The organism is Mucilaginibacter sp. CAU 1740, assembly GCF_039839285.1.
Lineage (GTDB): Bacteria > Bacteroidota > Bacteroidia > Sphingobacteriales > Sphingobacteriaceae > Mucilaginibacter.
Map to the genome: position 1 here is coordinate 1 of NZ_JBDOQS010000005.1, position 57671 is coordinate 57671.

At 42.9% G+C, this 57671-nt stretch carries 47 protein-coding genes and 1 tRNA gene; 18 read left to right on the forward strand and 30 right to left on the reverse strand.

Annotated elements, in window-relative coordinates; translation table 11 throughout:
- From AAFN85_RS12460 to AAFN85_RS12470, 3 genes are all read left to right on the forward strand, one after another.
- Positions 1-265: hypothetical protein (locus AAFN85_RS12460; protein ID WP_347527644.1), on the forward strand; the 265-nt coding region annotated here is incomplete at its 5' end.
- Positions 266-309: 44 nt separating this feature from the next.
- Positions 310-912 carry a hypothetical protein gene (locus tag AAFN85_RS12465; RefSeq protein ID WP_347527645.1) on the forward strand — a complete coding sequence of 201 codons (603 nt, stop codon included), beginning with the start codon at positions 310-312 and terminating at the stop codon, positions 910-912.
- Positions 913-1185: 273 nt separating this feature from the next.
- A complete protein-coding gene (locus AAFN85_RS12470) occupies positions 1186-2244 on the forward strand; it encodes an IS110 family transposase (RefSeq protein ID WP_347527646.1) in 1059 nt (352 codons plus the stop codon).
- Positions 2245-2812: 568 nt separating this feature from the next.
- On the opposite strand, the gene AAFN85_RS12475 is transcribed toward AAFN85_RS12470, so the two are convergent.
- Complete coding sequence (locus AAFN85_RS12475) at positions 2813-3829, reverse strand: helix-turn-helix transcriptional regulator (RefSeq protein WP_347527647.1); 1017 nt, start codon at positions 3827-3829, stop codon at positions 2813-2815.
- Positions 3830-3917: 88 nt separating this feature from the next.
- Positions 3918-4343 carry a helix-turn-helix transcriptional regulator gene (locus tag AAFN85_RS12480; RefSeq protein WP_347527648.1) on the reverse strand — a complete coding sequence of 142 codons (426 nt, stop codon included), beginning with the start codon at positions 4341-4343 and terminating at the stop codon, positions 3918-3920.
- Between the two features lie 182 nt (positions 4344-4525).
- Here AAFN85_RS12480 and AAFN85_RS12485 point away from each other — a divergent pair, with 182 nt between their 5' ends.
- The 3 genes from AAFN85_RS12485 (at position 4526) to AAFN85_RS12495 (ending at position 8180) form a co-directional block, all read left to right on the forward strand.
- Positions 4526-6052 carry a hypothetical protein gene (locus AAFN85_RS12485; RefSeq protein WP_347527649.1) on the forward strand — a complete coding sequence of 509 codons (1527 nt, stop codon included), beginning with the start codon at positions 4526-4528 and terminating at the stop codon, positions 6050-6052.
- A gap of 845 nt (positions 6053-6897) precedes the next feature.
- Positions 6898-7401, forward strand: coding sequence for a MaoC family dehydratase (locus AAFN85_RS12490; RefSeq protein ID WP_347527650.1), 504 nt, complete (start codon positions 6898-6900; stop codon positions 7399-7401).
- Between the two features lie 11 nt (positions 7402-7412).
- A complete protein-coding gene (locus AAFN85_RS12495) occupies positions 7413-8180 on the forward strand; it encodes an alpha/beta fold hydrolase (RefSeq protein WP_347527652.1) in 768 nt (255 codons plus the stop codon).
- Positions 8181-8242: 62 nt separating this feature from the next.
- On the opposite strand, the gene AAFN85_RS12500 is transcribed toward AAFN85_RS12495, so the two are convergent.
- The 3 genes from AAFN85_RS12500 to AAFN85_RS12510 form a co-directional block, all read right to left on the reverse strand.
- A complete protein-coding gene (locus AAFN85_RS12500; protein WP_347527653.1) occupies positions 8243-10522 on the reverse strand; it encodes a histidine kinase dimerization/phosphoacceptor domain -containing protein in 2280 nt (759 codons plus the stop codon).
- A 138-nt stretch (positions 10523-10660) separates the two neighbouring features.
- Positions 10661-11434: an alpha/beta hydrolase gene (locus AAFN85_RS12505; RefSeq protein WP_347527654.1), complete on the reverse strand. Its 774-nt coding sequence runs from the start codon at positions 11432-11434 to the stop codon at positions 10661-10663.
- Between the two features lie 138 nt (positions 11435-11572).
- Positions 11573-13342, reverse strand: a complete 1770-nt coding sequence (locus AAFN85_RS12510; protein ID WP_347527655.1) for a sigma-54 dependent transcriptional regulator — start codon at positions 13340-13342, stop codon at positions 11573-11575.
- A gap of 1034 nt (positions 13343-14376) precedes the next feature.
- On the opposite strand from AAFN85_RS12510, the gene AAFN85_RS12515 reads away from it, so the two are divergent.
- From AAFN85_RS12515 to AAFN85_RS12555, 9 genes are all read left to right on the forward strand, one after another.
- Positions 14377-15009, forward strand: a complete 633-nt coding sequence (locus AAFN85_RS12515; protein WP_347527657.1) for a hydrolase — start codon at positions 14377-14379, stop codon at positions 15007-15009.
- 44 nt (positions 15010-15053) lie between these two features.
- Positions 15054-16424, forward strand: a complete 1371-nt coding sequence (locus AAFN85_RS12520; protein ID WP_347527659.1) for an alginate export family protein — start codon at positions 15054-15056, stop codon at positions 16422-16424.
- A gap of 21 nt (positions 16425-16445) precedes the next feature.
- Positions 16446-17198: a M17 family peptidase N-terminal domain-containing protein gene (locus tag AAFN85_RS12525; RefSeq protein ID WP_347527660.1), complete on the forward strand. Its 753-nt coding sequence runs from the start codon at positions 16446-16448 to the stop codon at positions 17196-17198.
- An 8-nt stretch (positions 17199-17206) separates the two neighbouring features.
- Complete coding sequence (locus AAFN85_RS12530; RefSeq protein WP_347527661.1) at positions 17207-19126, forward strand: amidohydrolase; 1920 nt, start codon at positions 17207-17209, stop codon at positions 19124-19126.
- A 12-nt stretch (positions 19127-19138) separates the two neighbouring features.
- Positions 19139-19576: a DoxX family protein gene (locus tag AAFN85_RS12535; protein ID WP_347527662.1), complete on the forward strand. Its 438-nt coding sequence runs from the start codon at positions 19139-19141 to the stop codon at positions 19574-19576.
- A gap of 12 nt (positions 19577-19588) precedes the next feature.
- Positions 19589-20062 carry a DNA starvation/stationary phase protection protein gene (locus AAFN85_RS12540; RefSeq protein ID WP_347527663.1) on the forward strand — a complete coding sequence of 158 codons (474 nt, stop codon included), beginning with the start codon at positions 19589-19591 and terminating at the stop codon, positions 20060-20062.
- A gap of 5 nt (positions 20063-20067) precedes the next feature.
- Complete coding sequence (locus AAFN85_RS12545) at positions 20068-20748, forward strand: YoaK family protein (RefSeq protein WP_347527664.1); 681 nt, start codon at positions 20068-20070, stop codon at positions 20746-20748.
- 301 nt (positions 20749-21049) lie between these two features.
- Positions 21050-23266, forward strand: coding sequence for a histidine kinase dimerization/phosphoacceptor domain -containing protein (locus AAFN85_RS12550; RefSeq protein WP_347527665.1), 2217 nt, complete (start codon positions 21050-21052; stop codon positions 23264-23266).
- 25 nt (positions 23267-23291) lie between these two features.
- Positions 23292-25232 carry a sigma 54-interacting response regulator gene (locus AAFN85_RS12555; RefSeq protein WP_347527666.1) on the forward strand — a complete coding sequence of 647 codons (1941 nt, stop codon included), beginning with the start codon at positions 23292-23294 and terminating at the stop codon, positions 25230-25232.
- Positions 25233-25443: 211 nt separating this feature from the next.
- Here the strand turns inward: AAFN85_RS12555 and AAFN85_RS12560 are convergent, their stop codons facing one another.
- The 11 genes from AAFN85_RS12560 to AAFN85_RS12610 all read right to left on the reverse strand — a co-directional run bounded on the left by AAFN85_RS12560 (position 25444) and on the right by AAFN85_RS12610 (position 32231).
- Entirely contained in the window at positions 25444-26262 is an 819-nt protein-coding gene (locus tag AAFN85_RS12560; protein ID WP_347527667.1) for an alpha/beta hydrolase, read from the reverse strand.
- Positions 26263-26473: 211 nt separating this feature from the next.
- Positions 26474-26812 carry an ORF6N domain-containing protein gene (locus tag AAFN85_RS12565; protein WP_347527669.1) on the reverse strand — a complete coding sequence of 113 codons (339 nt, stop codon included), beginning with the start codon at positions 26810-26812 and terminating at the stop codon, positions 26474-26476.
- A complete protein-coding gene (locus AAFN85_RS12570) occupies positions 26793-26882 on the reverse strand; it encodes an ORF6N domain-containing protein (RefSeq protein WP_347527670.1) in 90 nt (29 codons plus the stop codon). The genes AAFN85_RS12565 and AAFN85_RS12570 overlap by 20 nt, the downstream gene beginning before the upstream one ends.
- Positions 26872-26997 (reverse strand): hypothetical protein, encoded by a 126-nt coding sequence (locus AAFN85_RS12575; protein WP_347528085.1) that lies wholly within the window; start codon positions 26995-26997, stop codon positions 26872-26874. Before AAFN85_RS12575 ends, AAFN85_RS12570 begins: the two co-directional genes overlap by 11 nt.
- A gap of 33 nt (positions 26998-27030) precedes the next feature.
- Positions 27031-28242 carry a site-specific integrase gene (locus AAFN85_RS12580; RefSeq protein ID WP_347527671.1) on the reverse strand — a complete coding sequence of 404 codons (1212 nt, stop codon included), beginning with the start codon at positions 28240-28242 and terminating at the stop codon, positions 27031-27033.
- 245 nt (positions 28243-28487) lie between these two features.
- Positions 28488-28577, reverse strand: a tRNA-Ser gene (locus AAFN85_RS12585).
- Between the two features lie 98 nt (positions 28578-28675).
- A complete protein-coding gene (locus AAFN85_RS12590; RefSeq protein ID WP_347527672.1) occupies positions 28676-29656 on the reverse strand; it encodes a YihY/virulence factor BrkB family protein in 981 nt (326 codons plus the stop codon).
- Positions 29657-29666: 10 nt separating this feature from the next.
- Positions 29667-30074 (reverse strand): thioesterase family protein, encoded by a 408-nt coding sequence (locus AAFN85_RS12595; RefSeq protein WP_347527673.1) that lies wholly within the window; start codon positions 30072-30074, stop codon positions 29667-29669.
- Positions 30074-31126, reverse strand: a complete 1053-nt coding sequence (mltG, locus tag AAFN85_RS12600; protein ID WP_347527674.1) for an endolytic transglycosylase MltG — start codon at positions 31124-31126, stop codon at positions 30074-30076. Before mltG ends, AAFN85_RS12595 begins: the two co-directional genes overlap by 1 nt.
- A gap of 24 nt (positions 31127-31150) precedes the next feature.
- On the reverse strand, positions 31151-31459 hold the full coding sequence (locus AAFN85_RS12605; RefSeq protein WP_347527675.1) for a rhodanese-like domain-containing protein: 309 nt from the start codon (positions 31457-31459) through the stop codon (positions 31151-31153).
- Positions 31437-32231 (reverse strand): PASTA domain-containing protein, encoded by a 795-nt coding sequence (locus tag AAFN85_RS12610; protein ID WP_347527677.1) that lies wholly within the window; start codon positions 32229-32231, stop codon positions 31437-31439. Before AAFN85_RS12610 ends, AAFN85_RS12605 begins: the two co-directional genes overlap by 23 nt.
- Before the next feature lie 239 nt (positions 32232-32470).
- On the opposite strand from AAFN85_RS12610, the gene AAFN85_RS12615 reads away from it, so the two are divergent.
- From AAFN85_RS12615 to AAFN85_RS12625, 3 genes are all read left to right on the forward strand, one after another.
- The gene (locus AAFN85_RS12615) at positions 32471-33454 is read left to right on the forward strand and encodes a D-alanine--D-alanine ligase (protein WP_347527678.1); all 984 of its coding nucleotides are present in this window, start codon (positions 32471-32473) and stop codon (positions 33452-33454) included.
- A gap of 165 nt (positions 33455-33619) precedes the next feature.
- Complete coding sequence (locus AAFN85_RS12620; protein ID WP_347527679.1) at positions 33620-34255, forward strand: ABC transporter ATP-binding protein; 636 nt, start codon at positions 33620-33622, stop codon at positions 34253-34255.
- The gene (locus AAFN85_RS12625) at positions 34255-35364 is read left to right on the forward strand and encodes a hypothetical protein (protein ID WP_347527680.1); all 1110 of its coding nucleotides are present in this window, start codon (positions 34255-34257) and stop codon (positions 35362-35364) included. The genes AAFN85_RS12620 and AAFN85_RS12625 overlap by 1 nt, the downstream gene beginning before the upstream one ends.
- Before the next feature lie 56 nt (positions 35365-35420).
- On the opposite strand, the gene AAFN85_RS12630 is transcribed toward AAFN85_RS12625, so the two are convergent.
- The 14 genes from AAFN85_RS12630 to AAFN85_RS12695 form a co-directional block, all read right to left on the reverse strand.
- Positions 35421-35843, reverse strand: coding sequence for an acyl-CoA thioesterase (locus AAFN85_RS12630; RefSeq protein ID WP_347527681.1), 423 nt, complete (start codon positions 35841-35843; stop codon positions 35421-35423).
- A 23-nt stretch (positions 35844-35866) separates the two neighbouring features.
- Positions 35867-36478, reverse strand: coding sequence for a DUF2238 domain-containing protein (locus tag AAFN85_RS12635; RefSeq protein ID WP_347527683.1), 612 nt, complete (start codon positions 36476-36478; stop codon positions 35867-35869).
- Positions 36479-36567: 89 nt separating this feature from the next.
- Positions 36568-38244, reverse strand: a complete 1677-nt coding sequence (locus tag AAFN85_RS12640; protein WP_347527685.1) for a hypothetical protein — start codon at positions 38242-38244, stop codon at positions 36568-36570.
- A gap of 328 nt (positions 38245-38572) precedes the next feature.
- The gene (locus AAFN85_RS12645) at positions 38573-39349 is read right to left on the reverse strand and encodes an HAD-IIA family hydrolase (RefSeq protein WP_347527687.1); all 777 of its coding nucleotides are present in this window, start codon (positions 39347-39349) and stop codon (positions 38573-38575) included.
- A gap of 118 nt (positions 39350-39467) precedes the next feature.
- Complete coding sequence (locus tag AAFN85_RS12650) at positions 39468-40919, reverse strand: DNA/RNA non-specific endonuclease (RefSeq protein ID WP_347527688.1); 1452 nt, start codon at positions 40917-40919, stop codon at positions 39468-39470.
- 144 nt (positions 40920-41063) lie between these two features.
- Positions 41064-42215 carry a hypothetical protein gene (locus tag AAFN85_RS12655; protein WP_347527689.1) on the reverse strand — a complete coding sequence of 384 codons (1152 nt, stop codon included), beginning with the start codon at positions 42213-42215 and terminating at the stop codon, positions 41064-41066.
- Positions 42216-42228: 13 nt separating this feature from the next.
- On the reverse strand, positions 42229-45180 hold the full coding sequence (locus AAFN85_RS12660) for a TonB-dependent receptor (RefSeq protein ID WP_347527690.1): 2952 nt from the start codon (positions 45178-45180) through the stop codon (positions 42229-42231).
- A 152-nt stretch (positions 45181-45332) separates the two neighbouring features.
- Positions 45333-46526, reverse strand: a complete 1194-nt coding sequence (locus tag AAFN85_RS12665; RefSeq protein WP_347527691.1) for a FecR domain-containing protein — start codon at positions 46524-46526, stop codon at positions 45333-45335.
- 335 nt (positions 46527-46861) lie between these two features.
- Positions 46862-47452, reverse strand: coding sequence for an RNA polymerase sigma-70 factor (locus AAFN85_RS12670; RefSeq protein WP_347527693.1), 591 nt, complete (start codon positions 47450-47452; stop codon positions 46862-46864).
- Positions 47453-47722: 270 nt separating this feature from the next.
- Entirely contained in the window at positions 47723-50581 is a 2859-nt protein-coding gene (locus tag AAFN85_RS12675; RefSeq protein ID WP_347527694.1) for a pitrilysin family protein, read from the reverse strand.
- 658 nt (positions 50582-51239) lie between these two features.
- Positions 51240-52685 (reverse strand): TolC family protein, encoded by a 1446-nt coding sequence (locus AAFN85_RS12680; protein WP_347527695.1) that lies wholly within the window; start codon positions 52683-52685, stop codon positions 51240-51242.
- A gap of 12 nt (positions 52686-52697) precedes the next feature.
- A complete protein-coding gene (locus tag AAFN85_RS12685) occupies positions 52698-55862 on the reverse strand; it encodes an efflux RND transporter permease subunit (RefSeq protein ID WP_347527696.1) in 3165 nt (1054 codons plus the stop codon).
- 72 nt (positions 55863-55934) lie between these two features.
- A complete protein-coding gene (locus AAFN85_RS12690; protein ID WP_347527697.1) occupies positions 55935-57080 on the reverse strand; it encodes an efflux RND transporter periplasmic adaptor subunit in 1146 nt (381 codons plus the stop codon).
- Positions 57081-57200: 120 nt separating this feature from the next.
- Positions 57201-57599, reverse strand: coding sequence for a hypothetical protein (locus AAFN85_RS12695; protein WP_347527698.1), 399 nt, complete (start codon positions 57597-57599; stop codon positions 57201-57203).
- Positions 57600-57671 lie beyond the last annotated feature (72 nt).

Below are 57671 nucleotides of genomic sequence, written 5' to 3' on the forward strand. Positions count from 1 at the left end.
CCGGAATTTAAAATCGCAGCAGGAACAAGCAGTAAGAAAAGTGGGTTCACCTTCATTAGCCGATCAATTACGGGATGCGATCCGGCAGCGGGGCCAGGCTGATCAGGTACACCTTCCAAGTGGCGGTAAAGGCATTTTGGAAACATTGCTGGAACCGCAATTTGTTGCCGGTCCGCCCGATCCGATGGGGGATGCTGATATAGCTAAAAGGAAACGAAAGAAACATGAAGCGGAACATTCCCAGTCGCAAGGGATAAGCAGGTAGCGTGATTACCAAAATGATTATTCAAACTATTAAAACTTAGGGTTATGCAACAGGAAGAACTGGAAGAGAAAGTAACGATGCTGGAGGAACTGATACAAGGGTTCATTCAAAGGATAACCATAGTAGAAACCGATATGCCGGAGTTTCTGAAGAGTTTTTTAAGTCAATACAAGGAAACATTAGACCAGATAGCTAGCAGGATCGAAACGGCTAATAAACGTTATGATGATCGAAAGATCCAGCAGCAGATGGATGAATTAAGAGATGTGGTTTCGCGGGTGCCTAAAGTGATCGGTGTCAAAAATCATCATCATTTCGGGGTATGGTCAAAAAGCCTGGTTATCGGGGTAGTGGTAGCTTTTGTTATTACAGCCGGATCATTTGGTACAGCTTTGTATCTCAATCATCAAAACGACCGACTAAACGAGGAAGCTTATAATTTCTGGCTGGTCAGGGCGATGTATCCTAAAACAGCGGATGCAATCATTACAGAATTACATAATGATCCAAATGCTTTTATTGCTAAGGCTGAAAAGGCGATGGAGAAACAGCAAGCCATTGATGCCGCTAAAGCTCTTGCCGATCAGGCAGACAAGGAGCAGAAAGCAGCGAGGGATAACCTGAAGAAAGTAAGGTCAGCCAAGTGATTTTACTTTGAACTGTTTTCTTTTTTGATAGAAGAGGATGGCCATGCGGCTGCGGCAGGCGGCTCCATTACACCACGCGCTTCGCTCCGGGTTTCATTGCGCCGCCAGCCTCGCCGCCGCACGTGCAGGAGTGTATTCGTTCCTCATACACACCTGCCTTTACCGCCCACGAATTATCGGTTAGTCACAGCACCGCAATCACAAAATTAGCTACGCAGAAAAACAGTCAAGCATCTATGTAAAAGCTTTGTTTAGAAGTAAAACATTAAGCTTATGCAAACACCACAGTTATATATCGGCATAGACGTTCACAAAAAGAGCTGGTCTGTAAGTATCAGGACTGATCTGTTCGAGCATAAAACGTTTAACATGCCATCTGAACCTGAAAAACTAATTAGGTATGTAAACCAACACTTCAAGGATTACCCCGTGGAGTGTTGTTATGAAGCATCATGTTGTGGATTTGTTCCATATCGGCAACTGGAGCAGGCCGGCTGGAAAATAAAAGTGCTCAACCCGTCTGATATACCAAGAAGTGCTAAGAATAAGGATCAAAAAAATGATAGGATAGATTGTCGTAATCTGGCAAAGCAACTTCAGTCAGGACATCTTATTGGGATACATGTACCTGATGAACAACGGGAGCAACTGCGAAGCCTCTTCAGACAGAAGAATAACTTGACAAAAGTTATGCGGAAGCTAAAAAGTCAGATTAAAGGCGAACTTTTGTATTATGGTATTAAAATACCTGCACAATTGGATAACGTGGCGTGGACAAGGAAGATGACAACCTGGTTAGAGGATCTTGAATGGAAATACGTTACCGGCCAGTTAAGTTTACAAAGCAAATTGAAGCATCTTTCGTTCGTTCGCCAGGAATGGCTTATTATCAATAAAGAATTGCGGCAATATGTCAGTGCTTGCTTTAATAATGATTATAAGCTACTAATGACTATCCCAGGGGTTGGCCCGGTAATCGCAATCGGAATATTGGCGGAACTGGGAGATATCAGAAGGTTTAATAAATTTGATCAGCTGGCAAGTTATGTCGGGATAATTCCCAGTGTCTACAGTTCCGGTGAAACTATTCAAACGAGAGGCTTAACATATCGATCAAAAGGCATATTAAGAAGTTATTTGATAGAAAGCGCTTGGGTATCTGTTAGAAGAGATCCAACTATGCAGTCCTATTACCGAAGCCATGCAGGCAAACAGCCCAACAAAATAATAATAAAAGTAGCTCACAAACTCTTGCGGAGAATATGGCATATAATTAAAACCGGAGAGGGTTATAAATTAGGTTTGGTAGCTGGTAATGTCGAGCCTGGTTGAGTGGTCATCATGTTAGTATATGGAAAACTCTTCGAGTTTACACACATACTAACATGACAAGCAATAACAATAAGGAATTTTCCCATTTATGCTCATAAAGAAATGGTGACTGCAACATATACCATGCAATTGTTTAAAAGTGCAAAGTCAAGTAGGCAGCGCCTTTTATAAAAACCCGTGATTAATGCTGGCGGCTTCTCGTTGGGGGATGATCGCAAATAGGAGGCTGATGCATAGGGGGATATTCAAAAAAGTGGCAATTATAATTGCATAGGATTCTTGTTGCCTTTAGCGAACAAAAAATTAAATAATTAATTGAAATCGAATAAAAATATAGCCAATTTTATAAAAAACTTTTCATAGGAGGGTATATAAACCACGGCTATCGCCGTGGCCCTTGACAATTTTCCTGCTAACAGCTCCGGTTGTTTAAGCGGTGATATGACTGGGTGTGCGCAGATCGTATTTGATTGTTCAATAAACTTTTGCTCAACAATACATTATCAAAGTTACGTACCATTCGCCGCTTGCTTTCCTACCTTGATCATCACAAAGAAGTATTGTTGCGTCAGTTTAAAGTAGAGGTGGGATTGATTGGGGATTCTTTATACTTCATATATTTCATAATGGTATAGTCTTTTAAATATTCAAATGGATTGACATGTTCATACCATTTTGAACTCCGGACAAATACTTTCCCGTTCTCTTTATATTCCACGAGCCCACCGATCCGCATCATGGCAATAGGCGGAAGAAATCCCGGATGATCATTAACCAGGAAAACCTGATAATGCTTGCCCTTGCCGTCAGACCTTGGTATAACCCTTGGTTTTAACAAGCCTTTTTTGATCCAGTCCTTCAGATCTTTCTCTTTCAAGCCAAAATAGTCATCCAGGTTAAATTCAGTGTAAAATAAGCTATGATTGGAAACGACCTCGCCAGGAACGATACCTTTGTTGACCGCGCTCTGGCAGGCCATACATTTTAGCCCGAATCGGTCATACCAGCGTTCATTCTCATTGCTGCCGTTGCCGCAAAGCCGGCATGCATGTTTATTTCCTCTGATGGCAAATCCATTCGGATGATCTTCAAGCTTTTGCTGCCATTTCATTTCCCGCGTGGCTTGAGCAATCGCGATCGGTGCCATTTTATAGATGAAATCCAAGACCTTATCCGCTTCCTCTTCGTTTATTTCCGTCCCATGTTTCTTCAAAATTGCTATAGCCTGTTTTACGCTGATCTTCCGCTTGGATCGGTCAAGGTCATATTTAGAGGGATAGTCATGCTCGTCACCTTCTTCATCGTCGTTTACGGTAGTAGCTTCCGATACAAGATCCGGCTTGTTATCACCTAAGGCTACTGCTGGTTCTTGTATTACAGTTTTGGATTCTTCTTCAGGCTTAGATTTTAAATCATCTGGTTTGATTCCGTAAAACCGGCATAGTTTTATCATTATTTTCAATGGCAATTTGGAAATGCCATTTTCCATATCGGCATAATTAGATACCGGTATGTCCAGCATAAAAGCTACATCCTCGGAATCGAGATCATTTTGCTGCCGATAATAACGTAATTTATCCTTCATAAACTTTAGTTGAGTTGCATGAAGTAACAATTTGATTACAGAAAGCTTTAAATCAAGTAAATGATATTGCTGAAGAGTGTTTTACTGGTTAGTCCCTGTTTTTAAGAATTTCAACTTTTTCACGCTCACTCTGTAAAAGGCGTTCATAGAGTTTCTTGTTTTCCTCAATAACCTCAAGCCACTTTTCTATTGGATTAAAATTATATGTTCCATAGTTGCCCATAAATGGACCGTGATTGACACTGGTATCATTAAACGTGTTAAAGTATGTTACTGCTGCCTGTTCATCAAAATTCTTTATTGCTTCAATTGGCACTTTAAGTATGGCGGCTACTTGCGCAAGAATATCATCTTCTATGGTGTCTTTGGCTTCTAATAACGAAATTCGTCTTTGGCTCCAGTCATCTCCTAACTCCAAAGCCAACGCCTCTTGTTTGAAGCCCAGCATTTCCCGGAAACGTTTAATATTACGGCCGTGGTGGATCTGTGTTGGTTTTTCGCTGGTAGTGCTCATAGAATGTTGTTTTGGTCAAAAATAACAAAAATAATAAATAGGTGCCGCTATACTAAAATAGAAATAATAACCGGTAAAATATCGCTTCGCGTGTTTGAGATAAACCTCTCAAAAATGGTTTAGTATAGTATGGTTTGTCAACTTCGTATATGAAGTCATTATTCACTCAAATTTTTTAAGCTATGCGAGGTGACGAACATTATGTACCATGGGAGAACTATCCTAAATTCCTGCTTTTTAATGAAATCCGCGATCCCTATCGCGCGTTACGAGATGCTTTTTGGGGCGAAGAACCAGAAGGGAATAAACGTTTGCTGGAACAATTAAAAACATTTGCGCTTAGCGATATACATTATCAAGGTGGCAAAGAAGGACCTGCAAAAATGGTGCAGGCGGTAAACGAGTGGGTGCGGATGATCGAGATCTGTTTTATTTTGTGGCTTGACAGAAAAACCCCGGACGATTGGGATAAGGCCGAAATTGTTGAGGGGAGTCAATTACGGTTTGCCAGACATACATGGAAGTATTTTCCGGATGATTTGTCGTTCTACGAAGAGCGCAATCCATATATAGTTTTCAGACGGATCTTTGGCTATATCGGCTTGCAGGACCTCCGTGACTATTTCGATTACTGGCTTTATGCAGCCCTGAGTAATGAGGCACTGACAGTAGCAGAATTTGAAGGCAATATGCCCCAATTATTTGATGACCTATTAAAACTACACTCGGCAGCTTATATGGTCGAACAACTTGCTATTGGCGCGGTGTGGGAAACCCTCACTACAAATAATGGCCATCACCTGTCTTATACCAAAGAGGGCCGAAAGGTGATCACGATCATAGAGGATACGGAAAACTACAATCTTTTTGATTGGAAGTTGCCGCGGGCACTTAAACGCAAAAACAGATTAGAGAAGGAATTTAAATTCGGGGAAATGGCCGAGACTCTCGTAAAAGAACTTCCATTTATTAAACATGTATGCCACCTGGGTGCTTTACCATATGCGGACAGGATTTACCTGTTAATTTTAGTTGATGATCGGGTTGGAATAACAGAAGATGAGATATCGGATAAAATTCAATCTGACAGGCTTGGAAAAACCTTTATCGTTCCACTCGTTTATAAACTCAAAAGTGCGTTAGATGAAATTAAAACGAATCCACGTTTTTGGGAATGGGTAGTATATGCAGGGACAGTATTATATACCGACCCGGATCTTGTAATTCCGAACCCTGAATATGTGACTGTCGAAATGCATAAGACGGTGTTGGAAAGGTGCTGGAAGAACTCTCATAAAGAGTGCCGCAGCCTGTTAAAACGAGTAGAAATCCATTTGAAGAAAGAAGAATACAAGTCTGCACTATCATTTATGATCAAAGCGATTGAAACTGTACAACGGTGTGCAATAGAGCTAAAGTTGGGATACAACCGACAGGACGGAAAATTTGCCAAACTGCAACAGATAATTAGCCTGTTTACTGATGATTACCAATATATCCTTTATAAGGATACGGATGATGACACGGAGTTTGTTTTCTACAATCTTTTCGATAAGGGATATCCAAAGGCTAAAACGAAAAATTTCAAAGCCGAAAAATCCATTTTGGAAACTGCCGTAAAAAAGATTGAACTGTACCTGTCGAGAACTGAAAAGCTATATACTCAACAAATTGCATTTCTTGAGTATTCTCTGGGCAAATTTTCGTGAGTAAATACCGTAAACTAAAATATGTCATGTTTTAGAGTATTTTAGAAACGCAAAAAATAGAGTATCCGGGTTTTCATTGTGAAATTTGGAGTGTACCGCCAAGAAACGAGTGGGGCCAACGACCAAGTAGCCACGGCGAAAGCAGATGCAGGGACGTGAAAAATTCACGGCCCTGCTAGCTTAGCCGGAGACGTACGATTAATAGACTCGCAGCAAACGATTTTTTCTAATGTCGGTAAAACAAAGACTTGTTAATTTATTGATATCGATATTCCTCAGGCTAATATAAACCTTCATCTACTAGGGAGTGTACGTTACGACTCTTGTAGGCGAAGCAGTTTCTCGGCGACTCGCAAAGATCCGTTGCTCATCGTCGTGACCCCTTTACAATTTCAGAGCGCCATAGTTTTTGTACGTCGATGTAAGCCAACCCAGTATAACATCTGAATAAAAATATATCCCTGACTTGCTCAAGACGAGCGTTAACTTTAAAGCTGAAGTTGTTGCCTTTACGAACCGAACGGAGGTAGAACTCAAACTCACTGATGAATCGGTGATCAATTTGCTTGCCGGATATTGATCCTGTGTTTCCGTTAAATAAAGTCTTGCGTGTGCTTCAGTATTGTTTCATATCGGCTAACAGTAGCGGGAGTAAATTCCTCATTCATCAAGGCGGATATCTTGCTATAAATATTGATATTATGAGGTGTTAATTGATTTGCTTACGCCTCAATTCATAAAATAATGTTATTTCGTAAAACCGGACTTGGGTGATTTGCTCTAATTTGTTGTGTTTCAGAAAATTAGCAATTGGTTGCTTTTTTGAATAACAGAATAAAAAACATATGGAAAACACACTAATAAACCAAGCGACGGAATTTAATCCAGATAACTTCCTGATCGTAACGGCCAGAACTTTTGATGAACTTCAAGTCGGCGAAATTTTCCGGGCACCAAGCCGTACACTCACCGATGCCCATTCGGCTGCATTTCAAACAGTTTCGTGCGACAACCATCCTGTACATTATGATGCCGTATGGGCCAAAAAGCATGGACATAAGGCACCGGTTGTACACGGTTTACAGGTACTTGCTTTTACTGAACCGGGGGCTACATTGTTTCCGCATGTGATAGGCGAAGCCTTCATCGCCTTTACAGAGTTATCCTGCAAATTTTTGAGAGAAGTAAATGCGGGCGATACTTTATATCCGGCGTTGCAGATCGTAGCCCTTAATCCGCAAGGGAATACAGGTATCGTTGAAACTGCTGCTACTATTCATAACCAAAACGGTGAACTGGTATTATCCGGCACGCATAAATATCTTTTAAAAGCAAAATCAAACGCATAATTGAACCTATCATGGAAAATACTACATTAATAAGCATTGAGAATAACCTCACTGAGCAGAAAACTTTTGTACTGGTTCATGGCGCGTGGGCCGCGCCATTTGCCTGGAATTTGATTAAAGAAGCGCTTGAGGCCACGGGTAACTTGGTAATAGCCGTACAACTTCCCGGTCATGGTTGTGATGATACCGATTTCGGGATTTTACATATGGATACGTACATCAAATATGTAAGTGATACTATCGAAAAGCTTGGTACCAGCGTGATCCTGGTAGGGCATAGCCTGGCCGGAATGATCATATCCGGCGTGGTTGAGCAAATTCAGGAACGGATTGAAAAGCTTGTGTACGTTGCTGGATATGTTCCGCGAAACGGGCAGTCGGCATATGCCATTTCTCTTGATGATAAACAATCGTTACTTGGCGCTTCGCTATTGGTATCAGATGATCAATCCACTTTTGATATTAAAAGAGAAGATATCATCAATATTGTCTGCCAGGACGGGAGCAAAGAGGTTCAGCAGTTAATTTTGGATAGTTACAAGGCAGAACCAGCCGCGCCATTTTCAGATCTGGTAGCGCTTAGCGACGAAAAGTTTGGAAGCGTTGATAAATACTATATTGAAACCTTACAAGATCATGGGATAGGTAACGAGCTTCAAAAACAAATGATTGCACAGGCTAATATCAAAAATACTTACCAGCTTAACAGCGGGCACACACCTCTGCTTTCCATGCCAAAAGAGCTTAGCGACATACTTCAGGAAATAGGGCAGAAGTAACCATTGCCGAAGAGAAAGACACCGGGATATCTGTTTAACAGGTATCCCTTGCTTGTTTATCTCTAAGCCGGCTCAAACTCACCAGGGGTATGAATGGCCATTTCTGTATTAACAGGAAACGCGATCTGAATATGAAGCCCTTTATCGCTTTGTAGTGTAAATGTGCCGCCAAGCTGTTCACTTAGTCCTTTCATTAAACTCATACCTAATGAATTTAAGCTGTCTTCATCAAAATCTTCGGGCAACCCTATTCCGTTGTCGGCTATCATCAGCGTACAGTTACGTTCGTCGTCACGCTGAAGCATAATGCTTACCATACCTAACCTGTTGTTTGGGAACGCGTATTTAATGGAATTGGTAACCGCTTCGTTAAGTATCAGCCCAAGCGGAACAGCCTGCGCCACGTCAAGATTTACCTCATCCGCCTCGATCAGAAAGCGGACATTTTTATCGATATCAAAACATTCGCGCATGTAAGACACCAGCTCGTGGATATACCACTTCATATCGATGGTGGCCAAACTATCCGATTGATAAAGCTTTTGATGAATGAGCGACATGGCATACATCCGGTGCTGGCTGTTTTGTATCGCCTCCATAGCATCCTGGTTATTGATATAGGCCGATTGGGTATTGAGCAAACTGATCACAATTTGGAGGTTGTTTTTAACCCGGTGATGGATTTCGCGCAGCAGCCACTCTTTTTCGCTTAGTACCTTTTTCAAAATATCATATTGCCGGTTGATCTCATCTTGTTTGGCCTGGAGCAGCGCATTGCTTTTTTGCTTTAAGCGGTAGCGGTTATAACTTAATGCAAGCAGCAATAACAACAAAACAACCGCCCCGGCTATAACCTGTTTTATGGTATTGTCTTTCCGGATGGTTTCTGCCTGCAGGTTGTTTGTTTTTGTAAGCAGCTTGATGTTTTTGTCTTTCTGATCAGTTTCAAACTGGATCTGCAAGCTGTTGATCTGATTAGCCTTATCAGCATTAAAAACAGAATCTGAAAGTGATTTATATAATTTATAATGCCCGATGGCCGATTTCAGATCTCCCGCTGCAGAATCGGCCAGGAACCATTGCAGCTGATTTTCCGATCTGAAAAGGTTATTGCCGGTGGATTTTTGAAGATCATCCTGTTTGCGTAAAAAAGGATATACCTCCTTCATGTTTTTAACCACCACCATATAACGGATAATGGCGCTGTACAGGTAAACAAGGTTAGCATCATCGTCAGGCAACGTCCGCTGAAAAACACGCAACTTTTCATAATAGGGCTCAGCCTTTTTATACTCCCGCATACTCATATAAGTATTGAAATAGATATAAGGTATGCGTAGTTTCATCTGCATTTCTGTTGGGGGATATTTCTTTTCGATTACTGGTAACAGATCTAATGCTTTCTGGTATTGTTTTAACCGCACCCATGATGTAGCCATGTTTGATAATATGGTTTGCATATAACCCGCGTCGTTATATTTCTGCGCGATGGCCTTTGCCTTTTCCCAATAAAAAAGCGCTTCCTTATCCTGCTTTAAAAAATAATAGGTTAACGCGATATGATTATATATCGAGCTTAACTGCAGGCTGTTATCGCCAAGTGCTTCAGCTGTTTGTGCGGATAGAAGTTCATACTTTATCGACAGGTGATAATTGCCCAACTGGGTGTAAACATTACCCATCAGGTTGTAAACTCCCTGCAAATCTCTAAAACCAATTTGCTTATAAATCGCCAATGCCTGCTCAAGCGCGGTAAGCGCTTCTGACGCCCGGCCGCGCAAATGCAGGTAATCGCCGGTGTATTTCAGGGCTGTGGCTTCCTTTTCTTTGTCGCCTGCCTCGCGGTATAGTTTAATCGCTTTCTCCTGTAATTGCAGTTTACGGGCAATACCGTCGTTTTCGTTATCATAAAACTGGGCTTCTGCTTCGTAGCATTGGCCTTGTTCAACTAACAGGTTATGCTTTTGGGCAAAGGCTAACGCCGCAGCCACGCTTGCCTGCGCTTTGGTTTTATCCCCTGCTTCGTGTCTTATTTTGCCGTCCAGCAGCAATGCTCTTGCCTCGCCAATTTCAAAACCATCTTTCCTGCTTAAATTTAGCGCCGTGTTTTTCAATAGCATGGCGCTATCCAGATCGACTTTTAGTTCGCCGGGTTTGTTCAGGTACTGCTCCGACAATCTCAAATAAAGATCGGTTTGCGTTTTTACATCGCTTGTTACAGTCAGTTTTTTACGCAGATCTGTTATATCATCATGCCGTTGGCCATACCCGCATAGGGTTATTGACAACAGCCCGATTATAATGGCGATCCGTTTTTGAATATGATTAAAGCGATGTTTCATCTCCAAATACAATTTTAACGGGTATTTAACCAGGGGTTTAAACAGTAAACTCTTCCCGGTATAAAGGCGTTGTGCCAACCCGGGAAGAGTCTTTATTACAGTGATGTTAAGGCTTGCCGCTTGGGGCAAGCTGTTATGTTATTTACCATTTGCAGCTGCTTCAATAACTGCCGCAATTGCTTTGGGCTGTGTCATGAACAGTGTGTGCCCGCCGTTTACGTTAGTGATTTTAGCGTTAGCGCGTTTGTACATGGTATCTTCCAGGCCCATATTAATGGTTTCATCGTTTGATGGCTTTACCGCGTAAACCGGTTTGCTTTTCCATGCTGCGGTAGTTATCTTATCAGTAAACGATTTAACAGTAAGCGGAATCTGCGAATCATACATAAAATCCGATTTTTCTTTGGTTTGGCCGTTGGCAAAAGTTTCCTGGAAAGTTGCTTTGCCTAAGTAAACATTGCCCTTTGCATCTGGTGCAAGTATGCCTTTGGGTTGCTCTTTAACTGTTTGCACCAGATCAAGGGTCGATTCGCCCGCATCAGGTATAAAAGCGGCTACATATACCAGGCTTTTAACATTATCCGCATTACCCGCCTCAGTGATTACCGTGCCGCCCCATGAGTGGCCAACTAAAACTACCGGGCCATCCTGGCGTTCCAGTGCAAAATTTGTCGCGGCAACATCATCAGCTAACGAACTGGTTGGGTTTTGCACCAGAGTAACTTTGTACCCGTCTTTCACCAGTATTTTGTAAACAGCTTCCCAGCCCGAAGCATCTGCGAAAGCGCCGTGTACAATAACAATGTTTTTAATGCCTGCAGATTGCGCGTTAGTTTTTAAAGGATTAACTGTTGATACTAAAATGGCCACTGCTACAGCGGCTATCATTTTGATTGTAAAGTTTGTTTTCATGTTTTTGATTATCTGCCAACAGTTAATCTATAAACATGCCTTGTGTTATTGTGTTGATTGTTAATGTTTTAATCTCGTTTTTGACCTTTTGCGCATTACGATATTCCGTTAATTTGCGATTACCGTAGATGTTGAACACTAAAAATGCTTCTTATTCAAACCCAGCTTTTTTATTTTAGAGTTGAGCGTTGTAGCGGGCACGCCCAATAGTTTCGCCGCACCATACTGTCCAGAGATGCGCCCGTTACATAGCTGAAGTACGGAGAAAATATGGTCGCGCTCATTTTCTTCAATGGTTTTAATTTTATGTTTGATGCCGGCCTCATCGGTAACGGTTTTGGCGGTTGCCGGGATATTGATCTCACCAATAAGCGGCTTGTTGCTCAGCAAAACCTGGCGCTCAATTAAATGCTCCATTTCCCGCACATTGCCCGGCCAGCTGTAATTGACCATCTGCTTTATCGCCCGCTGACTGAAGCCTGTTTGCTGCTTACCGTATTTACTCAAAAAATAAGCGGCCAATAAGGGGATATCTTCCGTCCTGTCCCTGAGCGCGGGCAGGTTGATTGGGAACACATGCAACCGGTAATAGAGATCTTCCCTAAAACGGCCCTTTTCAACTTCCGTAAGTAAATCACGGTTTGTTGCGGAAATAACCCTGACATCAATTTTTATGGTTGTTTTGCCGCCAACGCGTTCTATTTCTTTTTCCTGTAAAGCCCTAAGCAGTTTTACTTGCAGATCTAAAGGTAGTTCACCAATTTCATCAAGAAACAAGGTCCCATTATTTGCCAGTTCAAATTTGCCTATCCGCTGATCTGTAGCCCCTGTAAACGATCCCTTTTCGTGACCGAACAACTCGCTCTCTATCAGGTTTTCAGGAATAGCGGCACAGTTAACACTGATCATAAAGTTGTTTTGCCTTGCCGATGCATTGTGTATAGCTTTTGCTATCAGCTCTTTACCCGTTCCGGTTTCGCCGGTTATCAAAACTGTCGAATCAGATCCGGCTACCTGGTCCATTAACGCGAAAACCTTACTCATTTTAGCACCCGCGCCAATAATTTCAGGATAATTAGCTGTAGCAGGCTGCTCATCGCTTATATATATACTTTCGTTCTCCCGTTGTGCCTTAAAAGCCTTGATCTCATCAAGCTGTATTTTGATCTTTTTATAAGCAGCCGGGAATAAAGCTACCGTTTTGTCAAAAAAGTCATCCAGCGTGTTCGCTTCGTTTATCAGAGCCAGTTTTGCATTTAAATCAGTTAAAAGAGTTAAATCGATTAATTCGGTTGCCTTCGTATTCTGAGGCTCTTGTTGCGCTACGTTCACAATAGGCAACAGCAGGGTATCCTGATTTAAAGTTTGTACGTGTTGTAAAAAAATAATATCAGTAAGCAGATCGGCAATGTTGCTGCAAAAGGTAAGGCACCCGGCGCTAAACTCCCTGTTGTTATTGTGTAATTCAAGTGTGCCGATAATTTTATTCTCTATTTCGAGGGGGATATAGCAATGAAACTTATAACCGTCCTCCCCGGTAATAAGGCGATGATTCTGGCCCTCTTCCTCTAACCATTCATCCATCGATTTGATGACCGGGAAAGAAAAATCGGCAATGCTTTTTTGTAAGGCGGTAAGCTCATGAGGCTGATCGGTTACCTCTGTACGTATCTGTTCTGTATCGCTTAAAAAAGTAGATATATAAGCTTCTTTAACAACCGTTACCTGAACATCGTAGATCAATATGGCCGCGCAATCAATTGAAAACAGCGGGTGGAGCCTGCCGAAGATGATTCCTAAAACATCAATCAGCTTGATAGAACTTCCGAGTATAACAGCCGGAGAAAGGACTTTTAATGTAGAATGCTTGTTTACCTCTGAAAAAGGGGATTCGGGTGTGCCATGCATATGAGCGCCTGTTTTTAAATAATACTAAACTATTAGTATAAAGAAAAAGAAGATGGTAATGCGGCAAATATGGTTAATTTATTGCTTTTTTCTGACCAGGAGAGATGTTTTTTGGTCTGTAGATTGGATTTAGATGAAAAGAAAGATGGTACCTGATGAACCGAGATATCAAGGCATACAGATACTGAATTGAAAATCAGTTAATTTCTTAACCCAATGTTACCGGTAAATAATAACAAGTATTTCGAACGCGAAAAAATAAGCTTTGTAGGCTACGGCTCTGAGGTCTGTTAATTTTAAGTTTTTCATTTGTTGGATAATTTTAGTTTAGATGCAGGCAAATGCATATTAATGTTGCATTGCCACGAACAGAGATTTCAAGCAAGATGCCATTGTTTTATCTGTTTGGTTTTCAGGGTTTTGATTTAATTTATATCAGCTTCTGATTTGCGAAATATCGCTGATTTATGATCTGAGGCATGATTGAAATTACTTCTCCCCAGGGGGGCGCATCGGGCCGGCCGTCACCCTGAGTAGGTAAAAGCCGCGGCATCTGAAGAATATATGACACTTGGTAGGCGGGGGCTGTCACTCTGAGGTTGTCGAAGAGTCACGCGCAGAGGCCGTGCCCACCATGCTTCGAAAGGCTCAGTATGACTTACTTTTTATATTATGTCGTGAGTAGCTTGTCGAACGGGCGCACGTACAGCCCTGCCCACCATGCTTCGACGGGCTCAGCATGACACCCATTTTCAGTATATCACTATAAGACCTGAAGCAATCCCTGGTTACAAGTCGGCACTGCATGTTTTTGGATTGTTTCGTGCCTCGGCGGCAATAACATTACACCGCCTTTGGCACACGCTCCCTATCTGTGTTAAACTCCTCGTTTTTCGTGCCCGGCATATTCCTAATCGCAAATTCACGATATATCATTATTCTGAAAAAGGAGATGGTGTAATTAATTAATTGATTATCAAATGTTTGACTTGTTGGCATCGTTAGTGGATGCTCTGAATCAAAAAAACATATTTATGAAACCATCACCAGACTTATTAGCTCCTGACAACCATGCATTGGTTCTGATTGATTTTGAAGGCCAAATGGCTTTTGCCACCAAAAGCATTGCTTTAAGCGAATTGCGCACCAACACCGCGATCGTTGCAGGCGCCTCAAAAATTTTCAACGTAGCAACAATTGTTACCACAGTTGCCGAAGAATCATTCAGCGGACCGGTATTCCCTGAAATTGAAGAGTTTTATCCGCAGGCAACTTCCGGTTATATCGACCGCACATCCATGAATACCTGGGAAGATGAAGCCGCCTATAAAGCAATAACCGGCACCGGCAAAAAGAAAATTGTTTTGGCCGGTTTATGGACAGGCGTTTGCATAGTAGGCCCCGCTTTATCTGCCATAAGCGAAGGATACGAAGTATATGCCATTACTGATGCCTGCGGCGATGTTAGTACAGAAGCGCATGAGCGCGCTGTTCAGCGCATGGTACACGCCGGTGTTAAGCCTGTTACTTCTGTGCAATACCTATTGGAGCTACAGCGTGACTGGGCCCGCCAGGAAACTTACGTTGCCGTTACCGACCTGATGAAAAAACATGGCGGCGCTTACGGTATCGGTATCCAGTATGCACACCACATGCTGGCACACTAAAATAAAGCCGCGATTTGTTGCTAACATTCTATATTATCGTTTTTGTGAAAAAAATAATCTTATTACTGTGTGTATTTTGCTGTGCCGACCGGTTGGCAGTTATGGCGCAATCATTTAAACTGATGCGCTATGACGAAGATTACAGCGCTTTTAAATCAGATACCACCGGTAAGTTCTATAATACGATAAAGTATATCGGGTTATCGGCAAACCGCGGCGTTTACCTTTCAGTAGGCGGCGAAATCCGTTACGAATACGCCGGCAAGTTTGATGAAAACTGGAAAGCCGGGCAGGGTTACAACTATAGCTTTTTGCAACGATATTCCTTAAATACCAATTTACAGTTAGGGAGCAATCTCAGGGTGTTTGCACAGATAAACAGCGGGCTTGAAAACGGAAGTAAGTACGGCGCGGCCCCTGTTGATGAAGATAAGCTTAACATACAGGATCTTTTTGCCGAACTAAAGGTGTGGCAAAAAGAGGATCAAAGCTTTTCGGTAAGGGTGGGCAGGCAGGAACTCAATTACGGCACGGGCAGATTGATCTCCGTTCGGGAAGGCACTAACGTGCGGCTGTATTTTACCGGTGCCAAGGCTATGTACAAAGCTGAAAGCTTTACGGTAGATGGCTTTGCCATGATGGCTGATGATGTTTACTCCGGCGTGTTTGATAACAAACCAACCCACCAGGTTAACCTTTGGGGAACTTATGCAACCCTTATTATACCCAAAGGCGGCAACTTTGATTTTTACTATCTCGGCACAAAAAACAATAACAAACGGTTTGAGGAAGGTACAGCTAACGAAACACGACATACCGTTGCTACCCGCTACTGGAAAAACGGAGGCGGCTTTATTTACAACCTGGAAGGCGCATACCAATTTGGCAAATTTGGAAAAGGTAATATCAACGCCTGGACAGCGGCTATCGACTTTGGTTACGTATTCGACAAGATAAAAGGTATGCCAAGTATCAACCTCCGCAATGATTACATATCCGGCGATTCAAAAAAGGGGGACGGGAACCTTCAAACTTTTAACCCGCTTTATCCCCGCGGCGGTTACTTCGGTTTTAACCCGCTTATTGGCCCCGCCAACCTTATTGATCTACATCCCTACGCTACCTATAATTTGTTTAACCGCCTGGATCTGCAGGCTGATGTGGTGTTCAATTGGCGCTACTCTACACAGGATGGTTTGTACAGACCAAGCGGCAATTTCAATCTGCCGGGCGCTGCTTCTGCACAAAAATATATCGGCACAACATACCTCGCCAGTGCCGAATACAGATTCAGCAAGTTTTTTACGCTGAGCAGTGGCGCGCAGTATTTCAAAACCGGCAGCTTTTTGCAGGAGGTTGTGCAACCCACTGCAAGCTCCTGGTTTTACAACCTTCAATTTACCTTCAAATTTTAAACTTATTCAATACATAAACTTATGAAAACACTATTCCAAAACCCCTTAAAAATGCTGAGGCGTACTTTTAAATTATCGCTTGTTTCCATGTTGCTGCTATGCAACCTTAATACAAGCTTACTGGCGCAGGATGCAAAACCCCAGCTTACCGCGGTTGGTACCACGGCCGTTTTAGGCAAGGCTGATGGTATAACAATTGAAGGTAAGGTACAAAGCCCGTCGGGCCAGGCCACGCCGTTACAAATTGTATGCATTTTTGAATATGAAGAAGGTGACCTGACCAGTCCGCAGGCACTTCCTGCCGCGGCTAATGGCCTGTTGCATGTTGATGAAGCTTTAAAAGGTTTAATAACAGATTTGCGTAAAAGCGGTAAGTTTTTAGGTCACCGGTTAGAAACTATGTTGCTTACGCCACCAAATGGCAGTATGCCCGCGCAAAAACTGTTGCTTGTTGGGTTAGGTAACCGCAAAGATTTTACTCCCGATGTGATGACCGATATAGGCCGTTTGGGTATGCGCGAAGCATTACGCCTTGGTGTAAGCAGCTATTCGCACGCCAGTGATCTGAAGGACGGCGGCGTTGATTCACCTACTGCTATTGTTGCCGTTAATGTAGTAAAGGGCGCGTTGGAGGCTTATGAAACCGAGCAATACCTGGCAGGTAAAAAACTAACAGCGCACAAACCATTGGTAAAAGTTACGCTATTGGCAGGGCAAGCCTTCTTTACACCATCGGGCGATGCCATTAAAACCTATTTATCAACCAGAAATTGATCCCGACGATGAAAAGAGCAGATATGGTATTATTTAACGGGAAGATCCATACAGTTGATGCCGCGCTACCAGCCGCCACAGCTGTGGCCATAGCGGATGGGAAAATCATTGCGGTAGGGGATGACGGACCGGTATTAAAACATGCCGGAGAAAACACTACAGTAATTGATCTTCAAAAGAAAACGGTTATACCGGGCATTAATGATTCGCATACCCACCTCATCAGGGGCGGCCTTAACTATAACCTCGAATTACGCTGGGACGGCGTACCCTCACTGGCCGATGCCTTACGGATGCTTAAAGAACAGGTTGATCGTACACCGTCGCCGCAATGGGTACGGGTGATAGGCGGCTGGTCGGAATATCAGTTTGCTGAAAAGCGGATGCCTACACTGGCCGAAATCAACGCGATCTCGCCCGATACCCCTGTGTTTATCATGCACCTGTATGATCGTGCTTTTTTAAACCGCGCCGCCTTAAAAGCTGTAGGCTATACTAAAGATACACCGGCGCCGCCCGGAGGACATATTGAACACAACTCAAAGGGAGAACCAACCGGGCTGATCCTGGCTACGCCCAATGCGATGATCCTTTACGCGACTTTGGCTAAAGGGCCTAAGCTATCTTATGAACACCAGGTTAATTCCACCCGTCATTATATGCGTGAAATGAACCGTTTTGGTATCACCAGTGTAATTGATGCAGGCGGTGGTTTCCAAAATTTCCCGGATGATTACAAAGTTGTACAGGAGCTTAATGATGAAGGCAAACTGACCGTAAGGATTGCTTACAACCTGTTTACCCAACGCGCAAAACATGAAGAAGAGGATTTTGAAAACTGGACAAAAACAGTAAAGCTTTACCAAGGCGATGATATGTTTCGCCATAACGGCGCTGGTGAGATGCTGGTGTTTTCGGCGGCAGATTTTGAGGATTTTTTGCAGCCCCGTCATGAATTGCCTGAGCAAATGGAAGATGAGCTGGAACGCGTAGTGCGCCTGCTTGTTGAAAACCGCTGGCCCTTCCGCCTGCATGCTACCTATAACGAAAGTATTACCCGGTTTTTAAACGTATTTGAAAAAGTAAACCGCGATATGCCCTTTAACGGCCTGCCATGGATTTTTGATCACGCGGAAACCATTCACGAAAAAAACATCGAACGTGTTAAAGCCCTTGGCGGTGGCATTGCCATACAAGACAGGATGGCTTTCCAGGGAGAATATTTTTCCGACCGGTATGGGAAAAAAGCGGCGCTGCAAACGCCACCAGTAAAAAAGATGCTGGAAATGGGAGTGCCCGTTGGCGGCGGTACCGATGCAACCCGTGTATCAAGCTATAACCCCTGGCTGGCGCTTTACTGGCTCACATCAGGAAAAACGGTAGGCGGCACAGCCATTTATGATGACGAAAGCAAGCTGAGCCGCGAAACAGCGCTTGAGCTTTACACCCGCGGTAGTGCCTGGTTCAGCAACGAGCAGCAGAAAAAGGGGAGTATTAAAATCGGGCAGCTGGCAGATCTGGCTGTGCTTGACCGTGATTATTTTACGGTTGATGAAGAAGAAATAAAATCCATCGAAGCCGATTTGACCATATTGGGCGGTAAGGTGGTTTATGCCAAGGGGGCTTTCGCTTCGCACAATCCGCCGCCTATCCCCATACTGCCTGATTGGTCGCCTACCAAAATTTATAACGGCTATTTCCCGGGAAGCAACCATTTATCGCCGGCAAATACCAAACAGGCCCAGGCAGAAAAACGGAAATCAGATAACGCGATTATGCAGTTGCAAATAGCTAACGCGGTACATTCATGCATTGGCAGTTGTAATGTACATGGTCATAATCATAACGATGCGCGCCTGAGCAATTTGCCGGTAACCGATTATACAGCTTTTTGGGGTACATTGGGATGTTCCTGCTTCGCGTTTTAAACTATAAAAATCATGAACGATATTATTAAACAACTACTTTATTCAGATTTAGGTTCGGCCCTGGCCAACTGGGGGATGTTTGCCTTTCGCATATTGCTCGCCGTCGAACTTTTTCGCGTGCATGGGATGAAGAAATTCAGGGGTAATGATGGTAAGCCGGAAGTGGTACCTAATCCGCTTGGCTTGCCGCAATTTATAAATAACCTCGTAGCAACACTATCTGATACCGTAGTGCCGGTGCTGGTAATATTGGGCGTATTTACACGCCTGGCTGTACTGCCAACAATAGGCATTACCTCGGTAGGTTATTTTGTTGTGCATAAAAACGATTCGCTCGAGGTTAGAGACGTACCCTACATCTACACTATTTGTTTTTTATTGTTGCTGGCCACAGGGCCGGGCAGCATCTCAATTGACCATTATCTTTTAAATCACTTCTTTAACTTTTAAATAGCTATAACAATGGAACCAAAAATCGGAATATCAAAAGAAAACCTTAGCCAGGTAGCACATGCTTTAAACAAAATACTTGCAGATGAGTATGTGCTTTACACCAAAACCCGTAATGCCCACTGGAATGTAGAGGGCCCTGATTTTCACAGCAAACACCTGTTTTTTGAAAGCCAGTATCAGGAGTTAGACGAGATCATGGATAGCGTTGCAGAGCGCATCCGGTCGCTTGGCCATTATGCACCGGCTACATTAAAAAGCTTTTTGGAGCTTACCCACTTATCTGAAGTGCTACATAGTAAAAATGATGGCACCGGTTTTATTACAGAGTTACTGAACGATCATGAAAGCCTGATCATCCATCTAAGGGAAAACATCAATATTTTTGCCAACGACCTGAAGGACCTGGGCACAAGTGATTATGTAACCGGCCTGATGGAAACGCATGAAAAAATGGCCTGGATGCTGCGGTCACATTTAAGATAACAACCATGGAAAATCAAAAAAACATCTGGTTTGTAACCCTCATACTATCGGCAGTGGCTGGTTATTGTGATACTGTAACCTTTGTATCTGCCGGTTCTATTTTTTCGGCACACGTAACGGGTAACTTTATCGTATTCGCCTATCAAATTATTAAAGGTTCAGACGCACAGGCCTGGATCAAGCTGCTTACTTTTCCGGTATTTATTATATCGGTAATAATTGGCGGGCTGATAGCTGCAAGATCTGTTAACCGTTATAAAATACTACTGGTTGAAGGGATTGTACTTTTGCTGAGCGGCATTATTTCTGAACTGTTTGTACATACCGACCAGCTTGTATGGGAAACATATGTTGTTGTGATGATGGTAGTATTTGCCATGGGGCTGCAGAACGCGTTTGGCAAACTATACGCCAAAGAAACCTTTGGCCCCACAACCATGATGACAGGTAACGTAACCCAGGCCTCGCTTGATCTTGGCAACTCCATCGGTTCGGCGTTTAAGGATCTGGTATCTGTGCAGAGCCTTAAAAAGCAAAGCGTGACAATTGGCGGTTTCCTGCTTGGCTGCCTTGCAGGTGCTTTACTTGCCAAAAGCTTTGGTTTAACCGTTATTGTTTTACCGGGTGCCGGCATGATCATCTGCTATTTAAGTACGGGTAAAAATGAGCCGGTTACAATAAGCTAATAAGTTGTATAATTAAAGGCCGTTATTTTGATGGCCTTTAATTATATTAAAGCAATAATTTTTTAACGTATTGATCATAATCTCCCGTCACAAATTCACGATATATCGTTAATCTTTAAAAAGGTGAATATGTAATAAGAGTAAGATTAACAGGTTGTTATATATTGGTATTCTTATTGGTGTTAATGCTTGCTTTGCTGATACGCAAAGACTGGTTTAAATTAGCAAACCGGTAAATGACTGATAACCATCACAAATATACTTATACATTATGCGGCTAAATATCTATTTATTTGTTTCGATGGTTTTAATCACTGCTGGTGCTTTCGCGCAACCGGCGGGGAATAAAAATCTGTTAGAAAAATTAAAAGTTAGCAGGCAGGATACAGCGAAAGTAAATTTGTTAATTGAGTTGGGGAGATATTACTTAAACAAACCCGGCGAATTTAAAAATGATTTGGACAGCGCATTGCTACTTACCAATCAGGCCAAACATTTAAGCGTAACGCTGGCCTATAACGCAGGTACAGGCAAAAGCATGATCCTGGAAAGCCAGGTTTACCGCGAAAAAGGAAATAAATCCCGGGCACAAAAATTAGCACAAAGTGCATTGCAATTTGCCACCGGCCACAATTTGCTTAAAGAAACTGCCGACGCCTACCTCTCATTCGTTGATTTTTATGGGATTGAGAACGACGACCTTGCCGAACGCATCAAGTATACTGAAAAGGCTATCCCATTATATGAAAAAGGGGGTTTTAAAAAGGAACAGGCTGGCGCGCTAAAATCACTTGGTGATTATTATCATTTGCAGGCAAATAATCCCAAAGCGCTAACACTGCTGGAGCAATCGTTAGCCATATATCAATCCATCAATTTTAAAGAAACACAGGGCGTTTTCGATTTGCTGGGATATTTGTATGCACGCACAGGCAATGACGTGCTTTCGTTAAAATATGGCCTTTTGGCGGTTAAAACCGCCGAACAGGTGCGGGATACCAGCATGCAGCTATGCACTATTTACAACCGGCTGGCAATAACCTATAATGGTTTAAAAAAATATGATCAGGCTTACGCATACTACCAAAAAGCGTTAAATGTGGCGTTGCGGTACAACGAAACCGATGCCATACAGCAAATCAAATTCAACCAGATCATTTTATTAATGGGGATCCATAAGCCGCAGCAATCGCTTAGTACGCTAATTGATGTTGTTAAAAGGTACCCCCCAAAAGATAATACCCGGCTCAGGATAACCGCCTTATCCCTGTTTGCAAAAATATATATGGATATGAAGCAGTTGCCCAAAGCCAAAAGGTTTGTGGATTCGCTGCTGTTTTATTATCATGATTTTGGCCGCGAATTTGGCTATGCGCCCTTTGTCAATGAACCTATCATTAAATATTACTTTTTAAACAAGGAGTTTGCAAAAGCATATCCTTATTTAAAAACTAACGATAGTTTGGCAAGGATAAGGCATAATTTAACCACTATTGCAACCAACGAATTAAGCTGGGCAAGAATAGATTCGGCTTCGGGCAACCCGGCATCGGCGCTGCAGCATTACCAGCAATACAAAACAACCAGCGACTCGATCAAAGACCTCGACCTGAAAAAGCAGCTTTCAATTTTACAATTTCAGTTTGATGTTGACAATAAAGACAAGAATATTCTGGTACTCACGCAAAAGGGACAGTTGCAGCAAAGCCGAATCCACAATGAAACGGTTTTGCGTAATACCGTTATAGGAGGGTTGATCATCGTGATGATTTTTGCCGGGCTGGTGTATAGCCGTTACAATGTTAAAAACAAGAGTAATATACTGCTCACCATAAAGCAAACAAAAATCAATAACCAAAACGAGCTGTTGCTTAAGCTTTTGCAAGAGAAGGAGTGGCTGCTTAAAGAGATCCATCACCGGGTAAAAAATAACCTGCAAATTGTGATCAGCTTATTAAACACCCAATCGGCTTACTTGGAGAATGAAGATGCCCTGGATGCAATCAGGAATAGCCAGCACAGGATGCAAACCATGTCGCTCATCCATCAAAAACTATATCAATCCGAAAACCTGTCAACCATTGATATGGCGGTATATATCCGCGAACTGGTGGAATACTTAAGTGATAGCTTTAGCCGGAACCAAAATGTAATAATGGATTTGAAAATAACTCCTGTTAAGTTGGATGTTTCGCAGGCTGTGCCGGTAGGATTGATTTTGAATGAGGCCATTAGCAATGCCATCAAATACGCGTTTACAGATAAACGGAAGGGGCGGATCAACATTTGCCTGGAGCCTACAGACGATGGCCGGTATTTGCTTTGTGTTGCAGATAATGGCCCCGGGTTGCCGGAAGGGTTTGATGTATATAACACAAGTTCGTTGGGAATGAGCCTAATGCAGGGATTGAGCCAGCAACTGGACGGAGATTTTTTATTGGAAAATAAAAACGGACTGAGGGTATGCGTTACCTTCAAAGCTATGGAGTTTAATAATTTACAGCATGAGGTTGCCTGATCATTTATTGGGTATAAGATAAGAGATGAAAGATAATATTTTAATAGTTGAAGACGAGTTTATAGTCGCGAACGATTTAAGGATCATGCTTCAAAAAGCGGGATATAAAGTTTGCGGCATTGCGCCATCGGTAGCTAAGGCTGTAGATTTGATCAAAACTAAAAGCCCGGATTGGGTACTGCTTGATATATTTTTACAGGGAAGTAAAACGGGTATTGATCTGGCCGGTCAGCTAAGCGAAATGGGCATCCCGTTTATTTATATCTCTGCCAATACCAACCAAGCTATACTGGAAGCTGCCAAAGCTACCGAACCTTATGGTTTCCTGGTAAAACCGTTTCGGGAAAAGGATTTGCTGGTGATGCTTGATATCGCACTTTACCGGCATGAGCAAAGCCGAAAATTTAATCAGCCTAAAGAAGCTTCACTTCAGCAGCAGGTAGACCAAATAGCTGCCAAAACCGATACCCGCGACGAAAAACTTAAACAGGTAGCAACGGTGCTGCAAAGCATTATTCCGTTTGATTGTTTGCAGATCAGCAAAAATGAGGCATCCGCGGAAACTGAGCAGGTGTACCTTTTAAAGAATACGCTAGATATTTTCCAGGTATCCGGGCTGAACGATTTGCTGGAACTTACAGGCGTTTCACAAAGAGATTATCGTTCATGGAAATCATCGCCTGCCGATGCCAGGAACCAGTTTTACAATAATTTTGAGTTTCGGCGCCTGAAAATGGATAGCCTGTGGTTAAAAACCTTAAGCGATCATTATAAATATCAATCAGCTTTAAGCTACGATGTTGTATTGCCGGACGGCTACGTTTACAAGCTTACTTTTTTTAGCACAGGCCTGGATAGCTATAATAAACTACAGTTGGATCTGCTGCAAAAAAACGCGGCGGCGCTTAATCAACTGGTTACCGGGATTGTATTAAAAAAAGATGCAGAGATAAAACAGGTGCGCGCTGCAAGAATTTTTTCAGCACCGCTTTTTACACCCATTACGTCTCAAAGCTTCAATGGCATTATTGGCGAAAGCCCGCTGCTTAAAGCTGTGTTTAATAAAATAAACATCGTAGCGCCCGATGAAACTTCCGTTTTAATAATGGGTGAGAGCGGTACAGGTAAAGAGCGAATAGCACAAACTATCCATAAATTATCTCCAAGAAAAAATAAACCACTAGTAACCGTTAACTGCGCCGCGCTGCCAATTAACCTCATCGAATCAGAGTTATTTGGGCACGAAAGGGGAGCTTTTACAGGCGCTACCGAAAAGCGCACCGGCAAGTTTGAGCAGGCAGATGGCGGCACTATATTTTTAGATGAGATAGGAGAGCTGCCGCTTGAAGCACAGGTAAAACTGCTGCGTGTTTTACAGGAAAAAGAAATAGAACGCTTGGGTGGCAATTACACCAAAAAGGTAAACGTTCGTATTATTGCCGCCACCAACCGAAACCTGGAAAAGGAAGTAGCGGAAGGCCGTTTCAGGCTCGACCTTTATTACCGGCTTAACGTATTCCCGATAGAGTTGCCGTCATTAAGGCAACGTAAGGAAGATATCCCGTTGCTGGCTAACTACTTTTTAGATCGTTTTATCAAAAAATCAAATAAAGATATGAAAGGTATCAGCGATGATGCTATGCAAACCTTGATGAGATACGACTGGCCGGGCAACATCCGCGAACTGGAGCACCTGATTGAGCGAAGCTTACTGATGACGACCGGCGATATTATTGAAACAATCGAAATCCCTAAAGTTCCCTCGTTAAGTACAGGCCAGGCAAATGAGAGGTACAAAGTAAGAACGATGGAAGAAATGGAGCGCGAGCATATCCTTGAGATCCTGAAGTTATGTAAAGGAAAGATTTACGGCGATGGCGGCGCGGCAGAAATGCTGAACATACCTTCTACCACGCTTAACTCAAAGATAAAAAAGCTTGGCATCAGATATGAGTTTGTAAAGTAAGTGATATATAGCTAAAGTGTTTTGAAACACGAAGAAGCGTTATTGCAAAGTATAGCAATAGCGCTTTTTTTATAGTACTTTCTTGAATTCTTATGGAATTAAACCAATTACCGACGAGTTATAACATAAATCGTCAAAAAAACAAGCAAACAGAAAAAGGCACCTTGTTTAAAGATGCCTTTTTATAGGTAGACGAATTATTTGATGATAGTTAAGCTTGTATAAAAGCTAAGATATCTGCATTAATGGTTGCAGCCTCTGTGGCAGGCATTCCATGCGGGAAACCCGGATACGAGATCAGCGTGCCGTTTGGTAAAAGTTTAACAGCTTTCGCGCCCGAAATTGGAAAAGGAACAATCTGGTCGTCTTCGCCGTGTAATACCAGAACAGGGATCTCAACACTCTTCAAATCTTCGGTAAAATCAGTTTCTGAAAAAGCTTTGATGCCATCACGATGTGCCAAAACGCTGCCCATCATACCTTGCCTCCACCAGTTATCCCTGATGCCCTGTGCTATTTTTGCGCCTTCGCGGTTGTAGCCGTAAAAAGGGATGGTAAAATCCTGGAAATATTGTGCCCTGTTAAATGCTGTTCCCTGGCGTATCTCATCAAATATAGATAGTGGGATACCTTCTGGGTTGTTTTCTGTTTGCACCATAAGCGGTGTTACAGCACTGATCAATATCGCCTTGGCTACAATGCCTTTGCCATATTTTGCAACATAACGGATAACCTCGCCGCCGCCTGTAGAGTGGCCAACATGAATGGCATCCTTAAGCCCTAAAAACTCATAAAGCTCGGCAGCGTCATTTACATACGTATCCATATCATTGCCGGTTGCAGTTTGGGTTGACCGGCCATGGCCGCGACGATCGTGTGCAACCACCCTGTAGCCTTTATCTAAAAAAAACATTAATTGACCATCCCAATCATCGCTTGATAGTGGCCAGCCGTGGTGAAATACGATAGGTTGTCCTGTACCCCAGTCTTTGTAATAAATTTCTGTTCCGTCTTTTGTAATGAATTTCATGGTTTTAAATAGTTAAGTATTTCTGATAAATCGTTTGTTTGGAACTTAGTAAGCTATCAATGTGCCATGATCGTAAATATTTGATAATTAGGTGGTTAGTTTGTGTTTTTTGTTTTTGTTTTTGACTATATTTCGTTAATTTACTTCGACACATATGGCTCTTGGTCAGAGTTGTCAGGAATACGTTTAACTCCTTTCCACGACACATTGATCAAAGACTCGAAATAAGTTCATCCAGATACCCAAATACCAACTCAGTGCTTTTATCCTGCCTGATCAGTTTGCCTTTGATTTGTTCAATTTCCAATCGGATCTCGGTGTTATCAAGATACATGATTCTTATTCTGATGAATATCTGGATAACCTGAGTATTGACCTGGATGGCCTGTTTGCTGTTTAACACGCTTGATAGTATTAGTACGCCATGCTCTGTAAAAACATAGGGAAGTTTTCGCCTGCCTCCACGTTTTGATGTCGCAATTTGCGATATCAAACTTTCAAACTCCAGTTCATTCAATCTAAACATAAAATCATCCGGGAACCTGTCCATGTTTGATTACTTGTTCGTTCAGACGTCTTGTTTCTACGCCATAAAGTTTTGCGAGGTCGCTATCCAGCATTTACTTTTTGATCTTTGATATAATAGATCTTGGTCATGATGATATCATCAGCCACTGATTTTATATTGCTCATGTATGTGTCGGTTATAAATGTGATAATTAACCATAGAGCCATAATTGGTTCTATGGTTATCGAATAGCTTGTATTTTAATAAATCTGCCTTAGCTTAGACATATCCTGGGCGACTTTCATATCAAGGATTTTCGCGTAGTGCTGGGTTGTTTTGATGTTCGTATGACCGAGCATTTTAGATACGCTTTCGATAGAAACACCATTTGCAAGCGTTACGGTTGTTGCAAAGGTATGGCGTGCTATATGGTAGGTTAGTTCTTTATTGATGCTGCAGGCATCAGCTATTTCCTTCAGATAGCTATTCATCTTTTGATTGCTCAACACAGGAAGCAATAAGCCATCATTTACGCATTGCGGATGATCTTCATATTTTGCCATTAATTCCATTGCTTGGGGAAGTAAAGGGATTCTTGAAGAAGTATCTGTTTTCTGGCGACTGGTATAAACCCATTTCTGTCCGTCGATTCCGGTTACAATCTCCGAACGTTTTAATTTCTTAACATCCGCATAAGCTAAGCCTGTGTAGCAACTGAAAAGAAAAATATCCCTTACTTGTGATACTCTATCGCTGACGAGTTTCTTAATTGCCATTACCTCCAACTCTTCCGCGTTTAAGAAGTCGCGTTTAACCTCTTTAACTTTCGGCTTGTATTTGACAAATGGATCTTTATCAAGCCACCCGTTTGCTATACAAATGAGTATTATCTTTTTAAAGTTCTTCAAATATTTGACGGTTGAATTATTGTTACAGCTTCTTTCTGAACGCAAGTAAAAATCATATGCCATAATAAACTCGTGATCAATCGCGCGGATATCAATATCTGATGAATTAAATTTCCATTGCAGAAAAGCCTGTGTATGTTTCAGGCTTGTTTCGTATCGATCAAGCGTGCCTTTTGCATATTCTTTGCCAATAAGCGCTGCAACCTGACGGTTATGTTCCTGGAATATCGGCACCAGCATTTTTCCGGGCGAGGTTTTGCCGCCGAGAAGTCTGTCTTTTAAGTTGGGAGCAGTGATCAGTAACTTACGCTCTATCATATCCCTGTGAACATCGTACACCTGGTGTTCTAATGTTTTCAGGTAGGCATTGATGCTTTTTGTATCCTCATTGTTCCCGGTTAATTTTTGGCCGTTTGTATTCCATTTGTCGGGATTGACATAGCGTTTAGACGAGACTTCGATGCGCACGCCATCAATAGTGATACGCAGGTAAACAGGGGCGAGTCCTTCGGGATTTGTTTTTGATCTCTTTACGTAAAAGAGGAGGTTAAAAGATTTGTTCATCGCTGAAGCTTTAAAGTGAATAAAATTAGTTACATATCCTCCTGTAATCAAGATGTTTAAAAACTAAACAGGCTCAATAACAGTGACTTATAAGCGTTCCGGTGACCTGCAAAAGTACCTTGAAAAAGGTCACCGGCAGGTCCCTGGAACAAAGCGATTTATTGGTTTATTTTGGTGTGGGCTAAAAACAAAAAGCGCTGTAAATAATTCATTTACAGCGCTTTTGATCCTAATTGAATAATACTTGGCGGAGAGTTAGGGATTCGAACCCCAGGAACCTTTCACAGTTCAACAGTTTTCAAGACTGCCGCAATCGACCACTCTGCCAACTCTCCGGGGACAAAAGTACAAATCCGGCGCGAATTGCCAAATTTGAATTTCACTTTTTTTGATTTATTTAAATAATTGATGTAAATTATTGATTAACAGAAAATTAATTTTTTATTTCTGTCGATTTTTTGCTCCGGAAAGTGTTGAAACGGGGTTTTACAATGCGGATTGTCCGCTTGGAAAGCTCAACGGACGCGTTTAATTCGAAGCCGATTATTAAAATTAATGAGTTTATGTACATCCAGATCATCACCACGATGAGCGTTCCTATCGAGCCATAAACTTTATTGTACGATGAGAAATTGTTGATGTAATAAGAGAATCCCAGCGAAGTTAGTACCGCCAATGCCGTAGCCAATATGGAGCCTGGGTTTACAAAGTTCCATTTCTTTTTGTGGGCCGGGGCGTATCGGTATAAACAGCCTATAGTTGCAAAAATGATCACCACGATGATCACCCACCTGAACAGCATCACCGGATAGATCCAAAAATGATTTCCGGAAGCTACATGCGATTGGATAAACTTGATAATTGATTGTCCTAATATAAGTATGGCAATAGCTAATAATAATGCGAAGCTTATAGCCACGGTAATGGCCGTTGCTACCATCCTGCGCTTTAACCAACTTCGTTTATCTTGAATTAATGATGATTTGTTAAAAGCCTTCATCAGGTTAATAACCCCGTTGGTAGCAAAGTAAAGCGTGGATAGGAAACCGAACGACAATAACTTGCCATTTTGATTGCTCACAATATCAAAAAGCGTTTCCCTGAAGGCTAAATAAGCGTTTGTAGGCATCACCGACATTAACACGCTCATCAAACTGCTATTAAAATGTTTTATAGGCACGTAGGGGATGAGTGTAAACAGAAAGATGGTAGCCGGAAAAATGGCCAGCATAAAACTATAGGCCAAAGCATAAGCCCGGTTAATAAGCGAGTTGTTGGTGATCTCTTTTACAAAAAAATCAATAACGGTGTACAACGGCAAGGGCCTGAAACCGGGAATGATGACAGATTTTGTCCACTCGATAATATACCTGTAGAACCTAAACCGGAGTAAAAAACGATGCAGCCACCTCATTTACCCAAATCTACTCAAAAAAAGGCTTCAGTTTATCCATAAAATCCTGCGGGGCCAGGCAGGGGCGGTTGGTTTTCATATTAATGAAAACAAGCAATGTTTCGCCTATGTTGATCAGCTCACCTTTGGGGTTACTCAACTCGTACTTGAAATGGATCCGGATGCCCGGAAGCTTATCCATGATCACCTTAATGCTGATCTCTTCATCATAAAGCGCCGGTTTAAGGTACTTGCAGTTTAACTCGAGCACGGGCATAATAATGCCTGAATCTTCCATGCCCTTATAGGTTAAACCCAGGCTACGGAGCATCTCTACACGGCCAACTTCGTAAAATTCGGCATAGTTACCGTAGTACATATAGCCCATCTGGTCGGTTTCGCCGTAGCGCACCCGTATTTTGGTGGTGTGCTCAAACATTACCTAAGGATATTACGATCATTAAGTGCTTGCTGAAATTTATGCGCGTTAACCAGGTGGTCGGCAACGTTGGTTGCAAAAGCGTGGTAGCCCGAAAAATCGGCTTTAGCGCACATATATAAATAATCGTTTTTTTGATAGTTTAACACTGCTTTTACTGCATTAACCGAAGGCATCATGATAGGGCCCGGAGGTAAACCTGTATGCAGATAAGTATTATATGGCGAATTGTAAGTCAGGTAACGGTTAAGTACGCGCTTAATGGTAAAATCATTTAAAGCGAAGATAACTGTAGGGTCTGCATCCAGCTTCATCCCTTTTTTTATTCGATTTAGATACAAACCGGCAACGGCAGGCATTTCATCGTCGTGTAAGGCTTCGGCATCAACTATTGAAGCTAAAACAGATACTTCCTGCATGGTTAAATTCAAATCGGCAGCTTGTTTTTTACGCTCCGGTGTCCAGAAGTTTTGGTAATGATCATACATCCTTTTGAAAAACTTTTCGGGAGTAGTATTCCAGTACATCTGGTACGAATCGGGCATAAACATCACGTACACGTTATCTGTAGTGAAACCATATTTGCTCACAAAGCTTGTCGAATCGAGCAGGCGGATAATTGCCATTGAATCCGGTTCGATCTTTTTAGATACAAAACCTGCAAATTGCTCTTTTAATCTCAATCCATGAAACTCAACCTTAACCGGCTCTTGTGTTCCGGATGCAAGCATGTTAATGAGCTTACGGTTACCCAGCCCTTCGTGCAAACGGTATTTACCTGGTTTTACACGGGTGGTATAGTTCATATTGCGGGCAGCCCAGCCAAATGATGCGGTATCTTTTACTATACCTTCTGTTTGGATGGTTTTAAAAACGTCCTCAAATGTTGCCCCCGTATGTATGTATAAATATTCCTGCTTGCCCGTAACGTTTGGGCCAAAATATTTCATGTAATAATTAAAGCCGGTAAATCCTAATAGTACAACTATCACTATTACAAAGGCTATAATAAATTTTTTAAGCATGCCTGATCCTTGTTTTTTGTCGGTCATGATGGTATGGAATGGTAGTGTTTTCTATTTTAATTTTTGTAGCGATATCAACCCGCCCTGCAAATTTCTCACGTTACTGTAGCCATGTTGCTGCAAGATACCTTGCGCGGTTTCGCTTCGTAAGCCAACTTTGCAGATAACGATTATCTCATCCGTTTTGTTGTAGGGTAAACCGTTAATAGCAGTATCCAGTTTTGAGAGCGGGACGTTTGCACCTCCTATATTATAGGTATGGTATTCAATAGCCTCGCGCACATCAATCAGGTTAAGTTGCTCGCCTTTGCTTAATCGATCGGTTAACTCCTGTGCCTTAATTTGTTGGTGGGGCTGCATCTGTTTTAGTACCTTGTGAAACAGTGAGGTTTATACGCGTGCCAATGCTTGTTTTGCTCAGCGAATCGGTTTTCATAGGGTATTGCGATACTACCACAACATTGGTCGAATCGGTAATAGAACCTTGGTAGGTAACTATACCCACGGTTAAACCTGCACCTTTAATAGCAAAACGGGCCGCATCCAGATCTAAGTTAACCAACTCCGGGATCTCCACTTCGGCAGCACCGGCACCATCACCCAAAACCAGGTCAACGCGCGATCCTTTCGGTATTTTCGCTCCGGCTTTAACAACCTGGCCGCCGTAACGAACTTCCAAGATGCGGTCGCGGGCAATGTCCGACCGGTAAGAGGTATCACCAACTTTTAAACCGTAGTTTGATATGGTTGCTACGGCCTCGCGATAGTTACTTTGTTCCAGGTCGGGAAGGGACACATCAGGGGCTTGCAACGTAACCATGGTTAAGTAGATCACGCGGTTTTCCTTTACGTTGGTTCCGGCATCAGGGTCTTGTTCCACAATGGTTCCGGGAGGTACATCCTGCACAAAAACCGAGTCTATTTTATATTCAAAGCCTTGCTCTTTTAAAATGGCCATGGCCTTATCAATGGTAAGACCTTTTAGTTTTGGCACAGGGATGCCCGAGCCATGCCGGGTATAATAACCAAGGCTGAAAAATGCTATTAAAACAACAGCTATCACCGAAACGATAGCCATTATCAAGTTATTTCTGAAAGATTTTGTTTTTAAGTAAGCGCCAAATTTGCTCATCGGTATTGTAAGGTGTCACCTTTAATTAAGTATCAAACATATGAATTATTTTGTTAGCCGGAAAGTTTAAACGTAGTCCGGAAGTCGGTAAAGTCCGTAAATCAGACGGATAATTCGCAATTTGTAGCCTAAGAGGGGATGTTCAGAAAAAATTATGACCGCACCATCTTATTATTAAATTTGGGGGTCTGCTTCCGGCTTTCGGACTTTACCGACTTTCGGACTTTCTGACTAAGACCATGAAAAATATCGCCCTTTTGGCCGGAGGTTTTACCGGCGAATACGAAGTATCAGTAAACAGCGCTAAAAACATAGCCGCCAACCTGGCTAATAATACCAACTATAAGGTTTATACCATTTTCATTAACCGCGACAGGTGGTTTTTTCAGGCCGATGATACCACTGTTGATGTAGATAAAAACGATTTCAGCATAACCCTTAACCAGGAAAAAATAAGGTTCGATTTCGCTTTTATCACTATCCACGGCACTCCGGGTGAGGACGGTAAAATGCAGGGCTATTTTGATATGTTAGGCATCCCATACAATACCTGTGATGCAACAACATCGGCAATTACCATGAACAAGGCTTATACCAAGGCTATTGTAAATGGCATCCATCACCTGCACACCGCGCACTCCATGCGCTTATTTGAGCGTGATGTGCATGATGTTGCTACCATAGCAGCCAACCTCAAGTTTCCATTATTTATCAAACCAAATAACGGCGGCAGCAGTGTAGGCATGAGCAAAGTGCAAAACATTGCTGGTTTGCCCGAAGCCTTGAACAAAGCTTTTCATGAAGACAAACAAGTGCTGGTTGAGGAGTTTATTAAAGGCCGCGAATTTAGCATCGGCATTGCCCGTTTACATGGCAAAATAAAAGTATTACCAGCAACAGAGATCATTACCTCGAAAGATTTTTTTGATTACGAAGCCAAATACACCGACGGGGTAACCAAAGAGGTAACCCCTGCCGATCTGCCGGCCGAAAAAGTTGAAGAGATTGGTGAAATAGTAACTGAAGTTTATACCCGCCTTAATTGTAAGGGGATGACGAGGGTAGATTTTATCTTGCAGGAAAACACCAACGATTTTTATTTTATCGAGATCAACACCACGCCGGGGCAATCAGCAGCCAGTTTGATCCCTCAACAGGTACGTGCGGCAGGTATGGATGTAGGGGAGTTTTATAGCGCGCTGATTGAGGGAGCGTCGTTGTAATTTGGGAGTTTGTCTGAATCAGAATTTTCAGAATTAGTAAATTTTCAGAATAGAAAGATCCTTACTTGATTAATCCTACTTTGATGATCATTCTGTTAATTATTAAATTCTGAAAATTCTGATTCAGATGGTAACAAAACCACCTTTTCGCTATCCTATTGGCCGATGCTTCAATTTGTAAACTTCAGCAAAAGATATGGTTCTTATCCTGCTTTAAAGGTTGATAGCCTAAAGCTTGAAAAAGGTATTTATTGGATAAAGGGCATAAACGGATCGGGCAAGAGTACCCTGCTTAAATCGATAGCAGGAATATTAGCTTTTGAGGGCGATATTTTGCTTGATGGCCAAATCAGTATAAAAAAACAACCTGTAGATTATCGCAAACTGGTAAACTTTGCCGAAGCCGAGCCGGTATTCCCTGAGTTTTTAACTGGTACCGAAATGATCGCCCTGTTTACCGATGCCAAAGACGCACCGAAAGGGCAGGAGCAAGCTTACCTCAAAAGCATGAACATGCAAAGTTTTGTTGATAGACCAATTGGTACCTACAGCAGTGGCATGCTCAAAAAACTTTCATTACTGCTTGCGTTTTTGGGTAACCCTAAATTGATCCTGCTTGATGAGCCACTCATCACTATAGATACCGCATCGCTGGCCGTATTGAATACCTGGATCAGGGAACGATATGAGCAGGAGGGGACAAGCTTCCTGTTGTCGTCGCACCAAATGTTGGAGGATGGTAGCTTACCTTTATCGGCTGAGTTATTGGTTGAAGAGCAAAGTTTAAAGTTTATCGGCTAATGCGATCTTTAACCAACGTATTGCTGAAAGTATTTGCCAACGGTTTTTTCCGGGTGCACGCCGGTATTTTGTTGTTTATATTTTTGGCGATGGTGGGAGTAGTCCCTCCGCAATACCTCATTGGTTATCATAAAGCCTTGATGCTGTCTATGGGAAGCAACCTTGTTATGATGGTGTTGGTTTTTGCCGGATGGTTGATCTACACTGTTAAAAGCTGGCATTACGTATCCGGCCAGATTTTTAGCGGCAGGCAGCATTTTTTGTTTTACAGCAGCAATGCTTTTAGTAAGCAACAACAACTCAGAAGCTGGTGTATTACCCAGGCCTCCATATTATCGCCTTTAATAATTTACGGGTTGATAGCCGTAGGAGTGAGTTTTGCCAATCATTATTATGCCTTGCCGCTTTGCATACTGGCCTACTTGTCTGCTTTAGTTTATTTAAGTGCGGTAATTTATACGAGGCAGATAAACGGGTTGATTGACGGTAGCAGTCAATCCTTGCTATTACGATTAAGTAGCAAATGGCGGAAACCATATTTTAGCCTGTGCATTTATCACATTTTTGATGCCCGCAAGGTACCTTATCTTATCACCAAAGCGCTGTCGTGGTTAATTATAACCGGTGTGTTTTGGGTTTTTGCCGATGTTAAAACCGATGTGCGTGTAGCCGGTATAGCAATATTAGCAGTGGTTACAGCGCACGTTGTTTTAGTGTTTGAAGAGCGAAAATTTGAGGAAACCAAACTTTCTTTCTCACGTAACCTTCCTTACAGCCTGATGAAATTATTCATGAATTTTATAGGCGTTTATTTCGTTTTGTTGATTCCCGAAACGGTTTGGCTATTCAGCAGGTTTAGCCCGATAATGGCTTTCGAGTTATTTTTGCTTGGCTTGAGCATTATTATGCTATTCCATTGCCTGCTTTATTGGTTCGGCCTCAATATGGATAAATACCTGCAGTGGGCTTTAGGGCTGTTTATCGTGTTGTTTTGGGTGATCATGTTTAAGTTGTTGTGGGTATTGGCTCCGATCAACCTTGGTATAGCTTATTTGATTTTTCAGAAAAACTATAGGAACCATGATCCACTTGATTTAAGGATTTCTTGATGATTGGTTTTATCTATCAAGGAAATCCTAAAATCCTAAAAATCATGGTTGAAACTTTATATAGTGTACTGCTCAATAATATCTTCCGGCACTTTAGCCCCCCGGCCGGTGGCCATATCAATCATCACATAATCAAACCAACCATCGCAGCAGACCTTTTTTGTGGCTTTATTGGTGATGCTGAATTTTACCCTACAGCCTTTATCGTCGATACTTTCGATGCCGGTTTTTACTATGAAATAATCGCCCATGGTTAATGCTCGTTTATAGTCAACGTGGGCGGTACGTACTACCCAGCCAAAACCTCGCTCCATAAATTTTTCCATGGCCATGCCATAGCAGCGCTCCATCTGATCGTAACGGGCGGCCAGCACATAATCAAAATATTTGCTGTTATGTACATGCTGAAACATGTCGATATCATCGGGGCGTACACGAAATTCGGATTCGAAGGTGGAGTATTGGGCTGGTGTATCCATGCGGCAAATATAGTGCTTGCTATTTAACTTGTGGATATCTGCGCAACGTTCTTCAATGCCCTATCCTGTAGTTTGGCCAAAAATATAACCATACAAATTGCACCTATCATGGCAAAAAGCATATCCGATTGTGTATCCCAGATATAACCTTGTGTGCCTAAAAATGAATCGCCGGAATCGCCGGAGGTAACCGACACAAACCATTCAATAAACTCATAAAACGCGCTGATGGCCAGGCAAACGCAAACGGTTAAGAATGATATCCATGATCGTTTCACCACAGCCAACCTGATAAATAATTCGCGTACAATAATAGCCGGTACAAAGCCCTGCATAAAATGGCCAAGCTTGTCGTAATTATTTCTACTCTGATGCAACGCGTCCTTTATCCAGTTAAACAACGGTACCTGCGCGTAGGTATAATGGCCGCCAATGAATAATATATAGCAATGCAGCAATACCATGATATAGGTTAGCTGGCTAAATTGAAAGCGTTTATAGGTAATTACCAAAACTATAAAACCGACAATAGCCGGAAACACCTCTAAAAACCATGTAAAATAATCGTGTGGTGAAATGGCAGAAATAATAAGGCCTGCAAAGAATAATATGATAAGTGCAAGGTTCGCTTTCATACCCTAATATATAACATTAGGATGCATTAATAGCACTATAAAGTAATTAAGGGGCACCGTGTGGAGGTGTCCCCTTAATCTAATGAAAATTATTGATTGATCCTGAACGATTCTGTAGCGCTAATGCTTGTCTTGGTGCAGGTCATGGTCTGTGTACCATTCTCGCCCGAAACATATTTGCCGTTATTTCCACGCAGGGATATTGTTCCGTTGCCGTTGTTTACCCAGTCAAATTGTTCCCATGGGCCAACAGTTGCACGGTTGCAGGTAATTGGTTGGGTTCCATTTTCAGACGAAACGTATTTGTTTGAATTAAGCAAGGCTACTTTACCGCCGCCGGCATTAACTACAGTAAATTGCTCCCAACCGCCTACGGTAGGGCGGTTACAGTTCATGGCCTGGGTTCCGTTTTCACTGCTTACGTAGTTATTGTTCGATCCTTTAATGGTAACCACCTGCCCAAAAGGTACTGTGCTTCCCGTCCCCTGACCAACAATTGGCTCGGTAGGGCGGGTAGCTGTTAAACCAATGGTCCCTTTAAACATCTTGCCACCATCGTTGGTAAGGCGCAGGTAGTAATCGGCCGAACAGGGAGTACCGTCCTCATCCAGGGTAACAAAGTTTGATCCCGCTGGTATAAAGGCCGAACTTTCGGCTGTTTTAGCTATCTGGTTACCCTCATTGTACTCATCAAACATCGAAATATAAATGCCCTGCGCGCCAACGCGTTTCATGTTGTAAAACTGTCGCCACATAAAATCGCCGTGCGCGCGTTGATGTTCCTGCAAGTCGCCGGGAAGGATACATGGTTGATAATCGATATTGTTGGCGTTGCAATAAGCCTGGTCGGGGGTATTTACATTAGTGTAGTAATTATCTGAATCGCCCGCGTTGCCAATACGGCCTACCATCCACGGCGAAAGCATATTGAATGCGCTGTAAGTTGCCAAAAATCCCGGGCGCGAATCCTGACCCGAAGGGGCGGTGCGCCACTGTGTAGGCACGCCACCTATAACATAGCAATTCTGCCCTTTAAACCAGTTAATAACATCCAAACAAACAGCTGGCGACCACGGGTGGTTGCTATCATTAAAACCAAACCCCCAGATACATACCACGGGTTTTCCGTTCTGCTTGGCATAAGCCGATGAGGAAGTGTACGCCGACATCTTATTTGTCCAGTCGGCTTTAATTTCTGATTGCATGTTTGTCCAGCCGCTAACATCGTACATAATGTAAAACTTACGACCGGTAGCCTCAGCCGCGGTTTTAACTTTAGCTGTAATGGCATCACGCACAGGGCCTTCGCCGCCGGTAGGGTTAAAGCGTTGCAAGGCGGCACAATCAATGCCGTTTTGCTGCATCCACTGAAATTGTACGTTCACCGATTGGTCAGTAAATGAGGAAAATAATTTAGCAGGCTGCCCATTACCGAGGTTTGAATAAGCAGTTTGGAAAGTAGTAGTGTAATCCCGTACATCCGGCCATGATTTGATACCCTGGTTGCTTGGCGAAGGCGCCGCTCCCCAGTTTTGCGCCCAATGCCACCATGCGTTAATAGGCGAGCCATCGCCGGTAGCTGCAAACCAGCCCTGGTAGCCAACGGTGATCTTGCCTACCACATCGCCTACCGGCGAAGCTGATGTTTTTAATTTTGAATTGATGTTTGCACCGCCGGTGTTGGTTGCCAGATCTTTTTTATTACACGAGGTTATAACTCCTGCCAAAAGTAAGCAGGCTAAAAAGTGCCATTTTTTAAGGTTCATAAATTTAGATGTAGTGTTTTGTTTGATAAATTGGTTTAATACTAAAAATGCAGGTGTAGCCTGCTTTAAACCTAAGGTGGCCTAAGCACATTGTTTTTCATAATGGCAATACTGGTTTAATGGTTAATCGGCTGCTTTAAGGCAGCTGCCGATTGTAATTGGTTTGTGACAAATAACCAATGCTGCTATTAAAAAATGCTTAATAAAATCTTAATGATTTTTATGTTTGAGTTAAATAATGATGTTTTTAAGGAAATATTATCAATAAAAAAACGGATGCCTTTTTATGGGGCATCCGTTTTCTGCTTTTTTAAGGTTGCTTTCCTCTTTATTTCCACCACTTAAGCGGGAAGGTAATTTTATCAACCGAACCTACCACGGCATCCGGCTTAAAGGCATAATGACTCAATTGGTCGCTGGTTGAAATGCCTGATAATACCAGTATTGTTTTGTAGCCCATCTGTACACCGCCCTGTATATCAGTTTCCATAGTATCACCTATCACAGTTGTCTCTGCTGTTTCCAATCCTAAAAACTTCCTGGCCGAGCGCATCATTACCGGGCTTGGTTTGCCGGTTACAAATGCCTTGCGGCCAGTCGCTTCTTCGATCATGGCGGTGGTAGCGGCTATCCCCAGATTGTTCCAGCCTGGTTTTTTAGGGGAAGGGTCGCGGTTGGTGGTGATGAATTTAGCACCGGCCAATATCATATCAACAGCTCGCTGAACCATCTCTAAAGTAAAGTTTCGGCCTTCGCCTAATACTACAAACTCCGGGTCGGAGTCAACAAGGGTGATCCCGTTTTCGTGCAGACTGGTAAGCAAACCACCCTCGCCTAAAACATAAGCCGTTCCATTAGGGCTTTGATCGCCCAGGAATTTGCCGGTGGCCATTGCGCTGGTATAAACGTGTTTGGTTTCTACAGTGATGCCTAATCTTTTAAGCTTGCGTACAACCTCCAGAGCGGTGCGCTGGCTGTTGTTGGTCATAAATGTGAAGGGAATATCGTTATCAATGAGGTGTTTGATGAATTTATCAGCGCCGAAAATCAGCTCTTCGCCACTGTAAATAACCCCGTCCATATCAATTAAAAGACCTTGTTTCATAAGTATAAAATTTACGGTTGTTGGTTTTGAGGGAACGATCAGTTTCCCCGCCAAACATAGTAAAATAAAAGAGCCGGACGATGACCCGCCCAGCTCTTTTTAAAAAGTTAAATAAACCTTATGCGCCTGCGCCATTATCAACTTTTACCTCTAAAGCTGTACGTACAGCTGTTGGTAAGCGTGATAATAGGGTATAGCCTGTAGCGGTTTCAATACTTTTTATAGTAGTGATATATTTTGTCCAATCACTGTCAATAGTATTGATGTTAGGTGTATTCACCGCTATAACACGTGTTGATGCTGTAACCCTTGCCACGTCACCATCACCTTTAGGGATGATCACTGCTACTTTCCAAACATTGCTTGGTACATTAACATGGCCACTGTTGATGGTTGACGCTGTACCGTTTGAACCGGTACCGCCAGTGCCATAGCTACCCATAATAATATAGACCTCATTACCGGCAACAACTTGCTCGCGCAGGTAATTTTCAAGGTTGGCCCAGGTTTGCTGGTTGTTTTGAGGTGCCTGAGGGATCATATTGGTCATCAGGAAAGTTGCAGAGTTGGCATCAGTTGAGCTTGTACGATCGGCCGACGGGCAGTTGTGTCCTCTGTCAAATCCACTTCCCGAATAGCTATTGCTTTCTACCTGGTACCAGCCTGTAGGCAAACCGCTCCAGCCTGCAAAATTATCCAAACGCCCTGTTGCATTGGTAGTGTTAGTACCATCCAAATGCCAGCTAACCCAGTTAGGCTCGCCTTTGGTTGAGTTGTACGATTCTACGTAATACTTCTGATCTATCAGATAGTTATCCATAGTTGCTAATGTAGCAGTAGCGTTTGATGGGTTGCCGAACAACAGATTGCTGTTATCACCGGTTGTTGGCGGCGCATCAGCACCCGCGGTAACATCGCGCGGAGTACTTGCACTGCCCGAACCGCCTCCTGTATCGCCTCCGCTACCTGTATCTGGTGTGCCAACCGTTATACCCGGATCGCCGGTGCCTTTAAAGGTGATATCATCAATATTGATGCGGGTTGTACCTGCTTTCTTGATCTGAAATCTTACTTTACCGGTTACACTTACTTTAAATGAGTCGGTAACCAATGTAGTATTGATTTCGCTGATATCAGATCCTACTTGCGTATAAGTCGCACCCTGGTCGGTCGACATTAAAAGCTGCCATGTTGATGTTGCATCGGTTCCGTATTTACCATGTTTAATATAAAGGGTAGTTAAGCCATTGATATCAAAATTCATAGCGATACTTCCAGTACGTATGCGTACAGATTTAGTCCCATCTTTTAGGTCGGCTGCCAGGTTACCGATCAGCGCATCATTAAAATTCCAGCTGCCGGTGCTTAGCGTTATATCAGCAGCCGCGTAGGCGGTTTTTGTTCCGTTTTCAAAGTCCTCGGTGATATTATAAGGTACCGGGGCAGGAGGAGTGGTAGTAACCGTAGTATCGCCAGATTTTGGCGGAGTTGGGTTATTTTTAAGGTCTTTTGAGCAGCCGGCAAACGTTAAGGTGATGCCAAGCCCGATAAGTAAATTGTTAATTTTCATGGTCTTATTGTTTTTATGATAGATCAATACATAGCACAGCCAATGCCTTTATGCTGTGAAAATTTTTTAACCGGAAAGATTTAGGGAATGAATATGAGGAAAAACAAGGCCCGGCCATTTTACCGGGCCATTGCTTTAATAATATTACACCTTAGGAACGGTGAAGTTTGTACCGTCAAAAACAAAGTTTTTGCTGGTGTTTGAAGTAGTACCTTTAAAATAAGTTGTATAGGTAACTACAAATTTTTGATTTGGAAGCGCTGTAGCCTTGAAATTATTTGTTAACACCGCTATTATCGCGGCGTTCAAATCAGCATCGCTCCAATATGTGGCATCGGTAGCCGCGCTGATGTTAAAATCAGGGTATTTGGCTACGTTGTCTCTTGCCGCTTGTGTACCGGCAGTTGTTTGTGTACCGATATAAACATAATCGGCAGCAGCGAGGGTATAGTTAACCGTACTGCTCACTACCCATTTACCGGCAACCCGTTCGAACGACAGGCTTCCTGGTGTTGAGCCGGTTGTCCAGTTGCTTCCGTCAAATGCGAAAGCTTTAACTTTTTGATAATCGGTGGTGCCTTCGTAATAGTTATAACTTACATATAATACATCGCCAACTTTAGCTGTTGCTGAAACCGCAAGGTCTGCTTTCAATAGCGTGTTAATGTAGGCATTGATATTATCTTTATCGCCAACAACAAACTCGTTATGGTTTGAGCGACCTATTGAAGCATATTGCGCAGGCGATAACAGGTAAATCTGTTTCCACGCGCTGTTCAGATACAGGTAGGCAAAGGTTTGTACCGTTACCGCACCTGCATAGTAGTTGAAAGTAAGTACAGCTGATTGATTTGCCACAGGTGCCGACGTGGTTGGCCAGTAATTTAACCATGACAATAATTGCGAGGCGCTGAAATCCGTGTACTTGTTACCGGGTAACAACAGGTAATCGGCATTGGTAAGTGTGTAAACAGTTTTGCTACTATACACACTATCGGCAACTTTTATTGATGGCGTACCAACGCCAAAGGTAACGGCAGCAGTTGATCCATCATCAACACGTGGATACTCTGCGGCAAGTATGGTTGGAATACTTTGCTTTGCGTCATCTACCGATTGAAAGGCATGGTTTTTATAACCGTATGTTGAAGTATCAAGTTTTCCATAATCGGCAGATGCCAACGTTTGCGTTAAGCTCACCTTATGTACTGCTTGTGTATTTGGGATAACGGGTTGTTTCTGACATGCAGTAAAAGCCAGTGCCAATGCCGTTAATGGATAATATATCTTTTTCATTGTTGGTCAGTTTTTAAAATTTAACTTTTATGCTGGTTGTAAATGTTCTGCCTAAGCCGTAATAAACGTTAACAGCAGATGGAGTGCCTGCCGCATTTGTATCAAATGCGTCTGAAATAAACTTGGTATTCAATAGGTTATTTACGTTGCCTATCAGGTATGAATCCAAACCAGCTATTTTAAATTTGAAAACACCGTTCAAGTCCCAAAGTGAATAGTTTGGTATTTTATATGGGGTAAGATCTGGCTTGGTAATGTTCGAGAACGCGAAGTTTGAATAGTAGTTAGCCACATAGTTATAGTTGGTACCCAACCTAAGTGCTGGCAATACATCAACATCTAAATGGAACCCTGCAGTAGTTTGACCAGCATCACCAACTTTTAACCCTTTTAGGTAAACCTTGCTAACCGTAGCCACAACCTGTTGGTTGCTGTTGAATACTGTAGCAGGGCCTGCATCTTTAGTATAATGCCAATCGCCGTATGAAAACATACCACCAACAGTTACTTCTTTAATTGGCTTGTAGTTAAGTTCCAATTCGGCACCCTGGTGCATTTCGCTCACGCCCGAAATGTTTACACTGTATAACTGATTGGTTTTGGTATCACCATATGAATTTGAGAACGACTCATCACCATAGTTAGACCTGTACAAATTCAGTTTAGCGCTAAAGTTTGATATTTTGTAACCGTAACCCAACTCATAGCTAAACAGTTTTTCGCTAACCGTACCGTGGTTTACGTTATTGGTAAACTTTTGGAAAACGTTATCAAAGTATGGCGGTTTGGTGATGTAACCAATGTTGGCGAAAATATTCATCTGATCGTTGATGTTATAGTTCGCGCCACCTTTAGCCTGGTAAGTAAAGAAGGTTTGGTAAGGGCTGCTTTGGTTTGGATCGCTGTTCAGGTAGTTGAACAAATCCACACGTTTATCAGCCGTTCCCGAACCAGATAGGGTAACAAATGCAGAGAAATTGTTCTTCACGTATTCAGCCTGCATAAATGCGCCGCCCGATTGTACGTAATCTTTGTTGTAGTAAGCTATTTTATCGCCCACTACAGCGCGTTTGTTAGGGTTGTTGATGTCGCCCGATGCGCTACCTACAGCAGTAGTACCTGCATATGGGTTGTAAACATAATCGGCACCTAATAAATCGGTCACCTCTTCATAGTGAGTACCTTTATATGATCTTAAGTCGATACCGCCCGAGAAATCGATATCACTGCCAATTTTGGTGCGGTAAGTACTTCTCACACCATACCAGGTATGATCATTATGAGCCGAGTAAAAGTAAGTGCTTGCAGAACCATCTGGGTTAGCAGCATTGCTTTTTTCAACCGCGGTAAAATCAAACGGCGAGTAAAAATTACTTACCCTAACAGGGTTGGTATTGCCACCAATTGAACCGCCGCCACCTGTGCCGTAAGTAGCATATAATACAGTAGATAAGCTTGATTTTTCGCTTATGGTCCACTCGTGGTTTAATGAGAATACCGGTTTGCTAAACTGATTGTTATAAGGGTTGATCTGTTTGCCATCTTTAACACCTAAATAGTAGTTCCACTCAATTCCTTGCGGAGCATTTTGATACTCGGCAATTGAACGTTGTGGCCTTTGTCCGTGTGTTTGGGTTGCACCCATTAACGAGAATGATAAGGTTTGGCTTGGGCTTAATACTTTAGATAGGTTGAAGAAGTAGTTATAACCTAAGTAGTTCAAACCATCGGCAAAACCATCGCCTTTGTTACGGCTACCTTGAAAAGTCATGGCCCAGCCTTTTTCATTTAAACCGGTTGATACCAATACCGCTGTTTTTTGCAGGTTGTCGCTACCGTATGATTGAGCGATATAACCGCCTTTTTCCATATCAGTATTGCGGGTGGTGATATTAATGGTACCACCAAATGATGGAACGATAATTTTTGATGCACCCAAACCACGCTGAATTTGCACTGAAGTAGTAACATCTGTAAGGCCCGACCAGTTAGACCAGAAGATAGAACCATTTTCCATGTCATTAACCGGAATACCATTGATAGTTAAAGCCACGTTACCTTTTTTCGATCCGCTGGAAAAACCGCGGATGCTGATACGTGAATCGCCATAACCACCACCTTGCGCAGTTGCCATTACGCCCGGTGTACCTTGTAATAATTGAGGGATATCCCTGGTGCCGATTTTTTCTTCAATAAATTGTTGGTTGATAGTAGTCGCCGCGATAGGGGTTCTGCGGTCAACGGCTACGTCGCCGGTTACAACAACTTCTTTCATTGAGTTGGCACTTGGCTGCATGGTTATTAAACCAAGATCGCTTGCGCCGGTAAGCGTTACTTCTTTGGTAACGTAACCAATGTATGATATCACCAATACAGTGCCTTGCTCTGTACCTACATTAAGTTTAAAAGTACCGTTTAAGCCGGTAGTGGTTGCTTTGGTTGTACCTTTTAAACCGATAGATGCGCCAATTAGAGGCTCGCTGGTAGCGGCATCAACAACCTTACCGGTATATACCGACGCCGGTACGCCGGTTGTGTTTTGTGCCGCCTGCACGTTTTTTTCTTTTACTACGATGGTATGCCCTACAATAGCGAAAGTAACCGGCTGGTCTTTAAATACTTTTTCAAGTACTTTAGCCAAAGGTTGATTTTTTACGCTTAATGATACCTTATTGCTGCCAGCAAGTAGTTCGGTTTGCATGAAGATGTCATAGCCGCTTTGTTGCTCAATTTTGTTAAGCACAGTTTGCAGGCTGGTGTTTTTTTCGCTGAGGGTGATGTTCTGGCTGAAACTTTTGGCACTGATATGCAGGCACACTGCAAATAAAAGGGCTGTAACAAGTTTAATGCGCATAATAAATTTCCTTTTGGTATCCGGATTTAGCCGGAAACGTTTGGTAGCACTTTTGAATTTATTTACCGCGCCACCATTACTTACGGGCACAGAAAATGTAGAAAAATCCATATTTTTGTTTGGGTTGATTAGTTTAAAAAGTATTAGTCGATAAGTTTTAATTTGTTAGCCCTGAAAAAATAGCCGGAGGTGGTCGCAACACTTTCGGTTTTTTTATGGGCCAACCTTAGCAAACGGCCTTGCCGTATGCCGCAAAAGGCGTTTTATGATTTTACTATAATTTTCCTCCCGTTAATTGTGAAGTTTAAGCCGCTTGTTTTTAGGATCTCAAATATTTGCGATACGGGTACATTGCGCGATATCCGCCCCATATAATGCCTTTGTTCTACTTTACCCTGATACTCTACATCCACATCGTACCAGCGGGATAACTGGCGCATAATGGTTTGCAGGTCAGTGTTCTTGAACATGAACTTGCCGTTTTTCCAGGCTATGGCCTCGTCGGTATCTACGTTTTCTTTTATGCTGATAGCGTTGGCATAGTTTATAGCTTGTTCGCCGGGTTTGATCTTTACTGATTGACCATTATTGCCGGTGACTTTTACACTGCCTTCAAGCAGGGTAGTTTTTGTTGCCGATTCATCAGCATAGCTATTTATATTAAAGTGCGTGCCCAATACAGCAACTGTTTGGTTGGCTGTTTTTACAAAGAATGGTTTCGACGGATCTTTACTTACTTCAAAATAAGCTTCGCCATTAAGCTCAACCCGGCGCTCATTGCCGGCAAACGCGGCCGGATATTTTAGTGATGATGCGGCGTTTAACCAAACTTTGGTACCATCGGGCAGAACCAACTGGTACTGTCCGCCACGTGGCGTAGTCAAAACGTTCATCGATAAAGACAGGGCAGGGGCATTGGGTTTGGTCAGATCTTCGCTTCTTGATGCTTCATAAACAAGCTTACCATCTTCATCAGCCTTGATCACCACATTTTGCTGATTCGCGATTTTTCCGTGCTGGTTGCTATCTAAAACCAGGGTAGAACCATCGGCCAGTGTTAATGTAGCTTTATTAGTTCCGGGTAATAAATCTTTAACCGGTTTATTGGCTGCCAGTGTTTGCTGGTTTTCTTTATGTTTTTGAGTAAGGGTAATCCCCAAGCCAACCAGTACTAATATAGCGGCAGCATAACTTATCCAACGTTTTTTGTTCGATTTACTCTTATACCCGGTTTGTTGTACAATATTTTGCCACGCAGCCGCTTTATCATTGGCCGAAAACGTTTCAAGTTCTTGTTGTATTGAATGCTCGTCTGTTAACTTTTTGAATAGTTCCCGGTTGCGGTCATCGGCCTGGAGCCATTGTTCCAGTTGGATTTTTTCCTGGTCGCCGAGTTCACCCTGTATATATTTTGCAATCAGGCGACCAAGATCAAAGTGTGCGTTGTAGTTACTCATTTTCCCTTTTCGTACATAAAGACACCTTTGTTTTGAAAGTGGATAAAGGAGAATGTAATTTTTTTTATTTAGATAACAATGTTGACCTTTTTATTGCCGGCCGCTTTTAGAATACGAGGCACCTACGGAGCCTTGAAAAGTGTTGGGTCATTAGGCTATAAACACGTTACTCCTACGGAGTTTGGTTTACGATCATTCAAACTCCGTAGGAGTAACGTGTTTATAGAAATACCGATTCGAGAGATTGCGGCTCCATAGGAGCCTCGTGTTCTGGACTATTTTAACAAGTTTCTCAACATAGGAAAGAGAGAGGAGCCCGAAGACAAAAGAAGGTTCTACTGCTTAAGAAAAGAAAACCCTGCAGCAACAAGCAACGCAAACACCTCTGGCGAGAGCTGCATACGCATCAATTCTAACGCGCGTTGTTTTTGCTTTTTTACGGTGTTAACGGACATGCCCAGCTCATCGGCAATTTCCTGGTTCTTTTTGCCTTCAAAATAACCCATTATGGAGATAATACGATGGCTCTCGGGTAATGCGTGTAAAGCCGCGTGAATTTCGGCTACAGCTTCGGCTGTAATGATAGCTTCGATTACCGGTGGTTCTTCCGGCTCGGTATTGCCCTGAAATTCGATATAGCTTTCAACAACCTTATTATGCCTGATTATATTGAGACTGGCGTTGCGTACTGTGCTGTAAAGGAAGTTTTTAATGGCGATGGGATGCTGGCTCACGTTTTCGCGCTGGTCCCAGTATTTGATAAAGGCCTCCTGTACAAGGTCTTCGGCTTGTTCTTTGTCTTTGATAAGCTGTAATCCAAAATACACCAGCCTGTCGTAATATTCGTTAAAGATGATATTAAGATTTACCTGTTCGGTTACTGAACCGGATTCTTTATGCCCAAATATGCCCTTTATTATACTCATCTGTCTGTCGGCAATTATCAACTCAAACTTGTAGAATTATACCATCAGAGGTACTTATCTAAAAGCCGCATCAAAGTTGAAGTTAACGTGTTTAAGTTACATTAAATCCATGTTAACAAATTGGTTTAAGATGGTAACTTTTCGGTTGCATTTATGCTTCTATACTTAATTTGAAAATGCATTCATGGAGATTAGATTGGTGATATTCAAATAATAAGCCCCTGTTTATTTACTAAACAAGGGCTTATGGTATTCATTATTTAATGTTAATTATTGCTTTGGTTTGCCATCGGCATCCAGCTCAACAATAGGGTAACCTAATTTTTGCAACGCTGCATAGTTTTTAGCTTTATCGCCTACCACCAGTATGATCATCTTGTTAGGATCAAGATATTTTGCCGCGAGTTGATTGATCTCGGCAGGAGTGATGGTTGATAAGATCTTGTTTTGCTCATCAACAAACGATGGTTTCAGATTGTACTCCTGAATACGTGACAGGAAAGCTGCCTTCTGATCATTAGTTTCATAACGGCGGGCATCAGCCTGACCAATCGATGTTTGGGTAAACTTCAATTCATCGGCAGTGATACCTGTTTTCTGATAGTTGGTGATCTCTTTCATAAACTCAACAACCGAGCTATCTGTGGCTGTAGCCAACACACCGGCCGAAGCGGTGAAATCGCCGCCGTATTTGCCCGAGCTGAATGATGAACGTGCGCCATAGGTCCAGCCACGTTTTTCACGTAAATTAAGGTTGATATGGCTGTTGAACGCTCCGCCTAAAATGTAGTTGGCAATGGTTAATTTGTAGTATTCACCTGTAGCATCGTAGTTAATGTTGTCCAGGTAACCGATCCTGATCTCTGATTGGGCTGCGCCTGGGATATCAACAAGGTATAAAGTAGTTTTATCAAAAGCTTTACCAGCTGCCGGCGCAGGGATGGTTACTTTTTTATCTTTCCAGGTGTTCAGGAAGGCAAGCGCGTTTTTGGCTGCTGTTTCGTTTACATCACCTACAACCACAACTTTCGTTACCGATGGCGCAAAGTTGGCATCATAGTAATCCTGTACATCTTGTAAGGTTATACCGGCTACAGTTTCTTCATTACCACCTGCGGCATAAGTACGTACGTTATGGGTGCCGTAAAGTATTTTACCGTAAACGGTGGTTGCTACTCCGGCCGGTTGGGTTTTAGCTTGTTTAAAACCTTCGAGGGTTTGCTTTTTGATCCTGTCCAGATCGTCTTGCGTAAATTTAGGGTGATATAGCTTTTCCTCTAACAAAGCCATTGTTTTGCTGAGGTTTTTGGTAAGTGATGAAACCTCTACCGATACCTGGTCAAAGCTGGCAAAAACACTGATGCTGCTACCTAATTTTTCAAGCTCAGAATTAAATTCCTCGGCAGTGTATTTTTGAGTACCCTCGTTCATCATTTTGCCAACAATACCGGCAAGACCTGCTTTTGCAGGGTTAGCCACCGCGAATAAGCCGCCGCCTTTTATCGACATGGATATAGCAACGGCTGGGATCTCATTATTTTCAGTGCCAATGATATTAATGCCATTAGGCGTATTTACCGACCACATCGCCGGAACTTTAATAGCGGGGTTAGCGCCTACACCAGGTTTAACCGCACGGTCAAAGCTATCTTTAGCTTTGTGGTAAGTTAAGCCGCTGTAACCGTAATCAGGCCTTTTGTATCCGGTGGTATCAATTGTGAAATTATCCGGGGCAACAGGCTGTAACGCGCCTCCTTTAGGCAACACGCTTAATATTACGGCCGGTTTACCTTTAATGTATTGATTGTAAACGCGCATCACATCTTCTTTAGTTACCGCACGGATGGCTGCAAGTTCTTTGCCTATCTGGTTAGGGTTTCCGGTAAAAGTTTGTGCCTGTGCCAGTTCAGATACTTTGCCGTTCACGCTCGATAAGCTGTTGATATAATCGGCTTCAGAGTTTGCTTTAAAACGGGCCAGATCATCATCACTTACACCTTTTTGCTCAAACTCAGTAAGTGATTCATCTACCAATTTTTTAGCGTCGCCCAAGGTCTGACCAGGGAAAGGAACAACCCTCATCGTGATCTCACCGGCAAGCTCGGTATTTGATGAACCCATTGAAGCCTGAGCGGCCTTACGGGTTTTTACAAAGTTTTTGTAGAAGATAGAGTTACGTCCCTGGCCTATGATGGCCGATAAGGCGTCAAGCGGCGACATATCTTTATCATAAATTTTAACGCCAGGATAGCTTATCGATAATAAAGGCAACTTGGCATAATTATCTACATAAGATACATAACGATCTGATTTTAAAACAGGTGCCGGTAACGACATGTTTTTGACTTCAGGTCCGCGAGGGATGCTGCCGAAATATTTGCTTACCCAAGCCAGTGTTTGCTTAGCATTAAGGTCGCCACCGATAGTTAACGTAGCATTGTTAGGGCCGTACCAACGCAGGAAGAAGTTTTTAAGATCGTTAACGCCTACTTTATTCAATTCTTCAATATAGCCGATTGTAAGCCATGAATATGGGTGACCATAAGGATATAGCGTTTTTGAAGCATACTGACCAGCTAAGCCATAAGGGCGGTTATCATAATTCTGACCACGTTCGTTTTTAACAGTAGCACGCTGTACCTCAAATTTTTGTTGGGTAACGGCATCCAATAAAAAGCCCATCCTGTCTGATTCTAACCAAAGCATTTTTTCTAACTGGTTAGCGGGTACGGTCTCAAAATAATTGGTGCGATCGCGATTGGTTGAACCGTTCAATGTACCGCCCGATTCGGTGATGATCTTAAAGTGATCGCCATTGGCAACATGGTCCGATCCCTGGAACATCATATGTTCAAAAAAATGCGCGAAACCCGATTTACCGATCTCTTCGCGGGCCGAACCTACGTGATAGGTAATATCTACGTGTACCAACGGATCTGAATGGTCTTCGGCCAGAATAACGGTTAAGCCGTTGGGCAATACATACTTTTCGTAAGGGATAACCAGTTCCGATCCTTTACGGGTAACTTTTTCAATAAGTTTGGGTTGAGTGCCTGTTTGGGCAGCGGCACTAAAGGCCATAACAGCAATTGATGGGGTAATCAATGCATGTTTTAAATGTTTGATCATTTGTGTTTGGTAGTTTAAGTAATAGTCAGTCAATAGCCTTGCGCCCCCTTCAGCTGGCGCAAGGCACTATATTAAGCAATTTATACTTCTGGTTAATATTGTTGCTGAAGCTAAATGGTTTTTGTAACGGATTTGTGACCGGTGCAAAAAAGGAGGGGTTAACAGGGGTTAACAGAAATAGGGTTAACATTATATTTAAGTATCTGATAATCAATTATTTGTTTTAAAAATGGTGTTAACCCCGAATTGTCACCAAAATGAGGCTTTTAAAGTGATTTACAAATGCGCTTTTTGATGGTTTTATCAACTTTATAACACCCCATGCTCACGCTCTGTCCGCCGCGCGTCCCCCTTAAGAGTAATAGCCCATGAATTGACAAGCGACTTAGAGTAGCCGGATAGCATGTCGAACAATTACTCACCCGGTCCACGCTACGCTGGACCACCCTCTCTGCGGCAAGCCGCAAAGAGGGCAAGAAAAATGAAAAACTAAAAACCCCCTCTTTACGCGCAGCGTAGAGAGGGGTGACGAGCGTAGCGAAGTCGGGGTGAAGTCGGGGTGAAGTCGGGGTGAGTCAATATGCGAGCGGTAATTTTACAACATGTGTAATGATGGGCTATTACCGTCTAAATAGCGGAGTTAAAACACCTGTACCTTTTACCTCCAACCGCCACCCACAGCCTGGTATAAATTAACCGAGCTTAGGAAAATATCACGTTTAATACCAGCCAGTTCAAGCTCGGCATCTAATACACTGCGTTGCGCGGTAATAATTTCGAGGTAATTAGCCCTGCCAACCAGGTAAAGGTCGTTAGCAACAGATAAGGCATTGTTCAAAGCCTGTAGCTCATTCTGCTTCAACTCAAAAGCATGGTTGAAATTATCAATACCGCTCAGGTTATTCTTTACTTCCTGAAAGCCCGAAAGGATACTTTTTTGATAATTATAAACCGCAACCTTTTGCTCGGCAATGGTACGCTCGTACTCGGCCTTAATAGCTTTGCGGTTAAATATCGGCGCGGTAATTCCCCCCAGAATGCCATAAGTGAACGAAGCAGGATCAAACAAGAGGTTTGCCCTGAAGCTGTTATAACCAACATATGGAGTAAGCGTTAACGTAGGGAAAAAGTTAGCCCGCGCTGCTTTAATATCAGCGTTCATGGCGGTAAGCTCCAATTCGGCCGCGCGGATATCGGGCCTGTTCAACAGCATTTGTGATGGCACACCAGTACCGGTAACTACGGGCAATTGAGTTTTCATGATCGATGTATCACGACTGATCTTCGCTGAATAACTACCGGTTAAAAAACTAAGCATATTCTCCGTTTCGGTTATTTGCTGGCGGGTTATGTATTGCATGCCTTTGGTGCGGGCCAGTTGCGCTTCAAATTGCTGTACAGCAAGTTCGGTAGCCCGGCCACCCAACTTTTGGATCTTTACTATCTCTAAAGCGTGTTCCTGTAGTTTGATGTTCTTTTTGATGATGCTTAGTTCAGTATCATAAGCCAGTAGCTGGTAGTATAATCCGGCTATTTGTGCGGTGAGGGCTGTGGTAACTAACCGGTAGCCGCTTTGGCTGGCCAGAAAACGGGCAAACGCCGCCTTTTTCTGGTTGCTCAACTTCCCCCACAAATCAACTTCCCATGAGCTTTGAAAGCCCAGGAAATAATTAGGCACAGGGTCGGGGATATGCTGATCGCTGTTGATGTTATTTGAAAAATTGGTATCGTAATTACCCACACCATTTTGCGTGTACTTGCCGTATTTTTCAACGCCCGCGTTTGCCGCGAGGTTTACTGTGGGTAGCAATTTCGACGCGTTAAACCTTAAATTGGCCCTCGCTGCTTCCACACGTTGTAGTGCCGAAAGCAGGTCAGGATTAGCTTTAAGCGCGGTATCAATCAGGCTGATCAACCGTTGGTCAGCAAAAAACTGGTTAACAGGTAACGTTGCTATAGTCGTTGTATCGGTATTAGTACTGAATGATTGCGGTACATCCGCACTGACTTCCTGGCCCGTGACCGGCTTATAACTTTTACAACCGGCCGCTATGATCATAACAAGCGCCGTATTGAATATATAGATGATTGCTTTTTTTAGCATTGTAAATTTTGATTAATTATTAACGATATCCAGCTCATGGTGAACTACTTCGGCGGGTTGTTTTGATTTTTTGTTTCGTTCTGCAAGCCCGGCAAAAATTACGTACAGGCCAGGAATGAGCACCAAACCGAATATGGTTCCTAAAAGCATACCACCCGCAGCTGCCGTGCCTATTGATCGGTTACCCATGGCACCCGCGCCGCTGGCTACGCACAACGGGATCAAACCGGCTATAAATGCCAGTGAGGTCATGAGGATAGGGCGGAGACGGGATACCGCGCCTTCAATAGCCGCTTTTAAAACAGTTAAACCTTCTTTTTGGCGCTGGATGGCGAACTCGACGATCAGAATAGCGTTTTTACCCAGCAAGCCGATAAGCATTACTAAGGCTACCTGCGCATATATGTTATTTTCCAACCCTGTGATCTTTAAAAAGAAAAACGCCCCGAAAATACCGGTAGGCAGGGACAGGATAACCGGCAATGGCAAAAGGAAACTCTCATACTGTGCTGCCAGTAACAGGTAAACGAATATCAAACAGATCACGAAGATGTAGATAGCCTGGTTGCCCGATAAGATCTGCTCGCGTGTCATTCCCGACCATTCAAAGGCATAACCTTTCGGCAGTTTTTGAGCAGCTATCCGCTCAATAGCTTTGATGGCGTCACCACTACTAAAGCCCTTGGCAGCATCACCCGTAACCATGGCCGAGGTGTACATATTGTAGCGTGTTAACTGCTCCGGCCCAAATACTTTCTCCATTTTAATAAATGTGGAGAACGGTACCATTTCGCCTTTATCATTTTTCACCTGCAGGTTTAAAACATCTTCCGGGCGTGAACGGTACTCTGGCGAAGCTTGTACCATCACCTTGTACATCTGCCCGAAACGGATAAAGTTAGAGGCATAAAAACTACCCATCAGCGTTTGCAGGGTCGACATCGCTTTATCTATCGTAATACCTTTTTGAGCAGCCGTTTGCTGATCTACAGAGATCAAATATTGCGGGAAGTTAGGATCGAAACTGGTAAACGCACCCGAAATCTCAGGTGATGCATTCAACGCGTCCACAAAATCCTTGGTTATTTTGGCGGCCTTTTGCAGGTCGCCCTGTCCGCTCCGGTCAAGTACACGGATCTCGAAACCGCTGGCGTTACCAAAGCCCGGTACGGTAGGAGGCGGGAAGTATTGAATGGAGGCATCACCAATATTTTTCGTTTTTTCGGTGAGCGTGGCGATAATGTCATCTAACGATTCTTTTCGCTCATCCCATGGTTTAAGGTTGATCATGGCCATACCGTATGATGCGCCGGCAATCTCATTCACCAAACTATAACCGGATAGGGTAGAAACCGATTCGATAGCCTCTATCGATTTGGTTTTTTCCTCAATCTGCTTTAAAACCTGTTCGGTACGTTCAACTGTGGCACCCGCCGGTGTGGTTACGTTTACATAAAGCATACCCTGATCTTCAGTAGGGATAAAGCCGGTTGGCAATATGGCGTTGGTTCCCCAGGTAAGTACAAAGAACGCGGCAAGGATAATGAGGGTAATTCCTTTACGCGGCGATAACCAGGTCATGAAGGTTGAATACCTGTTTTGCAGTCCATCGTACCGTTTATTGAAACCACCAAAAAAGCGCTGGCTTAAGCTTTTCTTCTTAGGTGCAGGATCGTGCTTTAGCATAATAGCGCACAGAGCGGGAGTAAGTGTTAAAGCGTTAATACCCGATATCACGATAGAGATAGCCAGCGTTAACGAAAACTGCCTGTAAAATACCCCAACCGGCCCCGACATAAATGCCACCGGTACAAACACCGCCGACATTACCAGCGTAATGGCTACGATAGCCCCGCTAATTTCGCGCATAGCTTTAACGGTAGCATCCATCGGGCTCAGGTGGTCTTCCGTCATTTTTACGTGTACGGCCTCTACCACAACTATCGCATTATCTACCACAATACCTATCGCCAATACCAATGCAAACAGTGTAAGCAGGTTGATGGAGAAACCCAGCATCTGCATAAAAGCCAAGGAGCCGATCAAGGCTACAGGTACGGCCAATGCAGGGATCAATGTTGAACGGAAATCTTGAAGAAAAATATATACTACAATGAATACCAGTATAAAAGCTTCAACAAGCGTACGTAATACTTCATGTATGGAGGCATCCAAAAAGCGGGAAACATCATAGTTAACATTGAATGTCATACCGCTGGGGAATGAGCTTTCCTTAAGCTCTGCCATGCGGGTTTTAATGTTATTGATCACATCGCGGGCGTTGGAGCCAGGACGTTGTTTTATCATGATAGATGCCGAAGGTTTACCATCAGTATTGGATACCATACTGTAGGTTAACGAGCCAAATTCAACATCAGCAATTTCTTTCAATCTTAATACCGATCCGTCGCCTTCGGCACGGATCACAATGTTTTCATACTGCTTAGGCTCAAAAAACTTACCAGAATAACGTAATACATACTGCAGAGCCTGCGGACTTTTATCCGAGCTCTGGCCGGTTTTACCCGGAGCGGCCTCCACGTTTTGCGCTCGGATAGCGTCAATAACCTCGTCGGTTGATACTTTATAAGCCATCATCCTATCGGGTTTAAGCCATACACGCATAGAGTATTCTTTGGCACCCATAATTTCGGCGCGGCCAACGCCCTCAATACGTTTAAGCTCCTGCAGTACGTTGATATCGGTAAAGTTGTAGATGAACTTCTCGTCCATGCTGGTATCCTGGCTCATAATGTTCAGGTACATCAGCATACTGTTCACCTCTTTTTCGGTGGTAACGCCGGCTTTGATAACCTCTTCCGGCATTTCGTCAATAATGGTGGCTACACGGTTCTGTACGTTCACCGCGGCCTGGTCGGGGTCAACACCTACGTTAAAGTAGATCTGGATAACTGTTAAGCCGTCGTTACTACAAACGGTAGACATGTAGGTCATGCCCGGCACGCCGTTAATAGCACGCTCAAGAGGGGTGGCAACAGCCTTAGCACATACCTCGGCATTGGCACCGGTATAGTTGGCCGTTACGGTTACGGATGGCGGCACAATGTCAGGGAATTGGGTAACCGGCAAAGTGATCAGTGCCAGCACACCCAACAGGGTAATAATTAATGAAATAACAAGCGACAACACCGGTCGCTTTATAAAGGTTTCGAACATAGCGTGTTAGGGTAAGTGTACAATAAACCAATGGCGCATGTTTATGCACCGGAGTAAAGCGGGCAAATGATCTTATTTGGCCATGGCCAGTAATGAATCTTTTGCCAGTTTTTGGGGTTTAATGGTCATACCATCACGTACGTTCTGCGCGCCTTCAAACAGGATCCTGTCGCCTGCTTTTAAACCATCCTTCACAATGTAATATTTTGCAAGTCGGGTTTGCGGCGTAAAGGCCTGCATATGCAGTTTGTTGTTCTTATCTATCAGGTAAACATAGCTTTTATCCTGGATATCAAAAACAGATTGTTGAGGTACCATGATCACGCTATCGGCCTTGGTAGAGATATAAAGTTTACCGGTAGCGCCGTGACGCAACAACTTATTCGGGTTAGGGAAACGCGCCCTGAAATTGATGGAGCCTGTTTTTTGTTCGATCTCGGCTTCAACAGTTTCAATCTCGCCCTGGTAAGGAAAATCCAAACCATCTGCCAATACCAGTCTCACTTTATCGCTTGTTTGGCCAGGGGCCGATTCTTTTTTGCGGATATATTGCAGGTATTCATTTTCTGGGAAACTGAAGTAAGCGTACATCGAGCTGATATCTGATAAGCTGGTCAATAGGGTACCTTCATCTATCAAACTGCCCGATTTAAGTGGGATCCTATCGATGATACCATCAAACGGCGCATGGATATAAGTGTAAGCCAGTTGATCTTCGGCGCTTTGCACCATCGAGCGTGCTTCTTCAATGGTTGCTTTATCAGCATTCATTTTTGATTCGGCAACTTCAAGCTCTGATTTGGAAATTACTTTCTTATCTACCAATAACTTAACCCTTACTACCTCAAGTTCTGTTGCCTTGGCATCGGCTGTGGCGTTACTTAAAGCTGCTTTAGCTTTTGATAGGTTAACTTTAAATTCCTGATCGTTTAATTTGAAAAGTAACTGGCCTTTTTTAACCTGCTTACCTTCGTCAACATAGATCTTTTCGAGGAAACCACGAACGCGCGAACGTACTTCGATATTCTTTAGCGCCTGGATATCGGCAACGTATGATTTTTGGATAACCGTATCTTTTGTGTTTAAAGTAAAAACGGGCAGCTGTAAAGTATCGGCAGCGGCTGCTTCTTCACTGGTTTTAGCTTTCGATGAGCAACCCGTGACATATATGGAAATGGCAACAGCCATTATTGGGAAAAACTTAATGATATTTTTCATTTTCTTTTTGATGGAATGCATTGGCAAAGCAGTCGCTTGCACGTACCACTAAGCCATGTTATGATTGTTGGGGGATTAAATTCGTGCTAAAAAATACACACGTGTATCAAAGAGAAAATATCAGAAAGGGCTGAGCCTGAAGAGAAAATTATAGTAAGCCGGAAGAAATCCTTTGGTGGATTTATTTTGTTTTTGTTGTTTTTCTACAATGGAAGTAACATCAGTCAATAAAACATGTTGCCCGGGCAAAAGCGCGGTAGAGTAGTTTACACGGCTGGGTAAAAAACGGATAACATGGCGAGTATGATTAGCCTCGTTGCCGCCGGCATCAGGAGAATCATCTTGTACTTCCTGTTCCTGAACCTGGCCAATAATGCGCTGATGGGTTAAAGAGATCGCGTCGGCTGCTTTACCTGATTTCTGGTAGTGGCTTAAAATCGCTTCGGCGTTGGCAACACCAGCCGCTATTGCCAGCTGGAAAAAAAATAATACGAAGAATATTTTTTTTATGGTCGCCATGATTGCGAAATTACTAAATTATTCGAAGCAAATCAATTTGTTTTGTATTTTTCTTGATATAAAACTAACTAA

Bases quoted from the DNA above. Each gene is read 5' to 3' on its own strand.
- AAFN85_RS12465 (WP_347527645.1), top strand. From the start codon at position 310: ATGCAACAGGAAGAACTGGAAGAGAAAGTAACGATGCTGGAGGAACTG.
- AAFN85_RS12495 (WP_347527652.1), top strand. From the start codon at position 7,413: ATGGAAAATACTACATTAATAAGCATTGAGAATAACCTCACTGAGCAG.
- AAFN85_RS12595 (WP_347527673.1), bottom strand. From the start codon at position 30,074: ATGTTTGAGCACACCACCAAAATACGGGTGCGCTACGGCGAAACCGAC.
- AAFN85_RS12560 (WP_347527667.1), bottom strand. From the start codon at position 26,262: ATGAAATTCATTACAAAAGACGGAACAGAAATTTATTACAAAGACTGG.
- mltG (WP_347527674.1), bottom strand. From the start codon at position 31,126: ATGACCGACAAAAAACAAGGATCAGGCATGCTTAAAAAATTTATTATA.
- AAFN85_RS12540 (WP_347527663.1), top strand. From the start codon at position 19,589: ATGGAACCAAAAATCGGAATATCAAAAGAAAACCTTAGCCAGGTAGCA.
- AAFN85_RS12555 (WP_347527666.1), top strand. From the start codon at position 23,292: ATGAAAGATAATATTTTAATAGTTGAAGACGAGTTTATAGTCGCGAAC.
- AAFN85_RS12580 (WP_347527671.1), bottom strand. From the start codon at position 28,242: ATGAACAAATCTTTTAACCTCCTCTTTTACGTAAAGAGATCAAAAACA.
- AAFN85_RS12665 (WP_347527691.1), bottom strand. From the start codon at position 46,526: ATGAGTAACTACAACGCACACTTTGATCTTGGTCGCCTGATTGCAAAA.
- AAFN85_RS12625 (WP_347527680.1), top strand. From the start codon at position 34,255: ATGCGATCTTTAACCAACGTATTGCTGAAAGTATTTGCCAACGGTTTT.
- AAFN85_RS12605 (WP_347527675.1), bottom strand. From the start codon at position 31,459: ATGCAGCCCCACCAACAAATTAAGGCACAGGAGTTAACCGATCGATTA.
- AAFN85_RS12630 (WP_347527681.1), bottom strand. From the start codon at position 35,843: ATGGATACACCAGCCCAATACTCCACCTTCGAATCCGAATTTCGTGTA.
- AAFN85_RS12615 (WP_347527678.1), top strand. From the start codon at position 32,471: ATGAAAAATATCGCCCTTTTGGCCGGAGGTTTTACCGGCGAATACGAA.
- AAFN85_RS12525 (WP_347527660.1), top strand. From the start codon at position 16,446: ATGAAAACACTATTCCAAAACCCCTTAAAAATGCTGAGGCGTACTTTT.
- AAFN85_RS12485 (WP_347527649.1), top strand. From the start codon at position 4,526: ATGCGAGGTGACGAACATTATGTACCATGGGAGAACTATCCTAAATTC.
- AAFN85_RS12545 (WP_347527664.1), top strand. From the start codon at position 20,068: ATGGAAAATCAAAAAAACATCTGGTTTGTAACCCTCATACTATCGGCA.
- AAFN85_RS12650 (WP_347527688.1), bottom strand. From the start codon at position 40,919: ATGAAAATTAACAATTTACTTATCGGGCTTGGCATCACCTTAACGTTT.
- AAFN85_RS12680 (WP_347527695.1), bottom strand. From the start codon at position 52,685: ATGCTAAAAAAAGCAATCATCTATATATTCAATACGGCGCTTGTTATG.
- AAFN85_RS12500 (WP_347527653.1), bottom strand. From the start codon at position 10,522: ATGAAACATCGCTTTAATCATATTCAAAAACGGATCGCCATTATAATC.
- AAFN85_RS12655 (WP_347527689.1), bottom strand. From the start codon at position 42,215: ATGAAAAAGATATATTATCCATTAACGGCATTGGCACTGGCTTTTACT.
- AAFN85_RS12690 (WP_347527697.1), bottom strand. From the start codon at position 57,080: ATGAAAAATATCATTAAGTTTTTCCCAATAATGGCTGTTGCCATTTCC.
- AAFN85_RS12685 (WP_347527696.1), bottom strand. From the start codon at position 55,862: ATGTTCGAAACCTTTATAAAGCGACCGGTGTTGTCGCTTGTTATTTCA.
- AAFN85_RS12480 (WP_347527648.1), bottom strand. From the start codon at position 4,343: ATGAGCACTACCAGCGAAAAACCAACACAGATCCACCACGGCCGTAAT.
- AAFN85_RS12660 (WP_347527690.1), bottom strand. From the start codon at position 45,180: ATGGATTTTTCTACATTTTCTGTGCCCGTAAGTAATGGTGGCGCGGTA.
- AAFN85_RS12670 (WP_347527693.1), bottom strand. From the start codon at position 47,452: ATGAGTATAATAAAGGGCATATTTGGGCATAAAGAATCCGGTTCAGTA.
- AAFN85_RS12515 (WP_347527657.1), top strand. From the start codon at position 14,377: ATGAAACCATCACCAGACTTATTAGCTCCTGACAACCATGCATTGGTT.
- AAFN85_RS12590 (WP_347527672.1), bottom strand. From the start codon at position 29,656: ATGAGGTGGCTGCATCGTTTTTTACTCCGGTTTAGGTTCTACAGGTAT.
- AAFN85_RS12550 (WP_347527665.1), top strand. From the start codon at position 21,050: ATGGTTTTAATCACTGCTGGTGCTTTCGCGCAACCGGCGGGGAATAAA.
- AAFN85_RS12575 (WP_347528085.1), bottom strand. From the start codon at position 26,997: ATGGCTCTATGGTTAATTATCACATTTATAACCGACACATACATGAGC.
- AAFN85_RS12475 (WP_347527647.1), bottom strand. From the start codon at position 3,829: ATGAAGGATAAATTACGTTATTATCGGCAGCAAAATGATCTCGATTCC.
- AAFN85_RS12565 (WP_347527669.1), bottom strand. From the start codon at position 26,812: ATGGACAGGTTCCCGGATGATTTTATGTTTAGATTGAATGAACTGGAG.
- AAFN85_RS12635 (WP_347527683.1), bottom strand. From the start codon at position 36,478: ATGAAAGCGAACCTTGCACTTATCATATTATTCTTTGCAGGCCTTATT.
- AAFN85_RS12570 (WP_347527670.1), bottom strand. From the start codon at position 26,882: ATGCTGGATAGCGACCTCGCAAAACTTTATGGCGTAGAAACAAGACGT.
- AAFN85_RS12510 (WP_347527655.1), bottom strand. From the start codon at position 13,342: ATGCATGGCACACCCGAATCCCCTTTTTCAGAGGTAAACAAGCATTCT.
- AAFN85_RS12675 (WP_347527694.1), bottom strand. From the start codon at position 50,581: ATGATCAAACATTTAAAACATGCATTGATTACCCCATCAATTGCTGTT.
- AAFN85_RS12470 (WP_347527646.1), top strand. From the start codon at position 1,186: ATGCAAACACCACAGTTATATATCGGCATAGACGTTCACAAAAAGAGC.
- AAFN85_RS12530 (WP_347527661.1), top strand. From the start codon at position 17,207: ATGAAAAGAGCAGATATGGTATTATTTAACGGGAAGATCCATACAGTT.
- AAFN85_RS12505 (WP_347527654.1), bottom strand. From the start codon at position 11,434: ATGAAAACAAACTTTACAATCAAAATGATAGCCGCTGTAGCAGTGGCC.
- AAFN85_RS12640 (WP_347527685.1), bottom strand. From the start codon at position 38,244: ATGAACCTTAAAAAATGGCACTTTTTAGCCTGCTTACTTTTGGCAGGA.
- AAFN85_RS12645 (WP_347527687.1), bottom strand. From the start codon at position 39,349: ATGAAACAAGGTCTTTTAATTGATATGGACGGGGTTATTTACAGTGGC.
- AAFN85_RS12695 (WP_347527698.1), bottom strand. From the start codon at position 57,599: ATGGCGACCATAAAAAAAATATTCTTCGTATTATTTTTTTTCCAGCTG.
- AAFN85_RS12610 (WP_347527677.1), bottom strand. From the start codon at position 32,231: ATGAGCAAATTTGGCGCTTACTTAAAAACAAAATCTTTCAGAAATAAC.
- AAFN85_RS12535 (WP_347527662.1), top strand. From the start codon at position 19,139: ATGAACGATATTATTAAACAACTACTTTATTCAGATTTAGGTTCGGCC.
- AAFN85_RS12620 (WP_347527679.1), top strand. From the start codon at position 33,620: ATGCTTCAATTTGTAAACTTCAGCAAAAGATATGGTTCTTATCCTGCT.
- AAFN85_RS12490 (WP_347527650.1), top strand. From the start codon at position 6,898: ATGGAAAACACACTAATAAACCAAGCGACGGAATTTAATCCAGATAAC.